At 58.7% G+C, this 42,908-nt stretch carries 36 protein-coding genes, 1 rRNA gene and 1 pseudogene (1 of these 38 running past the window's edge); 23 read left to right on the forward strand and 15 right to left on the reverse strand.

Annotated features, from left to right (window positions below):
- Positions 1-785, reverse strand: a pseudogene (istA, locus tag BM186_RS16550) (IS21 family transposase) (it extends 729 nt beyond the left edge of the window).
- Positions 786-1,349: 564 nt separating this feature from the next.
- Between istA and BM186_RS16555 the strand changes: the two are divergent.
- The 3 genes from BM186_RS16555 (at position 1,350) to BM186_RS16565 (ending at position 4,346) form a co-directional block, all read left to right on the forward strand.
- Positions 1,350-2,723: a hemolysin family protein gene (locus BM186_RS16555; protein WP_074916691.1), complete on the forward strand. Its 1,374-nt coding sequence runs from the start codon at positions 1,350-1,352 to the stop codon at positions 2,721-2,723.
- Complete coding sequence (locus tag BM186_RS16560) at positions 2,720-3,736, forward strand: CNNM domain-containing protein (RefSeq protein ID WP_074916693.1); 1,017 nt, start codon at positions 2,720-2,722, stop codon at positions 3,734-3,736. The genes BM186_RS16555 and BM186_RS16560 overlap by 4 nt, the downstream gene beginning before the upstream one ends.
- A 196-nt stretch (positions 3,737-3,932) precedes the next feature.
- Positions 3,933-4,346, forward strand: a complete 414-nt coding sequence (locus BM186_RS16565; protein ID WP_074916695.1) for a phosphatidylglycerophosphatase A family protein — start codon at positions 3,933-3,935, stop codon at positions 4,344-4,346.
- Positions 4,347-4,525: 179 nt separating this feature from the next.
- Here BM186_RS16565 and BM186_RS16570 read toward each other — a convergent pair whose 3' ends face one another.
- Positions 4,526-5,140 carry a hypothetical protein gene (locus BM186_RS16570; protein ID WP_074916697.1) on the reverse strand — a complete coding sequence of 205 codons (615 nt, stop codon included), beginning with the start codon at positions 5,138-5,140 and terminating at the stop codon, positions 4,526-4,528.
- A 47-nt stretch (positions 5,141-5,187) separates the two neighbouring features.
- On the reverse strand, positions 5,188-5,532 hold the full coding sequence (locus BM186_RS16575) for a hypothetical protein (protein WP_074916699.1): 345 nt from the start codon (positions 5,530-5,532) through the stop codon (positions 5,188-5,190).
- A 148-nt stretch (positions 5,533-5,680) separates the two neighbouring features.
- On the opposite strand from BM186_RS16575, the gene BM186_RS16580 reads away from it, so the two are divergent.
- The gene (locus BM186_RS16580) at positions 5,681-6,028 is read left to right on the forward strand and encodes a helix-turn-helix domain-containing protein (protein ID WP_033988851.1); all 348 of its coding nucleotides are present in this window, start codon (positions 5,681-5,683) and stop codon (positions 6,026-6,028) included.
- On the opposite strand, the gene BM186_RS26360 is transcribed toward BM186_RS16580, so the two are convergent.
- The 6 genes from BM186_RS26360 to BM186_RS16605 form a co-directional block, all read right to left on the reverse strand.
- The gene (locus tag BM186_RS26360; RefSeq protein ID WP_139228015.1) at positions 6,003-6,353 is read right to left on the reverse strand and encodes a hypothetical protein; all 351 of its coding nucleotides are present in this window, start codon (positions 6,351-6,353) and stop codon (positions 6,003-6,005) included. The genes BM186_RS16580 and BM186_RS26360 overlap by 26 nt on opposite strands.
- A 42-nt stretch (positions 6,354-6,395) precedes the next feature.
- Entirely contained in the window at positions 6,396-6,893 is a 498-nt protein-coding gene (radC, locus tag BM186_RS16585; RefSeq protein ID WP_074916701.1) for a RadC family protein, read from the reverse strand.
- Between the two features lie 41 nt (positions 6,894-6,934).
- Entirely contained in the window at positions 6,935-7,831 is an 897-nt protein-coding gene (locus tag BM186_RS16590; protein ID WP_074916703.1) for a recombination directionality factor, read from the reverse strand.
- An 88-nt stretch (positions 7,832-7,919) separates the two neighbouring features.
- Positions 7,920-8,924: a YqaJ viral recombinase family nuclease gene (locus BM186_RS16595; protein ID WP_074916705.1), complete on the reverse strand. Its 1,005-nt coding sequence runs from the start codon at positions 8,922-8,924 to the stop codon at positions 7,920-7,922.
- 78 nt (positions 8,925-9,002) lie between these two features.
- Positions 9,003-9,971 (reverse strand): DUF932 domain-containing protein, encoded by a 969-nt coding sequence (locus tag BM186_RS16600; RefSeq protein ID WP_074916707.1) that lies wholly within the window; start codon positions 9,969-9,971, stop codon positions 9,003-9,005.
- A gap of 92 nt (positions 9,972-10,063) precedes the next feature.
- A complete protein-coding gene (locus BM186_RS16605) occupies positions 10,064-10,390 on the reverse strand; it encodes a hypothetical protein (RefSeq protein WP_074916709.1) in 327 nt (108 codons plus the stop codon).
- Between the two features lie 332 nt (positions 10,391-10,722).
- Between BM186_RS16605 and BM186_RS16610 the strand changes: the two genes are divergently transcribed.
- Both BM186_RS16610 and BM186_RS16615 read left to right on the forward strand, forming a co-directional pair.
- Positions 10,723-10,983 (forward strand): helix-turn-helix transcriptional regulator, encoded by a 261-nt coding sequence (locus BM186_RS16610; RefSeq protein ID WP_074916711.1) that lies wholly within the window; start codon positions 10,723-10,725, stop codon positions 10,981-10,983.
- 43 nt (positions 10,984-11,026) lie between these two features.
- The gene (locus tag BM186_RS16615) at positions 11,027-12,445 is read left to right on the forward strand and encodes a YfjI family protein (protein WP_083431613.1); all 1,419 of its coding nucleotides are present in this window, start codon (positions 11,027-11,029) and stop codon (positions 12,443-12,445) included.
- 58 nt (positions 12,446-12,503) lie between these two features.
- Here BM186_RS16615 and BM186_RS16620 read toward each other — a convergent pair whose 3' ends face one another.
- The 3 genes from BM186_RS16620 to BM186_RS16630 all read right to left on the reverse strand — a co-directional run bounded on the left by BM186_RS16620 (position 12,504) and on the right by BM186_RS16630 (position 15,643).
- The gene (locus BM186_RS16620; protein ID WP_139228016.1) at positions 12,504-13,133 is read right to left on the reverse strand and encodes a hypothetical protein; all 630 of its coding nucleotides are present in this window, start codon (positions 13,131-13,133) and stop codon (positions 12,504-12,506) included.
- Complete coding sequence (locus BM186_RS16625; RefSeq protein WP_074916718.1) at positions 13,111-14,484, reverse strand: site-specific integrase; 1,374 nt, start codon at positions 14,482-14,484, stop codon at positions 13,111-13,113. Before BM186_RS16625 ends, BM186_RS16620 begins: the two co-directional genes overlap by 23 nt.
- Before the next feature lie 457 nt (positions 14,485-14,941).
- Complete coding sequence (locus tag BM186_RS16630; protein WP_074916720.1) at positions 14,942-15,643, reverse strand: glutathione S-transferase; 702 nt, start codon at positions 15,641-15,643, stop codon at positions 14,942-14,944.
- A 134-nt stretch (positions 15,644-15,777) separates the two neighbouring features.
- Here BM186_RS16630 and BM186_RS16635 point away from each other — a divergent pair, with 134 nt between their 5' ends.
- The gene (locus BM186_RS16635; RefSeq protein ID WP_074916722.1) at positions 15,778-16,359 is read left to right on the forward strand and encodes a TetR/AcrR family transcriptional regulator; all 582 of its coding nucleotides are present in this window, start codon (positions 15,778-15,780) and stop codon (positions 16,357-16,359) included.
- Between the two features lie 53 nt (positions 16,360-16,412).
- Here BM186_RS16635 and BM186_RS16640 read toward each other — a convergent pair whose 3' ends face one another.
- Positions 16,413-17,363, reverse strand: a complete 951-nt coding sequence (locus BM186_RS16640; protein ID WP_074916724.1) for a GlxA family transcriptional regulator — start codon at positions 17,361-17,363, stop codon at positions 16,413-16,415.
- A gap of 172 nt (positions 17,364-17,535) precedes the next feature.
- Between BM186_RS16640 and BM186_RS16645 the strand changes: the two genes are divergently transcribed.
- The 5 genes from BM186_RS16645 to BM186_RS16665 all read left to right on the forward strand — a co-directional run bounded on the left by BM186_RS16645 (position 17,536) and on the right by BM186_RS16665 (position 23,127).
- On the forward strand, positions 17,536-18,129 hold the full coding sequence (locus tag BM186_RS16645) for a TetR/AcrR family transcriptional regulator (RefSeq protein WP_074916728.1): 594 nt from the start codon (positions 17,536-17,538) through the stop codon (positions 18,127-18,129).
- Between the two features lie 59 nt (positions 18,130-18,188).
- Positions 18,189-18,866, forward strand: coding sequence for a type 1 glutamine amidotransferase domain-containing protein (locus BM186_RS16650; RefSeq protein WP_074916768.1), 678 nt, complete (start codon positions 18,189-18,191; stop codon positions 18,864-18,866).
- Positions 18,867-19,074: 208 nt separating this feature from the next.
- Positions 19,075-20,529, forward strand: a complete 1,455-nt coding sequence (locus BM186_RS16655) for an aldehyde dehydrogenase family protein (RefSeq protein ID WP_174892497.1) — start codon at positions 19,075-19,077, stop codon at positions 20,527-20,529.
- A 127-nt stretch (positions 20,530-20,656) separates the two neighbouring features.
- Positions 20,657-21,781, forward strand: coding sequence for an alkene reductase (locus BM186_RS16660; protein WP_072425536.1), 1,125 nt, complete (start codon positions 20,657-20,659; stop codon positions 21,779-21,781).
- 83 nt (positions 21,782-21,864) lie between these two features.
- Positions 21,865-23,127 carry an MFS transporter gene (locus tag BM186_RS16665; protein WP_083431614.1) on the forward strand — a complete coding sequence of 421 codons (1,263 nt, stop codon included), beginning with the start codon at positions 21,865-21,867 and terminating at the stop codon, positions 23,125-23,127.
- 89 nt (positions 23,128-23,216) lie between these two features.
- On the opposite strand, the gene BM186_RS16670 is transcribed toward BM186_RS16665, so the two are convergent.
- Positions 23,217-24,125 (reverse strand): LysR family transcriptional regulator, encoded by a 909-nt coding sequence (locus BM186_RS16670; protein WP_074916732.1) that lies wholly within the window; start codon positions 24,123-24,125, stop codon positions 23,217-23,219.
- Between the two features lie 226 nt (positions 24,126-24,351).
- On the opposite strand from BM186_RS16670, the gene BM186_RS16675 reads away from it, so the two are divergent.
- The 4 genes from BM186_RS16675 (at position 24,352) to BM186_RS16690 (ending at position 28,829) form a co-directional block, all read left to right on the forward strand.
- A complete protein-coding gene (locus tag BM186_RS16675; RefSeq protein WP_074916733.1) occupies positions 24,352-25,155 on the forward strand; it encodes an NADPH-dependent F420 reductase in 804 nt (267 codons plus the stop codon).
- Positions 25,156-25,442: 287 nt separating this feature from the next.
- Positions 25,443-26,141, forward strand: a complete 699-nt coding sequence (locus BM186_RS16680; RefSeq protein WP_074916735.1) for an NADPH-dependent F420 reductase — start codon at positions 25,443-25,445, stop codon at positions 26,139-26,141.
- Between the two features lie 58 nt (positions 26,142-26,199).
- On the forward strand, positions 26,200-26,967 hold the full coding sequence (locus tag BM186_RS16685; RefSeq protein ID WP_074916737.1) for an SDR family NAD(P)-dependent oxidoreductase: 768 nt from the start codon (positions 26,200-26,202) through the stop codon (positions 26,965-26,967).
- Between the two features lie 182 nt (positions 26,968-27,149).
- Positions 27,150-28,829, forward strand: a complete 1,680-nt coding sequence (locus BM186_RS16690; RefSeq protein ID WP_074916739.1) for a methyl-accepting chemotaxis protein — start codon at positions 27,150-27,152, stop codon at positions 28,827-28,829.
- Between the two features lie 205 nt (positions 28,830-29,034).
- On the opposite strand, the gene BM186_RS16695 is transcribed toward BM186_RS16690, so the two are convergent.
- Complete coding sequence (locus tag BM186_RS16695) at positions 29,035-29,955, reverse strand: LysR family transcriptional regulator (RefSeq protein WP_074916741.1); 921 nt, start codon at positions 29,953-29,955, stop codon at positions 29,035-29,037.
- A 168-nt stretch (positions 29,956-30,123) separates the two neighbouring features.
- Here BM186_RS16695 and BM186_RS16700 point away from each other — a divergent pair, with 168 nt between their 5' ends.
- From BM186_RS16700 to BM186_RS16730, 7 genes are all read left to right on the forward strand, one after another.
- Positions 30,124-31,257, forward strand: a complete 1,134-nt coding sequence (locus BM186_RS16700) for a Gfo/Idh/MocA family protein (RefSeq protein ID WP_074916743.1) — start codon at positions 30,124-30,126, stop codon at positions 31,255-31,257.
- 72 nt (positions 31,258-31,329) lie between these two features.
- Positions 31,330-32,214 (forward strand): SDR family NAD(P)-dependent oxidoreductase, encoded by an 885-nt coding sequence (locus tag BM186_RS16705; RefSeq protein WP_206602779.1) that lies wholly within the window; start codon positions 31,330-31,332, stop codon positions 32,212-32,214.
- A 361-nt stretch (positions 32,215-32,575) separates the two neighbouring features.
- Positions 32,576-32,899, forward strand: a complete 324-nt coding sequence (locus BM186_RS16710) for a ComEA family DNA-binding protein (protein ID WP_064495463.1) — start codon at positions 32,576-32,578, stop codon at positions 32,897-32,899.
- A gap of 161 nt (positions 32,900-33,060) precedes the next feature.
- Entirely contained in the window at positions 33,061-36,474 is a 3,414-nt protein-coding gene (recC, locus tag BM186_RS16715) for an exodeoxyribonuclease V subunit gamma (protein ID WP_074916745.1), read from the forward strand.
- Positions 36,471-40,100 (forward strand): exodeoxyribonuclease V subunit beta, encoded by a 3,630-nt coding sequence (gene recB / locus BM186_RS16720; RefSeq protein WP_074916747.1) that lies wholly within the window; start codon positions 36,471-36,473, stop codon positions 40,098-40,100. The genes recC and recB overlap by 4 nt, the downstream gene beginning before the upstream one ends.
- A complete protein-coding gene (gene recD, locus BM186_RS16725; RefSeq protein ID WP_074916749.1) occupies positions 40,097-42,124 on the forward strand; it encodes an exodeoxyribonuclease V subunit alpha in 2,028 nt (675 codons plus the stop codon). The genes recB and recD overlap by 4 nt, the downstream gene beginning before the upstream one ends.
- A 582-nt stretch (positions 42,125-42,706) precedes the next feature.
- Positions 42,707-42,908, forward strand: a 16S ribosomal RNA gene (locus BM186_RS16730); the annotation flags it as partial.

Consider the following 42,908-nt stretch of genomic DNA (forward strand, 5'->3'; position numbering starts at 1 on the left):
GCAAGGATCCAGCGCTCCACCACCTGCACGCCAACCTCGGCCTTGGCCTTGTCGCGCGGCTTACGGGCCCGCGCCGGCACCACCGCCACGCCATAGTGCTCGGCCAGGTCACGGTAGCTGGGGTTGATGTCCGGCTTGTAGCGATGGCTCTTGCTCACCGCGCTGCGCAGGTTGTCCGGCACCACGATTTCCGGCACGCCGCCGAGGAAGGCGAAGCAGCGCGCGTGGGAGCCCAGCCAGTCCGGTAACTGCTGCGACCAGGTGGCTTCGGCGAAGGTGTAGCTGGAGGCGCCGAGCACCGCGACGAACACCTGTGCCTGGCGGATCTCGCCACTGTGGCGGTCGATCACCGGCACCGTCTGACCAGCGTAGTCGACGAACAGCTTCTCGCCGACGCGATGCTCCTGACGCATCACCACATCCAGTTTGCCCTGCCAGGCCCGGTAGTGCTCACAGAACCAGCTGTACTGAAAGCCCTGCGGCTGGCTCAGGCGGTACTCCTGCCAGAGCAGCGCCAGAGTCACGCCGGGGCGGCGCAGTTCGGCATGCACCCAAGACCAATCGGGCAGTGGACGCTGCTCGCTGGGCACTGCCGGGGCCGGCGGGAACAGCTGCTGTTCCAGCTGGGCATCGGACAACGAGCAGGGCCAGGCTAGACCGCTGGCGGCAAAGCGGTTGAGGTAATCGCCGACGGTGACACGACCGACCTGCACACTGACCGCAATCTGGCGAGCCGATAGCCCGACCTCGAACTTGAGACGTAGTACTTCGCGAATCTTACGCATGGATAAACGCTCCACGACGACCTCTCTGCTTCGAAAAAGAGGTCGATGGTAGTGAAGAAATCCTGCGTTGCTGCCTGCCTGGAAAGTGTCCGGATGGCCGTGGAATCGGTGTCCGGATGCTCGTGGAATGAGTGTCCGAATCAGCGTGGAATCACTGTCCGGATGTGCGTGGAATGAGTGTCCGAGTCAGCATGGAATCCGCAGCTCGACTTTGCCCCGGCCTGCCGGGGCTTTTTATTCGGTAGGCATGCAAGGGTTGCACATGCATGTGCTTGATCGCTCAAGCACTCGGGCGGGGCGTCGTATTTGTGTTCAAATGTTAGAAACTCGTTTCACATCGCCAGGAGCCAGGAGCCAGGAGCCAGGAGCCAGGAGCCAGGAGCCAGGAGCCAGGAGCCAGGATCTATGGGCCTGTGTGAGACTTTCAGCATTGATCGTCAAAGTGGCCTTGGGCTTGGGAAGGAATATAATGGAGGCCCTTTGTCACTTCGGATCCATTGTGGACACATCAAGCCCCAGCGGTTGTAGACGCTCTTCTGAAACAAAAAATGATGAGGTGATGCGGTGATCGAACCGACCCTCACTCTCCTGTTCGGTACCCTCGTTATCCTGGCGATCATTGCGGCAAACGGCTACTTCGTCGCCCAGGAATTCGCCTATATGGCCGTCGATCGTACGCGACTCGCAGTACTGGCCGCCGACGGCAATGCCTCCGCCAAGCGCGCTCTTGAAGTGACGAAGCGAACCAGCTTCATGCTGTCGGGTGCCCAGTTGGGCATCACCGTGACAGGTCTGCTGGTCGGTTTCGTGGCTGAGCCATTGGTTGGTCAGTCGCTCGGTGTTCTGCTGGGCGGGGTAGGCATTCCGGCAGAGGTTGGCGTAACAGTCGGCACGCTGCTTGCCCTGGTGGTTGCCACGATTATCCAGATGATTTTTGGCGAGCTCTATCCGAAGAACCTGGCAATCGCTAATGCCGATCCTCTGGCCAGAGGTCTTGCGCGCTCAACCCTGATTTACCTGACGGTATTCGGTTGGTTGATTGGCTTTTTCGACAAGTCCGCCAACCTGTTCCTGCGCCTGCTGCGTATCGAGCCCGTGCATGATCTGGATGTAAGCGTCTCGGCTGATGACTTGCCGCGCATTATTTCTGACTCGCGTGACAGTGGAGATCTTCCCGTAGAGCTCTCGCTGATGCTGGATCGTATTCTTGACTTCCCCCAGCAGGACGTCGAACACGCCATGATTCCGAGGTCACAGGTTGACTGGCTCACACCTGAGACGACGTTGCTTAAACTGCGTGAACTCATGGCCAGTGGTCATACCCGCTACCCGGTCATCCATGAAGATACCCCTGTCGGTGTCGTTCACCTCACGGATGTTCTGTTGCGACTATTAGCTGGGGATACTGAAGACACGGTTGAATCGGTGATGAGACCGGCCACCGTCATTCCTACCCTCATGGCGCTGCCGGATGCTCTTGCTGAATTGATTCAGACCAACAACCAACTAGCCTGCGTCATCGATGAATACGGCAGCTTCGTCGGCGTACTGACTCTTGAGGATCTCGCCGAGGAAATCGTCGGCGAAATTACCGATGAGCATGACGAAGATAATGCCGACCCGGTCATGCCCGGCGGTGAAGGCATCTGGATCATGGATGGCGATGTGCACCTGGACGAAGTCGAACGTGCGCTCGGCTATGACCTGCCTCATGAAGAGGTTGAAACCATCGCTGGTTTGTTGATCGCGGAGCTGGGTGCTTTGCCCGCCGAAGGCGACATCGTGACGATAACCTTGCCTGAGGATCCCTCGGAGCTGGTTGCCGATCTGCCCGTGGAGCGTCAGCTAGTGATCGAAGTGCTGCGGGTTGAACGCTATGTGCCGACCCAGGTGCGTGTCACGCTTGTCGAGACGATTAAGCAGGAGGAAGCGCAATGAATGATCCTCTGATCGTCACGTTGGTGACCATCGCCCTCATCGTGCTCAGCGCAATCTTCGTCATCATCGAGTTCGCATTGCTCGGTGCGCGCCGTCACCGTCTCGAAGAGCTGGCGCCTACCAGCAGCTCTGCACGCGCCGCGTTGCGCGGCATGAACGACCTGACCCTGATGCTGGCTGGTGCTCAGCTGGGCATCACGTTCTGTACCTTCGCACTGGGCGCCGTGACCAAGCCTGCTGTCGACAACTGGCTCGGCCCGCTGCTGATCGTCTGGGGCGTTCCCGAGTGGGCGGCGGGTGGTGCGTCCTTCGCGCTTGCGCTCTTCGTGGTGACTTTCCTGCACCTGGTCGTTGGCGAGATGGCACCGAAATCCTGGGCGATTGCGCACCCGGAACGTTCGGCACTGGCCGTGGGGCTCATATCACGCGCATACATCTGGCCGTTGCGCCCACTCATGAGTTGGATCAATCGGATTGCGAACCGCTTGGTGAAGGCGTCCGGTGTCGAACCTGTCGAAAGCGCAGCTGTTGGTGGACGAGACATTGCAACTATCCGACAGCTTGTCGAGCATTCGGCTGAGGTCGGAACGCTCCAGCCAGGCCTTCAGCAGCAGATATCCAGTCTTATTGACCTCGGCACCTTGCCGATCGAAGAGCTGTTAACGAGTGACGCTATCCCGGTCCACGTCACGTTCGATGCGTCCGTAGCGGATGTACGTGCCATCGCCGCCCAGTCAGGCCATCTGCGCATCCTGATTCTCGGTGCTAGCGACAAGCTGCCTCTGGTCGTTCATCTGCGCGACACGCTGCTTGAGCCTGATACGCGTCCAGCGCGGGAAATCGCCCGCCAGGTTTTCGTTCTGGACGCTAAAAAGCCGGTCTATGAGTCCCTGGCGCTCATGCGTAAGTCGAGCGTTCAGCTTGCCGTGGTCATGCAAGACGGACAGTTGAAAGGGGTGGTAACGCTCGCCGACATACTGGAGCGCATATTGCCCCTTGCGACCGCCTCCTAGCCGGCTCCCTGGTCTGCCCATCAGCAGAACTCCGGTGTGCAAGTGATCAGGCGTGTGCTGGCAGAGCATGCCGTTGTTAAAGCCTGATGCATCAGCAACGTCTGGCTTGTTGTTCTTGCAGCACAGGGGGGTTAGCTTCCGCTGGCTACCCCTCCTGCAGCCTGTTCCCGATGCATGAGATGGACCTGCGATTGCGATGATAGAAACCTTGGTGATGCAGGCAGCAACGGGCTTTGGTCTCGGCCAGCTACCGTTCATGCCCGGAACCTTCGGTTCGTTGCTTGGTTTGCCTCTGGCCTGGTGGTTATTGGGGCGCTCTCCGAAGCGGCAGGCCCTCATCGCGGTGATGCTACTAGCACTCGCTTTGCCGCTCTGCCATTGGGCTTCGTTGTGGCTGGGAGGCGGGGATGTTCCACAGATCGTTGCAGACGAGTACCTGGTGTTTCCGGTCTCGATGATCGGGCTCGCTTCAATGCGCCGCCCCTGGATGTTCCTGATAGCGTTCGTACTCTTTCGCGTGTTCGATGCCCTAATGGCGGCTGTTTACACCTGGATTGTTATCGCTCTGGGTGTTCGTGTGAGTCGACATTTTCGACGGATTCAGCGTTGAGCGTGTCCTATGGTTACACGAAGACACACAGCTTTCAGGGCTCTGATAATAAGTGATCTGCAGCTGAAGTTTGGGTGCGTGCAAGTCCTACCGAAATGGCTCCTTGATGTTGCTTTGAAGAGAAAAAAAAGAAATCTCGCACCGAGCGGTGCGAGATTTCTTTAACGAGGTGGCTACTGTCATTCCTCCGGCGGTAGGCCGCATTCGGCCCGCATCTCATTCATCATGTCGAAGCTGATCGGGAAATTTGGATTTTCCTCTTGGATTTCCGCGACCATGGCATCGAAGCAGGCTTCAGTACCATGATTGGCATCCTTTGACTTGCTTGCTTTGTAGGGCGCATAGCCCCGTTGTGGGCCGACATCGACGCGATACGCAGTCGTGTGACCATTGCTGTCATAGTCCAGATACCAGCCCGATTCGACGATGAAATAACCGTTGGCCCCTTTTCCCATCATCGTGCCTTTGGGGAAACCAGGCTGATTCGAGATCGTGGCGCAGCCGTATTGGTCGCAGAGTACGTTCAACGAGCCGGGTACTTCCTCCAGCGTCTTGGTGCCGGTCTGGGTGTCGATGAAGGGCAGGCGTTTGATCCGTGGCGTACGGTCGCCTGCAGGGCGGCAGTCGTAGCTACCGATGCTTCTGTGTTTCGTGGTTGAGCAGCTAAAGACGTTCTCGCCGACAACGTAGTCCACCTCACGTTGTTGGGCGGTGGCAACGTTGCTCGCTGTGACGGCAGTGATCAGCGTGGCCGCAAGGCCGAAAACCAGTTTGGGGTTTGTGGTCAGGTTCATGATCGAACTCCCTTCGTATGGTGAGCGGCTGGCCACTCGGTATGGGGTTACTTCTTCTTTTTCTTGTAGCGAACGACGATCCGGTTATGCACCGGGTACTTCTCGATCTCGTAGTCGGGGTTGAAGGTCACTAGGTTGTGCAAGGCAATACTGGTCGCCGAGAGCAATCCGAATGCCCCCGTGACTCCTCCTGCAAAACTGCCGGCTGCCAGGCCAACGCGGCCTACGGTGTAAACGCGACAGGTCAGTCCGGTGACCTCGATCTTGCTTTCGACCAGGCGAACGGCCTCGATCAACTTGCCGCTCAGGCCTACGACCTCAAACGACTCTTGGCGGCTGATGAGTTGAGGCAACTTGGCAGTGGCCAAGTCGTCGAATGTCAGTTGTGTCATGGTGAAGGTCTCGCTTATTGCGCAATGAAGGGTTTTGCAGTGTCGACTTAAATGGATGCGTATCGACTCTATGGGTTGGATAACAACCTTTGAAGCCCTTCATGTCAAGAGGATGGCATTCGACCATTCAGGTTGACCTGGAGGGTGTATGCCGAAGTCTGAAGAAACGAACCTGGCCAAAGTAGTGGGCTTGGCGATTGCCAGGCAGCGCATGCTGTGCGAGCTGACTCAAGAGCAGGTCGCCGAGCGGCTGGGGATTGGTGGTGAAGCCGTGTCGCGTATCGAGCGTGGCATCGTGATGCCGAACATCGAGCGCCTGATGCAGTTCGCTGAGATATTCGGTTGTGAGGCTGCGGATCTGCTGACCCAAGCCAGCCACCGGCCTGAAGACCAGGCCGTGCGTATCAGCCAGATGCTCAATCAACTCACACCGACAGATCGTCAGTTGGTGCTGGAGATGATCGAGCGTCTCACCCAACGCCTGAGTCAGGATTGAGTTCAGGTTCAGCTGCCCGGTTAAACAGCGCCCCGCAACGCAGGCACAGGCGGTCGTGTTGCATGAACTGAAAGCGCCGGGCGTCTTGCAGAAAGGGTTGGTTCTCAGCCCATCGCCGCTGAGCCAGTTCAATCCCTTCCGTCACAAATCCCAGCACCTGTTCCAAGTTGATCGGCTCCACTCCAGGTAATGCAGCCTCTGGGCCGGAAGGTCGCCGTGCCGCATTCATAAAACCGCCTATGACGCTGGCTAGCATGACCAGCGTGCTGACTGATTCCTTGGACAGCACAGCGGATGATTCACAGATCAAGCAGCGTGTGGACATGATCGCTCCTCGGGGCGTGATGGTGCCCGCAGCAAAGGGTGGTTAGAGCAAGCCCTGTTCAGCCAGCGACACGATGCCTTCTGACCCCACGATGAAGTGATCCAGCGTGGTGGTGCCAACCATGGCCAGTGCGTTTTTGAGTGTCTGCGTCAGGCGTATATCTGCCTGGCTGGGCGAGGGATCGCCGGAGGGATGGTTGTGCACCAGGATCACTGCAGCGGCGTTTTGCGCGAGCACGGTTTTGATCACTTCACGCGGATAGACGCTGGCTGCGTCGAGGGTGCCGCGAAACAGTTCCTCGAAACGGATCACGCGGTGTTTGCTGTCGAGTAGCAACACTGCGAAGACTTCGTGTGGCAGATCCTGCAGCAACACCTGCAGATGCTCTCTGACTTTGTGTGGATCAGTCAGCGCGCGGCCTTTACTCAGTCGCTGAGTGGCTAGCTGTTGGGCCATGCGCAGGATGTCGTTTTCGCTAACGGGCGAATCCACCAGGTAACTGCCGGCGACTTCACCGGCCCTGAGCTTGTGAAATTTCATGGTGTGTCTCCGGTGGGCGAGCCGAGCTGGCTCGCCTGTGGTTAGGCTGAGGGTTCAAGTTGCTGGGATTGGGCTTCGAGTTTCTCGGCGAGTGACTGGGTGTGAACGGTGCTGTCGGTCTTCGACGCGGCGGGCTGACCGTCCGGAAAGAACTCTTCAGCAATGGCGCTGCTGTCCTCACCGTCGTCCTCGAAGATGCCGTTGCCCAGACCGACACGCGCGGTAGCATCCAGCGCGGCTTGATCAAAACCAGCCGCCAAACGTGCCTCATCCAACTCACGCGCAGTGAGTAACGCTTGCTCCACGGTCATGCCGCTGCGCAGTGTCAGGTCGACGTAGAAAATCGGTGTACCGTGGCTCTGTCGGGTGGATTTGCCACGTAGACGCAGCTCCAGCGGTAGGCAGGCCAGACGATCACCCGAGATGGCCCGGAAGTACTGCAACCGGGCTATGAGCGTGCGGATACTGTTGAAGCCCGTGGTGCGAAACACGAAGCTACCCAGGGCATCCTCATCGCCAATCACCACATTCATTCGTCCGTAGGGCTTGCAGGCATTGCCCTTGGCCAGAGGGCAGGCATCGGGCGACGGGCAGGGCAGCGATTGAACGCCGTCCTTGCCGATGCGCTTGCAGGTTTCACCGTTGCCGACACAGACCGGTCGACCGTTCTGCCGATCAAACAGGGTGTAATCAGCGCGGAAATTCAGCTCAGGTTCGTTGAACAACAAGCGCACTGGGATGCTGCGCAGTTTGTCGTCTTTGCCCTGGCGCAGTTCGTCATTGAGCGGGTGCAGTAGCCAGCCGTCCTTGCCTTGTACCTGAGAGGTGATGGTGAATTGATCGTCTTTCTCCGGCAGGCGCTTGCCGTTCTTCTCGACGACCTTACCGATGGAAATCCGTCCGAGTACCGGCGGAGTAATAGCCAGACCTTTGAGCATGATGGCGCTCCTTGAAATAAAAAAGGCCAGCCAGCAGCGCGAACTGCATGGACTGGCCAAGGGGGAGGGATTGAGTTGAAGAGGGCGATCAGCCGATCAGAAAGCGCCGACTACCTTCCTTGAGCTTTGGATAGCGGGCCTGCAGGTAGGGCTTTTCCTGGAGCAGGCGCTCGACATCGAGCACGGTGCTGTCCTTGGCTTTGCGCCAGCTCACGTAGCCGCTGGAGAACTCGGCACGGGTGGACTCACCCATGGCTTGCTGCAGCATTTGCTTCAGTTCGGCTTCGCGCTTTTCCTTTTCAGAGATTGATTGACGCACAGCCTTCAGCTCCAGGAAGGCAGCCGCCAGACCGGCATTGCCGCTGAAGTCGACGACCTGGCCGTTGTCCTGCGGATACAGGCAACGCAGCGCCAGCTCAGCCGATGCACTGCCATCTGCGGGCGGTGGGGTATCCGTTTCTACGTACTGCCAGAAACGGCGCTCCAACTCGATCAGGCGAGCGATCATCTGCTCGTCCCGCTCAATGCGATGGATCTCCAGTGTCTGGCCACCGAGCAACACCGCCACATCGGCCGCCTGCTTACCGGTGACGGCGAGCTGATGCATTACCTGCAACTGCACATATTCGGGTACGCCTTCTTTCCAGAGGCGTGCCCCGTTTATGCCGGCTGTCTTGCATTCGAGGATCTGCACCTCGTCTGTACCAATCACCTCGCGATCAATGTTGGCCAGCATCCAGGGCAACTCCGGATTGGGATGCTGCAGCACAGCGTTGATGCGACGTACCTTGTGCTTCGTGCGTTTGCTGTAATGCCAGGCCACGATGGGCTCCAGCACGTTGCCCCAGTAAGCCGGGCTTTCTTCATCGTGCGGGTCGGTCTTCGGCAGTTTGCTGTCGCGGCCGGTTTTCTCCAGCCACAGCTCCAACTGGGATTTGTAGGGATTGAGACCGACCGCCGCCGCTGCATCCGAACTGCCGATGCCTTGTTTGCGGATCTGCAGCCAGTCCTCGCGCGGCAGCTCCTTGGTGCTGACCAGGCGCAGGGCAGGGCGTTTCTTGCTGGTGCTGCCATTCAATGACGTTGCTTTCATGGTGTTCACCTCGCGGACACAAAAACGCCCGGTCAGCGCTGAACTGACCGGGCGTTATGGAGTGGATGAAATAGAAGATCAGGCGACCATTTGCAGGGCCGCATCCAGAGCGCGTTGCTTGACCTGTGCACCTTGGCCAAACCAGGCCGAGTCGAGGCGGTACTCAGTGCTGCGAGCACGACGCTCATGGTCGACGTACTCGGTCACCGCGTTGAGCAGACCCCAGGCAGTACCGCGAGCCGACTCCAAGTCCGAGCCACGGCCGCGGCCTTCGTACAGCTCCTGTACGCGGCGCAGGGCGCGCTCGTTGGGCAACTGTTCGGGCAATTGTCCGGTCGGGCTGACCTCGCACAGCACGTTCATGAAGTAGCCCAAGGCCTCATGCCACTGCACCTTGCGCTCAGCCAGTGCGCGCATGCGGTACATGAAGTCGTCCCATTGCGAGACGGCGATGCCGAGTTGCTTCTTCACCACCTTCGAGTCGAAGCGGGTGTTATGCGGTACCTTGATCGCACGGCTGGTGCCGTCCAGGGCCACTGTCAGGGTGTTGTTGCACACCACGCGCACGGTGGTCGGTGTTGCCGTAGTCGCTAGGGTGCCGTCACAGGACGTCGCCAGAAGCAGGTAGCCGTTGACCTGATCGTGGCCCTTGATCGACGTGCCTTGTCCGGTACGCGCCAGCGCCCAGAACTTGCGACCACCTTTGAGCACGCCCGCAGTTTCCAGCTCATAGCCGGACACTTCGGTCAGATCGCGATAGAACTCCAGCACCTCGCGCGGTTGTACGGTGTGGTAGCGGTTGGAAACCACTGACAGTGGAGCTTTGGTATCGGAGCGATAGAGCACCTTCTGCTCCGGGAAGGAATGGATCGCGCCCAAGTGGCCGACAGCATCCGATTTGAAATGCACCGGCGACTCCTGGATTTGCCAGTCCATGCCGGCCTCACGCTGCCAGACCTCGATAGGTTGCTTGCGAGGCAGGTTGTTGCCCAGGCCATGCCAGGGAGTAGCGCCGACATAGGCCATTTGTTCGACTTGATGAGCCATGATGAATTTCCTTTGAGCAATAGCCGGCATAAAGCGCTGCGCATGACGCAGCACCGGCATTTAGAGAAAAATGAGAGAGAAGGGCGGCCGGATCAGACCGGCTGATTGAAGCGGTGACCGCAGCTCAGGCAGAGGTTGTGGGCCAGCACATGACGGTCGAGTTTTTCGCCAAGCTGAGCACCCATCGCACAACCACCTGCAGCACCAACCAGGCCGTTGAGAATGGCCGATGACAGGGCATTGAGGTTTACGTTGGGAGGTTTGGCTAGTGCGCTACTGGTAACAGCTGGGCCAGTGAGCAGGATGGTGCCGGCACCACGCAGCGCACCGCCCAGCATGCCGATGAAGGCAGCAATCCGCATGGCGGTGAGGTGCGTGGAAACCTGAGGAGAGCCGCAGCTCGGGCAGTGCAATGACATGGTTGAAGACTCCAGGGTGGGGATGTCATTGCGGTGATGTGTGACTGAAATTTCATTCGATTGAGACCAAAGCCCGCTATTTCCGCTACGAGTAGCGGAAATAGCGGCTAGCCGTGTCTTCATGCCGGCAATCCTGAGGGGCAAGTCATTGCCGGCACCTATACGTGCGCCTGCTCGTAGTAAAAAAAAAAATTAAGCAGACGCGATGAATGCTGGAGCAGGCATTCGTAGAGTGACGACGCAAGCGAAGGCACGCGTTTTGAGAGCAGGCCGTCTGCACAGTCGCGTTGCCAGAAATCGCTCGAATGCTCTTTAAATGTTTGGAGGAAAGTATGAACCCAGAATTAGGTGTCGATTCTGAAGTGCGAATTATTAGGGTTAAAGATGTTGTGAAAATGACAGGGCTATCACGCTCAACAATTTATGATCGAATAAATAGCCTATCGCCACGATACGATAAGGATTTTCCACGACCAAGAAGGTTGGGTGGTAATTCAGTGGGGTGGTTGTCATGTGAGATGCAGCAATGGGTTAGCTCAAGAGAGGTGGTTCAAGGATTAAAAAGTTGTGATCGGGGAGGTGGGGGAGAGTAGCTCTCCCACTTTAAAGTCATCAAGATTTAATGCGAGGGCAGTAATGGCTAATCAAAGTGCGCTTCCTGAGCCTGGTTGTGAATATCCTTTATTTATTCCTGCGCCAATTTTTGCGGCAGCAGTAGATGAAGTAGAAGTAAACATCAAGGCGCCCAGGTCGCTTGTGATTTCTGGGGCACTGACAGCAATATCATTAGTTTCTCAGGGGCTAATTGATGTGCTGAAGCCAAATAATCAGGTGGTGCCAGTATCTTTAATGCTGGCGACCATTGCTGATTCTGGTGATCGTAAATCTACGGCTCAGGATGCGCTGTTAAAAAGTGTGAGGTCTTTTGAAGTAGGAAGAGATGATGAATATAAGCGTGATATGGTTCGGTGGAAGGCTGGGTTGGCAATATGGGAGCAGGGGAAGAAGGAGTTACTAAAATCTATCAGTAAAGCTTATCGTGATGATTTTGATACCAGCAGTATCGAAAGTAAAATAATGGAGCATGAGAATAATAAGCCTGAAAAGCCCAGGCGGTTTCGAATGCTGTATGACGACACTACGCCGCAAGCCTTGTTTCTGGGCATGTATGAGGGGCTGCCAACCGCAGGGCTTATCTCCGATGAGGCATCAGGTATTTTGAATGGTCGTACCTTTAGGGATTTTCCGAAATTAAATACAATCTGGAGCGGCGGAGTAATTGCTGTGGATCGTACCTCTTCAGAAAGTTATCGACTTGATGAGGCGCGATTAACTGTATCGCTAATGGTGCAGGAGAAGAACTTCATTGACTATTTGTCGCGTAAAGGTGAGTTGTCGCGCGGAGCTGGACTTTGGGCTAGATTTTTAATTTGTAAGCCTGATTCGATAAGGGGGACTAGGGTTATGGAAAGCTTCAGTAGTTCTTGGCAGAGAACTACTGATTTTAACGTAAGGGTATCCGAACTGCTGGAGCGTAATGCTCGGTTTCAGGCGCAGGCTACAAGCTGTCGAGAGAGAATTAAATTTACCCCTGCAGCATCTGCACTGTGGATGAAAGTTTTCAACGAGATTGAGGTTGGGATGCGTGAAGGGGGGCGATTTGAAAGAATGCCCGATTTTGCCTCTAAGCTAGCTGATAATATTGCCAGGGTTGCTGCATTGCTTCACTTTTTTGAGGGTGAGGAGGGAGATATCCCAATTGAGATCCTTGAGTTTTCTGTTTCTCTGTGCTGTTGGTTTGCTGATGAGTTCAAAAAGATTTTCGTTCCTCCTGTTCAAATTGAAGTTGATGCTGATGAGTTGTATCAGTGGCTCGTGACAAGAAAGCGTGTAAGGGGGCGTGAAATCGATAAAAATGACTTACTTCAATATGGTCCGAATAGAATGAGAAAAAAGGAAGTGCTTTCGCCGATTTTAGATTATCTTGTATCGGCTAAAAAAATAATTATTCATGAGCGCCGTCTGGGGCGAATGGTAGTAAGAATTAATGATTGATGGTCGTGGTGGTGTCGGCTTTTGGAAGGTTAGCACCACCAAAATCCAATATTTGAAATTATTGTTTTTGCTTTTCGATTATTCTGTCTAGAATAATTTGAGTTATGTCATCTTTTTCTCTCTTGCCGAGATATTGTTTGTTGTCTTCGATGTTGAGGAGTGCGTTTGTTACATTTTCGGCGTATTCGAAATTAGTTCTGTTCCCTTTTGGGGTATTGGCAATGTGCTCGTCGATTAGTGCTATCAGTTTCTTGTAGTATATTGATTTTGCTTCGCCGCCTAGCTTCGCTTTATTACTTCTGTTGGCGATGATTCTATCATATACCCCTTCTAGGTAACCTTGGGCTTCAATTGCGCGGCGCTGAGAAAACCAAGCATTTATGTAGTCTTCTTTTGGTAAATTATATTCTATTTTTAAGATGTGAAGTGCTATCAAGTAGATGTTGCAGTTGACTCTTTCGTTAAGGTTGGATGTTACTGTTCTTATGAAGTCTTTATTAATTATGGCCTCCTCGATTTCGCTCTCTGTCAAGGTCTTTCTTTGCTTTTCAATTATTTCCTCAAGATTGATGTCAGACTCGGAGCTTCTTAATAATACTGCTGTATTGCTCTTGATGATTCTAATGGTTGTTTTGAATAGGGATTCAAGTGAATTTTTATCTGCTTCAGTCTTTATTGAGTTTTTCATTGTGTTGCTCGTACTTGGTGAGTAAATCTAATTTTTTGCCGAGTGTTTCCCATGCCTCAGACATCTCTTTTGAATAGCTATGTCGTTGGTAAGTTCGTTTAATTCTATTTTCTTCAGTGTGATTTAAGCAGCGCTCAGCTACCTCTGGTAGAACGCCAAGCGCAGTCATGATAGTAGCGCCGGTTCTCCTCAAGTCATGTGGAGTCCACTTCCCGCCTTTTAATAAGAGAGCTTGGGCTTTGGCGCTGCGATTGCTCATGGTCCCTTGATCTGGTTTGCGCTGTCTGTCTCCAAGCTGCTTTGTAACAGTTTTGGAGCAGACTGGCCCAGTGTCTTTGGTGTTGGGGTAGCACCACTCGCTTTTGCTGCTGATGACCTTGATGCGTTCGAATTGCTCGATTGCAAATTCGGATAGAGTCACGGTGTGCGCCTTTCCATTCTTGCTGTCTTCACTGGGAATGAGCCAGGTGCCTGCCTTCAGGTCGACGTTCTCCCAACGCGCGTTCATCAGTTCTCCTATACGACAACAGGTCGATAGGGCTATCCAGATTGCTGCTTCGGTTGAAGGAAGCAGTCCGGCCTCTGGTGCTAGCTTGGCCAGTGTTCGGATTTCATCCTCACTAAGAACTCTGTCGCGTTCTGTGTCCTTGCCGCCAATTTTTGCTTTGCGGATGCTCGCTGTTGGGTCGTGCTCAATCAAGTCGCGGTCCACGGCGAACCTGAACATTTGGCGCATAAGACTGAAGATCATTTTGGCCATCCGGTTAACGCCGCGGGCAAGCAGCGCATCGGTCACTTCTGTGATGTGGCCTTTTTTTACTTCGTCGAGAGGTAGTTGGCCCAGAAAAGGTAGGACGTCCTTATTGAACATCCGGCGAACCTCATCGCCGCCATCCTTGAGGTTAATCAGGTCTACCTTTGCCCAGTGGTCAAATAGGTCATTGACGGTTTTCCTGGCAGCAAGTCGAGCATTTGCTGCTTCGATGGCCGCTTTCTCAGCGGCGATTCTTGCAAGCTCGGCATCGCGAGCTGCAATTCGGGCAGCCTCCTCAGCTTCGAGATGCTCCTTTACATCCTTGATACCTGACTTGTGCAGCCCTGCAAGCTCTTTGGCTCGTTGGCCGGCTTCGGCTAGCGTCATCGTGCCTTCGTTGCCATCACGGCTGTATGTACCAATAGGGAAGGTCACGCGTTCGCTGCGGCTATTGGTATAGCGAAAGTAGAAAAGCCGCTCTCCGCTAGGAGTGATCCGAGCTACTAGGCTGCCATGTCCCCAGATGGCGACTTCGCTCAGCCATTTGTCACTTGTCCCTGGTTTGCCAGTCATCTGGCGGTCTGTAATGTTGGCCATATGGTCAGCTTTCCCGTTGCCAATTGGTTGCCAATTGAGATTGTCTGGTTGCCAATTCGTTGCCAATTGAGATCGGCTTTCTTCGAATCGAATAGGGCTATTTTGGACGAGAAATTAGCTGTAAGCCAGTAATATCAAGGGTTGTGCGGGGTTTCTTTGAATTTGGTTGTATCTGCTCGGACGGGTAATTACCTGTATGGGGTGCAAGGGGTCGAGTGTTCGAATCACTCCGTCCCGACCAAAAAACCCTAAAAATCCAGTCATCTAGCGGTGACTGGATTTTTTTTATGCCTGATGGTTTTCCTCTGCCTTCTAATTTTGCCCCACCATATTTTTTGTTCAGCTTAGTAGCGTTCTATGTCAATGAGTTGGCTAGGGCAATCGAGCCAAGCAGCAAGGGGCTGTGTTAGTCACAGACCCCAAGACTGCACGGCGACCAGGGCTGATGCGTTGGCTTTCATGCTCTCGGTGTGTTGTTCGCCACCATCGTTCGCCATTCCCTGACACTTGGTCTTTCTTGCATGCGGGCGTGCCAGGCTCGTAGGGCTGCACATTCATCGGGTACGGCAAGCTTGACCAATGACGCGAAGATCATCCCCCCGAGCACTGCAATATCTGCCATGGAGAAGGCGTCACCGGCAACGAACGGCTGTTGCTCAAGCACTCCATTGAAGTAGTGCATGCCCCTGATGGCTTTATCGCGCATGCGATTTCCCCACTCAGGGTTTTGGTACAGCTCCACGTCTGCCCCCAACCCTGGCGTTGCGTGATGAAAGTAAACGCTGACCGCATCGAGAAATTCGATTTCAGCGCGTTTTGTCATCATGTGAATGAGGCCTTTCTCTTTCGCCGTCTGCCCAGTAAGCGTGGGGCTGTCGTCGAGTACGTCCAGGTATTGGGTGATCGCTGTGCATTCGGCAATGAGCGTGCCGTCATCGAGTTCCAGCACAGGCAGTGTTCCTGAGTAATTGATCGCGAGGAACTCTGGTTTCTTATGTTCCCCCGTCCACAGGTTGACGGAGATGAACTCGACACGGTCAAGCAGTCCTTTTTCCGCCAAGGCAATTCGCACGCGAGCGGGATACGGGCCATCGAACCAGTCGTAGATTTTCATTACAGGGAGAACGGATATGTCGGAGTTACGGAATGGAGTGGTCATGGCTTGCCTACCTATCAGTTGGTAGGTAAAGGTTGTGCGAGAAAATATGTTCTGTCAACCCCTACCTTCCAGTTGGCAGGTAGGGAGCGCAACAGTAAACTGCCAAGATCTATCGAAGGTGCGAGGAGTTGATCGTGACTGGTAATGCTCGAGAAGCCATCCTGGCTGCTGCGACAACGGCGGCGCAGTTGCATGGATACAGCGGTATCAATTTCCGCAGCATCGGTGAGGCCGTAGGCGTGAAGAACGCCAGTATCTACTACCACTTTGCGAGCAAGGCCGACCTTGGCGCTGCGGTTGCAGAACGCTATTGGCGAGACACCGCCGAAGCCTTGCGATCCATACGCGAGTCGAATCCCGACCCGCTCGGCTGTTTGCTTGCATACCCTTCGCTCTTTCGGAGATCGTTGGAGAACGGCAATAGACTTTGCCTCGCCAGCTTCATGGCTGCGGAATACGAAGATCTACCGGAAGAAGTCGAGCGAGAGGTCAAGGCGTTTGCAGACATCAACGTGGAGTGGCTGACGCAGGTATTAGTTGAGGCAGGGCTGGAAAATGTCGAGCGCCGCGCAGGCTCCATTTACGCTGCGGTTGCCGGTGCTCAACTGATTGCACGAACCCGCGTCGACCTGAAACTGTTCGACGAGCTGATCGACAGCTATCGGGAGTCAGGTCTCATTCCTGCTCACGCTTCCACGAGCAATGAGCGCTACTGAGAAAATTGCGGCAGCAGATATCCCAGCTGGTGAATGAGTTCTAATAGGTGTGTTCAGCCAGCCCCGCTGGCTGTCTTGTACAGCTCATCTCGCATCAATTGCGGTGGCTTGCCATAGGCGCGCAGAAACGCCTGGCGCATACGTTCGCGGTCGCCGAAACCGGTTTCGCGGGCGATCACTTCTACGGGGTGACGGCTCGTCTCCATCATGACGCGCGCGGCCTCTAATCGCAGGCTTTCGACTGCTTTCGCCGGCGTTTTTCCGGTTTCCTCGCGGAATACCCGGCTGAACTGGCGAGGGCTGAGTCGCGCGACATCTGCCAGTGCCTCGACCGACAGATCACTGCGCAGGTTTTCGCGCGCATAGGCCATTGCCAGTTGCACGCGGTCGGATTTCGGGTCTATCTCCAGCAGCGCCGAGAGCTGTGATTGCTCGGCGCCTCTGCGCTGGGCGATGACCAGTTTGCGGGCTACGCGGCGGGCCAGGTCAGGGCCCAGGTCGTTCTCGACCATGGCCAGGGCAAGATCCACTCCGGCACTCATGCCTGCACCCGTCCATATCTGCCCGTCGACCACGAACAGCCGGTCATCATCGATTCTGACGTTGGGGTGACGCTTCTTGAACTCGGGCACGTGTAACCAATGAGTCGTGACCCGTTTGCCCTCCAATAGACCGGCTTCGGCGAGCACGAAGATGCCTGTGCACAGTGATGCAATACGCCGCGATTGCGAGCTGGCGCTGGACAGACAGGTCAGCAGCTGCGGGCTGGGTTCACCCAACTCCAGGTAGCCGCTGACGATGACGGTGTCATAGCCAGCTGAGCCGAGCGCCTCGGTATTGACCGAGAAGCCCTGAGACGACAGCACGGGTCCACCTGTCTCGGATACCAGAGCGAATCCGTAGACCGGCTCGCCATGCAGGAGGTTGGCGCACTCGAATACAGAACCGACCGACAGGCTCAGCGCTTGGAATTGCGGGTAAACCACCAACGCCACGGTATGCATCGATCACTTCCTTTCTGCGGGCATGCGTCGATTGTCGGAGGGCTAAGTGGTTTGCGCAATCGGCTTGCCGTGCATGTCCTAAATCCTTGCGGATATGACATTGCTGCTGTCGGTGGCGATTCCTAACATGACCCCAACGAACTAGACGACTGGTCTACTGAGACAAGCAGCCATGACAACCACTGACAGTAATCAGACCCGGCAACGCATTTTCGACGCCGCCCAATCGATCATCGCCCGTAAAGGTTTTTCTGCTGTTGGGCTGAATGAGGTGCTGAATGCCGCGGGCGTGCCGAAGGGGTCCTTCTACCACTACTTCGCTTCGAAGGACGCGTTCGGCACGGCACTGCTGGAGCACTACTTCGAGACCTATTTGGCTGACATGGATCGTATTTTTCAGGATCCGGCAACCAGCGCACATGACGCGCTGATGCGTTACTGGCAACTGTGGATCTCCAACCAGACCAGTCAGGTCGAGTGCGGTAAATGCCTGGCCGTCAAGTTGGGTGCTGAAGTCGCCGATCTTTCCGAACCGATGCGATTGGCACTTCAGCGCGGTACTGCGCAGATCGTCGAGAGGCTGGAGGCTGCGATCAGCAGAGGCGTGGAGGAGGGCACGGTAACCATCGTTGCTACGCCCGCTCAGCTGGCACTGAGGCTCTATGCCCTGTGGTTGGGGGCCAGTGTGTTGACCAAGATCACCCGTACCCACCACGCGTTCGAAGAGGCGCTGCAGCAGACGCAACACCTTCTCGGTAACCAGTGAACCCATGACCGGCAAGGGTCGGTCGAAACCAATGCAATACCCACTATGAGGCAATGATCATGAAAGTTCTGATGGTTCTGACATCCCATGACAAGCTGGGTAACACCGGCAATAAAACCGGCTTCTGGCTGGAAGAGTTCGCCGCGCCTTACTACGTCTTCAAGGACGCCGGTGCCGATATCGTGCTGGCCTCGCCAGCCGGTGGCCAGCCGCCTCTGGATCCCAAGAGTGATCTGCCGGATTTCCAGACCGAGGCGACCCACCGTTTCGCTGCCGATCCGGCCGCGCAGCAAGCCCTGGCCAGCACGGTGAAACTCAGTGAGGTGAAGGCTGAGGATTTCGACACGGTGTTCTACCCAGGCGGCCATGGCCCTCTGTGGGATCTGGCGGAGTCGGATACATCCATCGCCCTGATCGAAAGCTTCGAGCGCGCCGGCAAGCCAATCGGTTTCGTCTGCCATGCTCCGGGCGTGCTGCGCCACGTCAAGGCTGTGGATGGCGAGCCGCTGGTCAAGGGGCGCCGGGTGACGGGTTTCACCAACAGCGAAGAGGCCGCTGTAGAACTGACTGACGTGGTGCCTTTCCTCATCGAGGACGAGTTCCAGGCACTGGGCGCACGCTATGAGAAAGCCGGCGACTGGCAGCCGTTCACTGTCGTCGACGGGCGCTTGGTCACTGGTCAGAACCCCGCCAGCTCAGAGTCCGCGGCCAACGCCTTGCTCAAGCTGCTGGCTTGATTCGCGCAATCTGCAGGGTTCAGACGAACCCGTGCAAGTAATGAGCGGGCGCACTGTGCGCCCGCTCTGAGCGCCTTCGCGCCCGCTACCGCATAACCACACCGCAGCAGCAGTCGCCTTTTGGGTGACGGGATTTCTGCTGCCTGAAGAAAGTTGTCTTGATCATTTCAGTCAATAAATTTTCATTTTGATTCAAGGAGATAGGCTTATGTCTACTGTCATGAAAGATTCCCACTCCAGCAGCGTCTTCGACGGCCCGTACTACCTGTCCATCGCCGGTGAGTTGGTCGCTACCGATGCGCATTTCGATGTGTTCAATCCGGCGACTGGCGAGGTATTCGCCAAGGCTCCGTCGGGTTCGCCTGAGCAACTGGAGGCGGCGATCGCTGCTGCCAAGGGCGCCTTCAAGACCTGGTCGGTCTTGAGCTATGACCAGCGCCAGCGCTATCTGGATGCCTATGCCGATGCGCTTTTGGAGCACCGCGATGAACTGGCTCGCTTGCTGACGTTGGAACAGGGCAAGCCGCTGACCACCATGGCCGAGCCGGAGGTCGACCAGGCGATCTCGTGGATTCGCCAGATTGCTGCGCGGCGTATCCCGGTGGAAATCGTCGAGGAAAACGACAGCCACATCGTGGAGTTGCATCACACGCCGCTGGGTGTGGTCGGTGCGATCACTCCATGGAATTTCCCGGTGCTGCTGGCGCTGTGGAAAGTGGCGCCCGCGCTGATCACCGGCAACACCATGGTCATCAAACCGTCGCCATTCACCCCCCTCACCACCTTGCGCTTTGGGCAGATTGCCCAGTCCGTGCTGCCTGCTGGTGTGCTTTCAGTGGTTTCAGGTGGCAATGAACTGGGCCCGCAAATGACCGCTCACCCGGATATCGCCAAGATCAGCTTCACCGGCTCCACCGAGACCGGCAAGCATGTCATCCGTTCGGCTGCCGGCACCGTCAAGCGGCTGACCATGGAGATGGGCGGCAACGACGCGGCAATCGTCATGCCTGATGCCGACTGGCAAGCGATCATCCCGCAGCTGTACTGGGGCGCTATCGGTAACTCGGGCCAGTGGTGCGTGGGCATCAAGCGCCTCTACGTGCACAGCAGTTATCGCGCTGAGTTCGTGGCAGCGTTCGTCGAGTATGCGCAGCAACAGGTCATGGGTGATGGTCTCGACCCGGCTGTGACCGTTGGCCCCGTGCAGAACAAGATGCAGTACGACAAGGTTCGTAGCTTCCTGGATGACATCAAGGCCAATGGCTACAAGGTGGCACTGGGCGGTGAGGTAGACGAGAGCCGTCCTGGCTATTTCATCCCGGTAACCGTGGTCGACAACCCGCCAGAGAGCTCGATGATCGTGCAGCAGGAGCAGTTCGGGCCGATCGTGCCGATCATCGCTTACGACGACGTCGACGATGTCGTGGCCCGCGCGAACGACAGTCCGTTCGGCCTGGGTGGTTCGGTCTGGGGGCGTGATACCCAGGCAGCGGTGGCCGTGGCCAATCGCCTGGAAACCGGGATGGTCTGGGTCAACGAGATCCACACCCAGGGCATCGATATTCCTTTCGGTGGCCACAAGCAATCGGGTATCGGCACTGAACACGGCCATGAGGGCCGCCTGCTGTTCACCAACCCGAAAACCGTGTTGATCAAGAAGTAACGCCTGAGCGGCCTCTCCAGCAGAGGGGCCGCACTCCCACTCATCAAGCCTATTGGGCGCCAGGTGCGTCCATTCGCGCCGTGCGCCTGTCGATAGGTGCAGTCGCCTTAACAGCAGGATAGAAATCATGAAACACGCTGCTCTGTTTACCCCCATCGACATGGGACGTATCACTCTCAAGAACCGCATCGTGCTGCCGCCGTTGACTCGTCAGCGCAGCGCCCAGCCAGGCGATATCGCGACTGATCTGATGGCCACTTATTACCGCCAGCGTGCCGGTGCCGGTTTCATGGTCAGTGAGGGCACCCAGATCGAACCGCGTGGCCAGGGCTATGCCTGGACGCCCGGTATCTACAGCCAGGCGCAGATCGATGGCTGGCGCAAGGTGACCGAAGCGGTGCATGCCGAAGGTGGCGTGATCTTCGCCCAGCTCTGGCACGTCGGTCGCGTTTCCCATAACGCGCTTCAGCCTGACGGGCAGGCGCCCGTGGCGCCATCCGCCATTCAGGCGCAGAAGGTCAAGGCGTTCATTCAGACCGGCCCTGGTGTCGGCGAGCTGGTTCAGCCGTCGCTTCCACGCGCACTGGAGCTGGCTGAAATCCGCGATCTGGTCGGGCAGTACGCCCAGGCGGCGCGCAATGCCATCGACGCCGGTTTCGATGGCGTGGAAATTCACGCAGCCAACGGTTATCTGGTCAACCAGTTCATCTCCGCACATTCCAACCAGCGCGATGATGCTTACGGTGGCTCCCTGGAAAACCGCCTGCGCTTCCTGCGCGAGATCGTAGACGCCGTGGCCGCTGCCGTAGGCGCGGATCGCCTTGGTGTGCGCTTCACCCCATTGTTCACCGGCACCGATCAGGATCGGGTGTACATCGGTCTGGTCGAAGAGGACCCGCACACCACCTATATCGAAGCCATCAAGGTGCTGGAGGCAGCAGGTGTGGCCTATGTGTCGATCGCCGAGGCGGACTGGGACAACGCGCCGGATCTGCCCGAGAGCTTCCGCCGCGACGTACGCGCGAACTTCAGCGGGAAGATTCTCTACGCCGGTCGTTATACCGCCGAGCGTGGTGAGCGGCTGATCGAAGCGGGGCTGGCCGACCTGATCGCATTCGGCCGTCCCTTCATCGCCAACCCCGATCTGCCCGAACGCATCGCCAATGGCTGGCCGCTCAACCCGCTGGATCCTGCCACTGTCTATGGTGGCGCGGAGAAGGGCCTGACGGACTACCCGACCTATTCGGACTGACGTTCACATCTGCCGGCGTGGCCTCGACGCGAATGGACGGGGACACGCCTGCGTAACTGCTCACTGCGTAGGAAGTCTTCGTCATGTCTGTCAAATCCGTACCGATCAAACGCGATGTTACGCCGGGTCTGGCGTATCCGGCCTTGGCTGGCAGCGACGTTCGTGCTCCGTCAGTCGCAGCAGTGGTCGTGTGTATCCTGCTCGTCGCGCTCACGCTGCGCCCGGGCATCGTTTCCATGGGGCCATTGCTGACCGCCATCATCGATGAGCTGGGATTGACTCATACCCAGGCCTCGCTGCTGACCGCGATTCCTACATTGCTGATGGGATTGCTGGCATTGCCCGCACCCTGGCTGGCGCATCGATTTGGGCGTGACCGGATCATCCTGCTGGCGCTGATCGTGCTGGGCGCCGCGATCATCCTGCGTGCACTGGCTGGCTCCATTGGGCAGTTGTTTGCCAGTACTGCGGCAGTCGGGGCGGGTATCGCGGTCGCCGGAACGCTGTTTTCCAGTTACGTGAAGGCGCGCTCGCCGAATCGTATCGCGTTGTTCATGGGCATTTATGCAACGGCCATCGGTTTGGGCAGCACAGTCGCTGCGGTGGCGACCGGGCCGATCGATCAGTTGATTGGTGATTGGCGTTGGGCGGGCGGTTTCTGGGTACTGCCGGCACTGCTGGCGATCATGGCCTGGGTGGGTATCGAGCATCGGAGCCTGAGAGCGCCGGTATCTACCTCTTCGACCCAGGTGCCCAGGATGCCGCTGCGCAATCCCACCGCCTGGCTGATCGCACTGTTCTTCGCCTGCAACAACCTGGTGTTCTACGCCCTGATTGCCTGGTTGGCACCGATGTATATCGAGCGTGGCGAGAGCGCCAGCTCGGCAGGCTTGATCCTGGCCAGTTATACCCTGGGGTTCATGCTGGCTAACCCGGTGTTTGGCTTGCTCAGCCGCAGCGATGATCGACGTCTGTTGCTTGCCGCGAGTTCCAGCATCGCCTTGCTGGGCAGCCTGGCGATGGCCGTTGCGCCTGATGCCATGCCGCTGGTCACTGCTGCGATTGCGGCTTTTGGTACCGGAGGTGCCTTTACCTTGGGTATGACCTTGCCGCTGGACAATGCTTCGACACCTGAGGAGGCTGGCGCCTGGACTGCCTTTGTGATGTTGCAGAGTTATCTGGTCGGCGCCGCCGGTCCGTTGCTCGTGGGATATCTGCGTGACAGCGCGGGGCACTTCCAGTCGGCCCTATGGCTGTTGGTGGCTGTAGGGGCGCTGATGTTGCTGGTGACTCCGTTCTTGCAGCCCTATCACAAGCGAAAGCTGAAAAGGTGTGGCTGTGGCTGAGGTTTCTGCTTGCAGTGATTGCTCGTCATTACGTACAGCACAAGCCGAGGCGCTGTAGTGAAAGGCGATATTTTATTCGGTGCTATTAGCTATCTAGCGTGCATGCCGTTGTCACTGAACATGCTCACGCAGAGATCCACAAAGCTACGCACCTTAGGATCCATGTAGCGGCTGGATGCGAATACGGCATGTACCGGCGCTGGTATCTCTGCCCACTCGGGTAACACGGGCGACAAGACGCCATCCGTCACATATGGTTCTGCCATGAAACGAGGCAATTGGGCGATTCCGAGCCCTTCGAGTACCAGATTCTTCGCGGCGATCATGCTGTTGACCGCGCAGCGAGGAGGCACTGCGATCTTCTCCGTCTGGGAGCTGTTGATGAGAGACCAGTTGGCGCGGCCGCGAGTGGTTTTCATGATCAGATCATGACGTTTCAAATCACTAACAGCGGACGGAGCGGGTTTCTCTTCCAAGTAATCAACACTGGCATAGAGCCCATAGACGACTTCGCCCAGTTTTCGTGCTGAGAGCCCCGAGTCCTCCAATGTCCCTACGCGAATCGCGACGTCGAATCCTTCATGAATGATGTCCACCAGTCGATTGGTGTATTCCACCTCGACGGTGACCTTGGGGGCTACGCGCAGAAATGCTGCGATCCATTTGTCCACTACCATCGGCCCGAATTCTGAGCCCGCTGTGATCTTGAGCAGCCCTTTGGGCTCTCTGGATTGCTGCGCAACCGCCGCTTCTGCTGCTTCTGCAGCCGTCAGGATACTGACGGCACGCTCAAAATAGTCGCGACCCACCTCGGTCACGCTCAGGCGCCGTGTCGATCGAGTCAGCAGCCTGGCACCGAGCTTTTCCTCCATGCGCCGGACGATACGGCTGATACGGGCCTTGTCAGTGCCAAGTCGCTCCGCTGCCGCCGTGAATGAGCCGTCAGTGACAACGGCTGCGAAAACCTTCATTTCTGGCAAATCAATTGATGTGGTCATGGACAACAGTTTGTGTCTGTTTGCTGGGTTTATCGATCTATTGAGCAACTTTACAGTGCCCCCCACGCAACGGCTACCCAATTTCCATTGGGGCTGTCGCAGGGAGGAGTGATGCGGCTATTGCGCCTTTGCCGGCAATAGCTCATCGGCTCTGCCTCATGCACCAAGGGCGCTGTATGCAAGGTCTCGAAACAGACAGTCGCTCACCATCGACGAAGGACATGAAATGACAGAAACAATCGGAATCATCGGCTCTGGCCTGGTAGGTAAGGCCGTCGCACGTCTTGCTGTGGCTGCAGGATACCGGGTGGTGATCAGCAACTCGCGCGGGCCTGAATCACTCTCGGAACTGGTCAAGCAACTCGGCCCACTAGCACGCGCAGGAACGGTCGACGAAGCGATTGCGGCGGCAGACATTGTCTCCATCGCCATCCCTTTGGCCGCCTTCGAAAATCTGCCGTCCGACAAGTTTGTCGGTAAGGTTGTACTCGATCAGACCAACTATTATCCGGGTATGGGTGGCTTCCGTCGGGAGGATCTCGACGATGCTCAGCTTACCTCTAGCGAATTGATGCAGTGCCACCTTCGTGGGGCGAAGCTGATCAAGGGGCTGCATAACCTCAGCTGGATTCACATGCAGAGCAATGCCCGCCCTAAAGGCAGCGCTGATCGGACTGCTTTGCCAATCGCTGGCGACGACGCGCTGGCGAAGAAAGCTGTAGCGCGTTTCATCGAAGTGATCGGCTACGACGTAGCCGACGCGGGTTCGCTCGCAGAGAGCTGGCGCATCGAGCCAGGTACACCGATTTACTTCTGGCGCTACGCTCCCGTCGTTCCGGATGGCGTGAGCAGCGATGAAGCCAAGCGTATCTATCAGCAACCGGGCGAGCCTGTATCTGTCGAAGAGGCCCTGGTGCTTGTTGGCAATGCAGTGCGTCCGTCCCCGATTGGTGGAACGCTAGACGGTATGCCTCAGGTTCATATCGATCTGTTCCTTGAGCAGGCCAGCGCTGATACAGTCAAGCAGTAGCCTTTCCAGCCTGGGCACCTCTTAAGGTGCCCAGGCTCATATCATCTCGCACTGTGTTATTTGCCCGTCTTTATACGCGCAAGCACCTGATCTGGGTGGCGCATCTCCCACACTATTATTTGGCAATCCCTCTCCAAGTCTTGGCTTGCGGCACCTTTTAGCGCGCATTTATTGCATTGTTATTGTTGTTTTTTGAGGCAACAGTATTTGGATATTTTTGATATTTATCAAAATTATTCGAGTGCCTAAAGTGCCGTCTCTCACAGTGAATGACAATAGAGAGTGCAATGAAGATAGGCGTCCTCAATACCGGCAACATTGGCAGTCGACTCGCGCGTGCATGGGCCGCAGCTGATCACACTTTGCTACTCGCCAAGGACGGGGAAGATCGCAAGATTGCTCCGCTGCTGATGGAGCTTGGCGAACGAGCTCGACTTGGAACCATCGAACAGGCGGCCGACTTTGGCGAGGCTGTGCTGTTCTCGGTCTACTGGCCGCGGACAGACGCCGTGCTCGAAGCCGTGGGCGACGCGCTCAACGGCAAGATCGTGATCGAAACCATGAACCCGCTCGGGGTAACCGATGAGTTCGAACACTTTCACGATCACGCTTTCATGCGCGATAGCTCGACCGCCGAATACCTGCAGGAACGACTTCCCGAAGCCCGGGTGGTGAAGGCCTTCAGCCTGCTGGCTGCCCCGGTACTGGAAGCAACTGCCTGGGCGGATTCGCCGTTCAAGGCGAGTGTCTTTTACGTGACTGATGATCAGGAAGCAGGGCAGGTCGTGCGGGGGCTGATTGAAGACGCCGGTTTCAATCCCGTTAATGCCGGTCCTCTGAGAGCTGCGCGCCAGCTTGAGCAGCTCGGTGTGTTGTTGCATCAGATTGCAGCGCACGAATACCAGGGCGATGCCGATCTGATTCGCCTGGCGTTTGCGGTTATCGAAGCGAGCCCGGGCCCCATTATGCGTGAGCGAGTTGTTTGACATAGACCAAACAAGCGCTGGCGATCAAACCAAGATCCTTTTACTGAGGAAGTACCCAATGTCACAGCCACTTGCTGGAAAGACTGCTCTTGTCACCGGAGGCTCGCGCGGTATCGGTCGCGCCATTGCTCAACGGCTTGCACAAGAAGGGGCGACTGTCGCCTTTACCTATAATTCGAGCAAGGTGGGCGCCGACGAGGTCGTTGCCGCTATCGAGCAAGCAGGCGGGAGCGCCTTTGCTCTTCATGCCGACCTCGTCGATGCATCGGCGATCCCTGCCTTGTTCGAAGCACTCGATGCGCAACTCGCTGAGCGAACTGGCAGCAATACCCTGGATATCCTGGTCAATAACGCTGGTAATCCAGGCTGGGGCGGCCTCGCAGATGCGACGCCAGGCAGCTGGGACACGATGTTCGCGGTGCACGCACGGGCTCCGTTCTTCATGGTGCAGGCGGCGTTGAGCCGTCTTTCAGGTGCAGGGCGAATCATCAACATCTCTTCTGGGCTGGCCACGCGTCCCTTGCCGGTCGTTCCCATCTACTCGATGGCCAAGGCAGCTATCAACAACCTGACCCATGCCCTCGCTATGGAACTCGGGCCGCGCGGGATCACTGTGAACGCCGTGGCACCAGGTTGGACACGCACAGACATGAATGCAGCTGTGCGCGAGAACGCCGAAATGGTCAAGGCAATCGAGGCCGATACCGCCCTGGGGCGTTTCGGCGAAACTTCGGATATTGCTGCGATCGTTGCGTTTCTCGCCAGCGACGATGCCCGTTGGCTCACCGCGCAGGTGATCGAAGCCAGCGGCGGATACAAGCTCTGATCCAACTTACCCTGAGCTTTTTGGCATCGGTGACGTGTTTTGCACGTTTCTGATCTCCTTGCTGTTCGCATTTTGAAATAGCTCGCATGGGGGAATTCGACGATTTTCCAATTGGCGCTCATAAGGTTTTACGTTATCTAGCCGCTATGTAGGTGGGCGCTAATAACAAGGAATTCCCCCCCATGCGTTTCTCCATTCGTACCAAAATTCTCTTGCTGAGCGTGATTCCCGTGTTGCTGTTGGTTGCGTTGCTCAGCGGCCTGACCGTCGCCATCCTGAACAAGCTGGCAGATGAGCAGACGGAGGCGGCTCGTGAGCGTATGCACGAAGACCGTCGCGCGGTGCTGGCGAACTACGTGCAGATCGCCAACGCGGCGATTGCAGGCATTTATCAGGCTTCGGCACCGGGTGACATGCGCGCGCGCGACGAAGCTGTAGCGCTGCTGAAACGGATGAACTTCGCCAAGGAAGATTACTTCTGGGGTTACGACTCGCATAGCGTGCGGGTTTTCTGGTCGGACAAGGATGTGCGCATCGGTGAGAGTTTTCGCGATTTTCGTGACGCCAACGGACTGTATGTGATCAACGAGCTGGTGCGGGTTGCCAGGGACGGGACGCATTTTCTTGAGTATGCCTTCCCGGTACCCGGCCGCGACGAGCCGGTGCCGAAGATCGGCTATGCGCATTATCTGGAGAAGTGGGATCTGGTCATAGGTACGGCCGTGAACCTGGACGATATCGAGTTGCAGGTTCAAGCGTTCGAAGGGCAAATGCACCAGCGCATCAGTTCGCTGGTCATCGATATGCTTGGGCTGGCCTTGATGCTGCTGATCGTCATCGTGGCGCTGGCGGTCTGGTTGGCTGGCGGTTTCGTGCGCCCGCTGCAACAGATCAAAGCCAACCTCGACGATATCGCCGCAGGTGAGGGCGACTTGACCCGGCGATTACCCGTTACCACCCAGGACGAGCTGGGGCAACTGGCCGGTTCCTTCAATCGCTTTGTCGAGAAGATCCACGACCTGGTAAGGCAGATCGCCGAAATGACCGGGCAACTGACTAGTCTGGTAGACCAGGTGGCGGAGCAAGCGCAGCGTTCCGAACAGGCCATGGGGCAGCAGCGCCACGAAACCGATCAGGTGGCCACGGCGATCAACGAAATGTCTGCCGCCGCTCACGAAGTCGCCAAGAGCGCGCAGAACGCCGCCGAAGCCGCGCAGCAGACCGACCGCGAAGGGCAGGCGGCGAAGAGTGTGGTCGATGGCAGCATCCAGCGTATTCACTCGCTGGTCGAGGACATCCGCAGCAGCGGCGTATCGCTCGACAACCTGCAGCAGGACGTGCTGTCCATCGTCAGCGTGCTCGATGTGATTCGCTCCATCGCCGAACAGACCAACCTGCTGGCGCTCAATGCCGCCATCGAAGCCGCGCGTGCCGGTGAGGCCGGGCGCGGTTTCGCCGTGGTCGCCGATGAGGTGCGTGCACTGGCCAGCCGCACCCAGCAGAGCACCCAGGAAATCCAGGGCATGATCGACCGTCTGCAGCAGGGCACCCAGCAGTCGGTGACCTCGATGCGCCGCTCCAGCGATGCCGGTGAGCTGACCAGCGAACAGGCCAACAAGGCCGGAGAGTCGCTCGATGCCATTGCTCAGCTGATCGCCACCATCAATGCGATGAACGCGCAGATCGCCAGCGCCGCCGAGGAGCAGACGGCAGTGGCCGAGGAGATCAATCGCAGCGTGCATCAGATCGCCGTTGCCGTGGACAGTGTGGCCGGCGAGGCCGAGCAGGGCGCTCAGGCTGCGCGTAGTCTGTCGAGCGTAGGTGATCGCCTTCGTTCCCTGGTGCAACAGTTCCGTATCTAGCCAGGTCGATGCTTGGGCCTATGGGCGGGGCTTAACCCAGTTCCATCGGCCGCCCGTTGGCGGAGAGGAGGTTGGCACCGGGATTGGCTGCGGTGATCTTTATGCTGCTGTATGGATGTTCCGCGGCTCAGCCGGCTGTGAGTCGAACCGCTCCGATCAATAGTCCAGATAGATGGCCGGCATCGCTCTTGGCGAAATCAGCGTTCTAACGGCGTGGAACCTGCTCTCGTTTCTCTACCAGGAAGTCGATCAATGCACGCATCTTGGCGGGCATTTGTTCTCGTGAGGATACGTACAGGCAGAAGGCAGCATGGTGGTGGGTCCAGTCGTGCAGAACGCGCACCAGGCGACCCTCTGCCAGTGGTCGCTGAATGGCAATGTCGACGATCTGCATCAGCCCAAGCCCCTGAAGGGCTGCCCGAGTCATGCAGCCATCGTCGTTGACGGTTAGGCTTCCGGTTACCGCTTGGGTGAAGTGGCGTCCGTTCTTGCCGGGTTCGGTGAAGTCCCAGTCATGCAATGCACCGCTGCCCGCGAACCGATAGTTGATGCAGTTGTGCGCGGCCAGATCCGATGGTGTCTTCGGGGTGCCATGCCGTTCGAGATAGGCCGGGGACGCCACGACCGCCATGGACAGAGGCGGGCTGATCGGTACGGCGACCACATGCTCAGCCAGCGCCTGCCCCAGTCGTATGCCTGCGTCACAACCGTCAGCGATGATATTCGACAGACCATCTGCCATGACCAGCTCGAGTGTCACCTTCGGAAAGCGCGCGTAAAACTCTGTCAGATGCGGTTCGATCAGGGCCTTGGCGGCCAGGCGTGATGTGTTGATCCGGATCAGGCCGGAGGGTACCCCTAGCGCGTCACCAAGATTACGAATGGCAGATTCGATCTCGCCAAGACTGGGCCGCAGGGTGTCGAATAATTGCTGTCCCGCTTCGGTCAGGGACATGTGTCGTGTGGTGCGGTTTATCAACCTCACCCCTAGCTCCTGCTCCAAAGCCTTGAGGTTTTGCGATAGCGCCGCGCGTGAAACCCCCATGGCCTCTGCTGCACGCGAAAAGCTGCGGTGCTGGGCTATGTGGGTAAACCACGCAAGCGAGGGGAGCAGTGATGGAGTCATGTGCACATTGTAAATAAATACTTAACACTGATGTGGGTTTCTGAACCTTTTTCACGATCAATCGTCGGCGTAACGTCATTTCCATCGAGCAAGCAGCTGCGTACATCAACGTGCGCCGACGTGTACCGCTCACGTCTCCATCTCTCTTCTCACTGGAAGGAACATGCCATGACAAACACGCCTCTGCGCATTGGCATCATCGGCGCTGATATTCGGGCCAGTTGGGCCGGCGCCTCCCACATTCCCGCCATCGAGGCGCAACCAGGACTGAAACTTGCGGCTGTCGCTACCCGCAAGGAAGAAAGTGCCAAGGCGGCCGCCAATGCCTTCGGTGCCGAACGCTGGTACGCGAACCCGTACGATCTCATCTGCGACGACAGCATCGATATTGTCACCGTTGCGGTGAAAGTGCCGGCGCATAGGGACCTGGTTCTGGCAGCTCTGAAGGCTGGCAAAGCCGTGTATTGCGAAGCCCCGCTGGGCGCGACGCTGGTGGAGACTGAAGAAATGGCCGCTGCCACGGGATCGCTGCATACCGCGATCGGACTGCAGGGTCGGTTGAACCCTTCTGTAAGGCGCGCCATCGAGATTATCGCGTCGGGCAAGCTCGGAACATTGCTGTCGGCGGACGTGAAAGCCACCACATTCGGCTACGGCCCGACCACGCTTAGCAACTACGACTATTTCAACAAGGCCGCATCCGGGGCGAGCTTTCTGACAACCACGGTCGCGCATGTGCTCGACGTGGTCGAGGCCGTGCTGGGCCCCATCACTGAGGTCGATGCGCGGACAAAACTCATCTGGCCGACCGTCAGTGTGGTCGATACCGGCGAAACATCTCACCGTGAAATTGCCGATCACCTGGACCTGATCGCCGAAACGAGCCAGGGCGCTTCTGTGTCCGTGCAGGTCCTCGCAGGCATTGAAAGCGACCCGCAATTCGTGATGGAGGTCCGCGGATCGAAAGGCACGCTCATGCTGCGCGGCCATCACCTGGCAGGCGTCCAGGTTGGGGACCTGACTCTCTCGGCAAGTGTGCCGTTTGCATTGCCCGACATCCCCGTCGCAACGGGGAACGGCCTGACGGCCGACGAGTTTTGGGCTGGCGCAGCAATCAATGTGGGCGAGGTTTACGCAAGCCTTGCACGCGACCTCAGGATAGGCACGTACCACACCCCGGGGTTTGCCCACGCATTGCACAGCAGCCAACTGATCGCAGCGGTCGAGCGTGCCGCCGTGACGGGGCAAAGACAGCTGGTCCCGAACGCCCTGTGCTTAAAGCGTGCGGCAGCAGTTCGATAACGACCCTATCTTGCGCTCCTATTCGGCAACAGACGATCAACCGACGAAACGACCACAAGCGAGGAAACTTTCATGAGCGAGATCCCCCTGACCAGTATCAGTAGACGCAGCATGTTGATGACGGCAGCAGCAGGCGTTGCCGCCGCCACGCTCCCCAGCTTAGCTGCGGCTGCGAAACAAACCGATATTGCCGGAGAGCAGAATGACGCTGCACGAACAGCGGAACTGCAAGGCAAGCGCGCCTTGGTCACGGGCGCCTCGCGCGGGATCGGTGCAGGTATTGCTCTCGCTCTGGCTGACAGAGGCGCCGATGTCGCGATCACCTTTTTGAACTCGCCAGAGCGTGCCGCCGAAGTGGTTCGCATGATCGAGGCCAAAGGTCGGCGTGCCGTCGCCATTCGAGCCGACAGTGCGGACCCTGCTGCGGTACGGCGGTCGATCGAAGAGACGATCGGCGGTCTTGGTGGGCTGGATGTTCTTGTCAACAACGTGGGCATCTCCAGAGACGGCACATTTGCGGAGATGAGCCTCGAAGACATCGATGCGCTGCTACACGTAAACACACGAGCCGCCGTGCTCGCTTCCCAGGCAGCCCTGCCTCATCTGAAGCGGGGCGCGCGCATCATCACTATTGGCTCCTGCGTTGCCGAACGCGTGCCTTTTCCCGGGTTGACCGTGTACTCGATGACGAAGTCCGCAATGCTGGCATTGACGCGAGGGCTTGCCCGCGATCTTGGCCCACAGGGGATCACTGTCAACCTGGTACAACCTGGGCCGATCGACACCGACCAGAATCCAGCGAATGGCCCCTGGGCGGACATCAATCGACAGTTCACCGCACTGGGACGCTATGGCACGCCAGCTGATATCGCCGCCGCCGTCACCTTCCTGGCGAGTCCGGCCGCCAGCTTCATGACTGGGTCTGTAATCACAGTGGATGCGGGCTTCAATGCGTAAAGAGATGAGGGGCGGCAGGAGTCGAATCACCGCCGCCCCCGTTTCGGCTGGTATTGATAATGAAATCGGCGAGTAGGCCACGTGAGCGAGGACTTGAGGGTTTTGAGCTGGGTGGAAACTCATTTTTGGCGTGCGGTACCAAGTGCTGGAGCGATGAGCTCCAGAGCATCGAGGGTGTGCCCATTGGACTCGAACACGCTCAAGCGGACTGTGCCGCCATCAGCTCGCTCCAGTCATCCATCCGCATGTTCAGATTAGAAAAGCTGGAGCTGCCCACCACGATTTGACAGTGAGGAAATAGCGTCTAGGTTGAAGATCGAGCCTAACGTGCTCGTCTTACTCACTTACAAGGAACGTTAAAATGATGAAAATCTACCTTTCCTCCGTGCTATTCGCCGTTCTCACCTCCCTCTCCCTCGCTGCTTCGGCAGTAGAAACCTCGAAGACCGAACCAGCCAAGCCGGCCTCTGTGCAGGTTGCCCAGGCGGTCACCGTCAATCTGAATACCGCTGATGCCGAGACTCTCCAGCGCGAGTTGGCGGGTATCGGAGCAACCAAGGCGCAGGCAATCGTGGCTTATCGTGAGGTTCACGGTAACTTCGCTTCGGTTGACGAGTTGCTTGAGGTCAAAGGTATCGGTGAGGCGACTCTGGATAAGAATCGCGACAAACTCATGGTTGATTGACGCCTGTAGCTGTCGTTACCACCAAGGCCGGTCGTTGACCGGCCTTTTCGTTTTGGGTCGGTCTCAAATGCTTCAGGTCGCTTGTGACATAGCCGTTGATGACGCACCTTGTCGTCAAATGCTGGCAAACTTGCGCTTCGATTTTCGACAGGAGTCAGTCGATGCCCGCCAGCCCGGAGCTGTCCCCCGGCCTTATCGTCATTCACGGCAATCACCTCGAAGAGCTGCGTGCGCTGGCGGTGCAGTGGATGCGGCGCTATCCATTGCGGCCGCTGGAGAATGAGGTACTGCTGGTGCAGAGCAACGGCATCGCCCAGTGGCTCAAGCTGGCGTTGGCCGAGCGTGACGGCTGTGGCATCGCGGCGGCGCTGGACGTTGACCTGCCGGCGCGCTTTCTCTGGCAGGCGTACCGCAACGTCTTAGGCAAGGACGCGATTCCACAGCAGTCGCCCCTGGATAAGGCGCCGCTGACCTGGCGCCTGATGCGCCTGTTGCCGGGCCTGCTGGCCGAGGAGGCGTTTGCGCCCTTGCGCCGCTTTCTCGCCGATGATCAGGATCTGCGCAAGCGCCACCAACTGGCCGAGCGCCTGGCCGATCTGTTCGACCAGTACCAGGTCTACCGCGCCGACTGGCTGGCTGACTGGGCGGCGGGGCAGGATCGCCTGCGTACCTCGCGCGGCGGCGAAAGGGTGCTGGAGGGCGACTCCCGTTGGCAACCCGCGCTGTGGCGCGCCTTGCTCGCGGACGTTGGCGAGCAGCATCTGGCCGAGAGCCGCGCCGGCGTGCATCCGCGTTTCGTCGCTCGAATGGGCGAACTGGATGCAGCGCCGCCCGGACTGCCGCGGCGCATCACCGTTTTCGGAATCTCTTCGTTGCCGGCCCAGGTGCTGGAAGCGCTGGCGGCCATGGCGCGTTTCAGCCAGGTCATGCTCTACGTGCACAACCCCTGTCAGCACCACTGGGGCGATATCGTCGAAGACAAGGATCTGCTGCGCCACGAATACCGCCGTCAGCAGCGCAAGGGCAAACCAAGCGCCCAGATCGGTCTGTTCGAGCAGGAGGACATGCACCAGCACGGGCAGCCGCTGCTCGCTGCCTGGGGCAAGCAGGGGCGCGACTATATCAACCTGCTGGATCAGTACGACGAGCCGCAGCGTTACCGCGAGCAGTTCGACCGTATCGACCTGTTCAGCCCGGCCAGTGAGGACAGCCTGCTCGGCCAGTTGCAGAACGACATCCTCGACCTGCGCCCGCTGGCGGAAACACGCAGCACCTGGCCACCCGTCGACCCCGCCAAAGATCATTCGCTGCGCTTTCATATCGCCCACAGTGCTCAGCGCGAAGTGGAAATTCTCCACGATCAGCTGCTGGCCAGTTTCAGCGAGGACGCCACGCTAAGGCCGCGCGACGTGATCGTCATGGTGCCGGACGTCAATGCCTACGCACCGCATATCCAGGCCGTATTCGGCCAGTTCGCCAGCGACGACCCGCGCTTCATTCCATTCACCCTGGCCGACCAGGGGCTGCGCGGCAAGGAGCCGATGATCATCGCGCTGGAACACTTGTTGCGCCTGCCGGACAGCCGCTTCAGCGTCAGTGAAGTTCTCGATCTGTTGGATGTCGCCGCGTTGCGTCAGCGCTTCGCCATCGCCGAGGATCAGCTGCCTACGTTGCGCCGCTGGTTGGAGGGCGCCGGTGTGCGCTGGGGGCTGGATTCGAGCCAGCGGCAGTCGCTGGGCCTGGGCGAGAACCTGGAGCAGAACACCTGGCGCTTCGGCCTGCGGCGCATGCTGCTGGGCTACGCAGTGGGTTCGGGCGACGCCTTCGCCGGCATCGAGCCGTACGACGAGATTGGCGGGCTCGATGCTGCGCTGATCGGCCCGGTGACGCATCTGTTGGAAAGCCTCGACCGGCATCTGCAGCAGCTGCGCGAGCCGGTCACGCCGGTTCAGTGGGGCGAACGCCTGCGCAGTTTGCTCGACGACTTCTTTCAGCCGCAGAACGACCGTGAAGAGGTACTGACGACCCAACTGTTCGATGCACTGGATGCCTGGCTGGAGCTGTGCGAGGCCGCGACGCTGGAAGAAGCGCTGACCCTTCCGGTGTTGCGCGAAGCCTGGCTGGGCGGGCTCGATCAGGGAAGGCTGAGCCAGCGTTTTCTCGCCGGTGCGGTGAATTTCTGCACCCTGATGCCGATGCGCGCGATCCCGTTCCGCCAGGTCTGCCTGCTGGGCATGAACGATGGCGACTATCCGCGCAGTCAGGCGCCGCTGGATTTCGACCTGATGGCTGGCGACTACCGCCCCGGTGACCGTTCGCGTCGTGAGGATGACCGCTATCTGCTGCTGGAAGCCTTGTTGGCAGCGCGCGATCGCCTCTATATCAGCTGGGTAGGGCGCAGCATTCGCGACAACAGCGAGCGACCGCCGTCCGTGCTGGTCGGCCAACTGCGCGACCATCTGTCCAGTGCCTGGACGCTGGCCGGTGGCGGCGACCTGCTGCACGGCCTGACCACCGAACATCCCTTGCAGCCGTTCAGTCGCCGCTACTTCGATGGTCAGGCGCAGTTGTTCAGTTATGCCCACGAATGGGCCGCGCTGTATGGCCAGGCCGCGGTGGGCGAGAGCACGGTGCCACTGCCGGCCTGGGAGGACGGACAGCAGCTCACGCCTGAGCTGTTGCAGTCCTTCCTGCGTGATCCGGTGAAATGCTTCTTCACCCGTCGCCTCAAGGTGTTTCTCGACGAAGAGGAGCAGGCGCAGCTCGACAGCGAGCCATTTGCCCTCGACGGCCTGCAGCGCTACCAGCTGCAGGAAACCTTGCTCAAGGCGGCGGTCGCAGACGAGGGGGATAGTGAAGATGCGCTGAGGGCGGCAGCTGATCGTCTGCAACGTAGCGGTGTGCTGCCGCTGGCCGGTTTCGGCGAGCAGTATCGCAACGCCTTGCTGGAGCCTTTGCCGGCGCAATTGCGGCGTTATCAGGGGCTCTGCCTGTGCTGGCCGAACCTGGTGGAGTCGCCGCTGCGCCTGTTGTTCAGCGCAGCCGGTGTTGAACTCGATGGCTGGCTCGCCGGACTGCGGCAGAAGGCCGATGGCAGTCTGGCGCGCCTGGAGCTGCTGCCGGGCGCACTGCACAAGGACAAGAGCTGGAAGTGGCATCGCTTGCTGCGGCCCTATGCGCTGCACGTCATAGCCGCGGCCTGCGGTGTGCCGCTGACCACCTTGTTGGTCGGCGAGGATCGCAGCCTGGCGTTCGAACCTGTACCGGCCGAGCATGCCGCGCGCGTTCTGACTACTTGGCTGGAAGCCTGGAACGCCGGCATGCAGACGCCTCTGCCGGTCGCCCTGAGAACCTCGCTGGCCTGGCTGCAGGACAGCAACGAGGACAAGGCTCGTAGCGTATACGAGGGCAGCTACAACCTCTCCGGTGAAGTCCAGGGCAGTGCCAGCCTGGCGAGGCAGTTCCCGGACTACACCGTACTCACCGCCGATGGTCAGTTTCCGGCATGGAGCGAACGGCTCTACCAGCCGCTGCTTGATAGCAACCCCCAGGCGCTTGAGGAGGACGCAGCATGAACCAACAGCGCCCTCTGGCCTTGACGTTTCCCCTGCACGGCAGCCGCTTGATCGAGGCCAGCGCCGGCACGGGCAAGACCTTCACCATTTCTGCACTCTACCTGCGGCTGATTCTCGGCCATGGTGGCGGCGCCGCGTTTCGCGAGCCCCTGCTGCCGCCGCAGATTCTGGTGGTGACCTTCACCGACGCGGCCACCCGCGAATTGCGCGACCGGATTCGCGCGCGCCTGGTCGAAGCCGCGACCGTATTTCGTGGCGATGCCCAAGGCGATGACCTGCTGCGCGAGCTGCGCAGTGATTTCACGCAAACGCAGTGGGACGAATGTGCCCGCCGCCTTGAGCTGGCGGCGCAGTGGATGGACGAGGCTGCGGTGTCCACCATCCACGGCTGGTGCCAACGCATGCTGCGCGAGCATGCCTTCGACAGCGGCAGCCTGTTCAGCCAGACCCTGGAAACTGACCACAGCGAGCTACTGGCCGAGGTGGTGCGCGACTACTGGCGTCAACACTGCTATCCGTTGCAGGGCGCGGCGTTGCAATGGGTGGCAAGTGTCTGGGGAGCCCCCGTCGGCCTGGGCGCCAGGCTGCGTCCTCTGCTGGGAGAGGGCAGTGAAGGCACGACGCAAGCGCTGGGCGAACTGCTCAATGGTGCGCTGCTGCAGCGCGAGCAGGCATTGGCCGAACTCAAGTCGCCCTGGCTGGCCTGGGCCGATGAGCTGCAGCTATTGCTGGATGCGGCGGTGGCGGCCAAGCAGGTGGACGGCAAGAAAATCCAGGCGCGCTTTTACAACCCCTGGCTGGCCAAGTTACGCGAGTGGGCTGGCGGCGAAGAGTCGCGTCTCGACCTGGGTACCGGCTTCACCCGCCTGACCCCCGAAGGCCTGGCCGAAGCCTGGAAGGGCGAAGCGCCTGATCATCCCGCGCTGCACGCCATGGCTTTGCTCAAGGCGCAACTCGATGCGCTGCCTGATCCCGCTGATGCGGCTTTGCGCCACGCGGCGGCCTGGGTTCGCCAGCGCTTCGATTGGGAGAAACGCCAGCGCGCGGAGATGGGCTTCGATGACATGCTTGTGCGCCTGGACACTGCCCTGCAAGGCAGCAACGGCCCGCGCCTGGCCGAAGTGATCCGCCGCCAGTTTCCGGTGGCGATGATCGACGAGTTCCAGGACACCGACCCGCTGCAGTACCGCATCTTCGATACGCTCTACGAAGTCGAGGTTAATCGCGACGACTGTGGCCTGTTCATGATCGGCGATCCCAAGCAGGCCATCTATTCCTTCCGCGGCGCTGACATTCATACCTACCTGCGCGCGCGCCGGGCGACGTTGGGTCGGCACTACAATCTGGAGAAGAACTTCCGCTCCAGTCAGGCCATGGTCGATGCCGTCAACGGCGTGTTCCTGCGGTCCGAGCAGCGTGACGGCGGCGAGGGGGCGTTTCTGCTGCGCGATGATCTGCCTTTTATCGAGGTGGGCGCGCAGGGTCGAGGCGAAGTCTGGAGCGTCGAGGGGCAGGCGCAACCCGCCCTGATGCTGTGGCATCTGGAGAGTGACGAGCCAGTTGCCAAGGGTGCCTATCTGGATGCCATGGCGGTCGGTGCGGCCAGCGAGATCGTGCGTCTGCTGGATCTTGGCCAGCGCGGACAGGCAGGTTTCATCAAGGACGAGGTACTGAATACTCTGCGCCCCAACGATATCGCCGTGTTGGTGCGTGATTTCAACGAGGCGCAGGCCATTCGCGGCGAGCTGGCTGCGCGCGGCGTGCGCAGCGTCTATCTCTCCGACAAGGATTCGGTGTTCGCCGCCCAGGAGGCACGCGATCTGTTGCTGTGGCTGCGTGCCTGCGCCGAGCCGGATCAGGATCGCCCGCTGCGTGCGGCGCTGGCCAGTGCGACGCTGGGGCTGGCGCTGAGCGAACTGGAGCAACTCAACCTCGACGAGCGCACCTGGGAACGCCGGGTCATGCAGTTTCGCGACTACCGCCAGCGCTGGCAGCGCCAGGGTGTGCTGCCGATGCTGCGCCAGTTGCTGCAGGACTTCGACCTGCCGCAGCGGTTGATGGGACGTGACGATGGCGAGCGGGTATTGACCAACCTGTTGCATCTGGCCGAGCTGCTGCAACAGGCCGCCGCTGAACTCGACGGCGAACTGGCGCTGATTCGTCACCTCGGCGAGCTACTGGCCGGTGAGGGACAGGCTGCCGATGAGCAGGTGCTGCGCCTGGAGAGCGACGAGGCGCTGGTGCGCGTGGTGACCATCCATAAATCCAAGGGGCTGGAGTACCCCCTGGTGTTCCTGCCGTTTATCTGCGCCTTCCGTCCGGTAGATGACAAGAAACCGCTGCAGATTCATGACGGCGAGCGCCGCCGCCTGGTGCTCAAGGCCGATGGCGACAGCCTGGAGCGCGCCGAGCGCGAGCGTCTGGGTGAAGATCTGCGTCTGCTCTACGTGGCGTTGACCCGTGCCCGGCATGCCTGCTGGCTGGGCGTGGCGGATCTGAAGATCGGCAACGGCAAGAAGTCGCGCCTGCATGAGTCGGCCCTGGGCTATCTGCTAGGTGGCGGCGAGCCTCTGATGGCTAGTGCCGGGCTTGCTGATTGGCTCGCGCCATTTGTCGACGGGCTCGAAAGTGCAGTGGCGCCGGTTCCGCCGGCCAGCGAGCAGCGCTACCGCATGCTTGAGGAGCGGCAGTTCGAGCCGAGCTGGCGCACGCCGGCGCGGCGCGCTGCCGAGCACTGGTGGATCGCCTCTTACAGTGCACTGCGTCTGGACGAGGACGCACCCAGTCAGGTCAGTCGTCATGAAGACACCGCGCCCGACAGCCCGGCGATGCAGAACGCCATCGACGATGAGGATCCGCTGCAGGCCCTGCCGCCGCTGCCGGCATCCGCTCAGGGGCTGCATCGCTTCCCGCGTGGGCCGAATCCCGGCACCTTCCTTCATGGTCTGCTGGAAATGGCGGCGCAGGAAGGCTTCGCCACCCTGGCGCAGGATCCGCCGAGGCTGCACGAGGCGCTTGCCAGGCGCTGCCAGCGTCGCGGTCTGCAAAGCTGGATCGATCCGCTACAGCACTGGCTACTTGCGCTGCTGACCCAGCCGCTCCCGTTGGATGGCACGGATACTGTCGTGCTGGCGCAACTGACACAGTATCAGCCCGAGCTGGAGTTCTGGTTCGAAGCGCGTGGGGTAGATGTCAGGTTGCTGGATCAGTGGGTGCAGCAGTGCGAGTTGCCGGGCCTCGCCAGGCAGCCACTGCGTGCCGATACCCTCAACGGCATGTTCAAGGGCTTCATCGATCTGGTATTCGAACATCAGGGGCGTTACTACGTGGCGGATTACAAGTCCAACTGGCTCGGTAGCGACGACGGTGCCTACACCCGTGAAGCGATGGAGTTCGCCATCGCCAGCCACCGCTATGACCTGCAATACGTGCTCTATGTGCTGGCGCTGCATCGTCAGCTGCGTCTGCGCTTACCGGATTACGACTACGACCGGCATTTGGGCGGCGCGCTGTACCTGTTCCTGCGTGCGCCGCAGCAAGGCGCCTACCTGGCGCGACCGCCGCGCGAGTTGATCGAACGCCTGGATGTGCTGTTCATGGGCGAAGCAGAGGAGGGCGCAGCATGAGTGCGACGCTTGCGCCGGCGCTGCGTGATCGCGCCGAACTCTTTGCCCTGCTTTCTACCTGGAGCGAGCGTGGCTGGCTGCGCGAGCTGGATCGCGCGCTGGCGCAATTGTTCGCCGAACTGGACCCGGACGCTTCGCCCTTGCTGCTGCTCGGCGCCGCGCTGGCTAGTCATCAGCTGGGTCAGGGACATGTGTGCCTGGACCTGGCGGCCACGCTGGTCAATCCGGATTTCACCCTGTCTCTGCCACCGGAAGGCGAGGATGCGCAAGAAGCGATGATCCTGCCGTCGCAGGTGCTGGCCGGGCTCAGCCTGGAGTCCTGGCTGGCAGCCTGTGCGGGCAGTTCACTGCTGGAGTCCGAGGGGGCGCCGTTGGTGCTCAGCGGCGCCTGTCTATATATGAGGCGCTACTGGAACTACGAGCGCCAGGTGGCTGGCGATATCGCGCGGCGTCTGCAGGCGAGCGCCGCGGCGCCGAGTGATCTGGCTGTGCGCCTGGCTTCACTCTTTCCTGATGCGCTGGTGGTGGACGGCCAGCGCCTCACCGACTGGCAGAAACTGGCTTGTGCCATGGCGGCGCAAGGGCGCTTCACCCTGATTACCGGTGGGCCGGGAACCGGTAAGACAACCACAGTGGTGCGCTTGCTGGCGCTTTTGCAGGAGGCGGCCATGGCCACTGGCGAGCCGCTGCGCCTGAGTCTGGCGGCGCCTACCGGCAAAGCGGCCGCGCGGCTGACCGAATCCATTGGCGCGCAGGTGCAGTCCCTGGCGCTGGACGAGCGAGTGCGTGAGCAGATTCCAACCCTGGTGACGACGCTGCATCGTCTGTTGGGCAGTCGTCCCGGCAGCCGTCATTTCCGTCACGATGCCGCCAATCCCTTGCCACTGGACGTGCTGGTGGTCGATGAGGCGTCGATGATCGACCTGGAGATGATGGCCAGCCTGCTGAATGCCTTGCCGGCGCATGCGCGCCTGATTCTGCTGGGCGACAAGGACCAGCTCGCGTCGGTGGAGGCCGGTGCGGTGCTGGGCGATCTCTGCCAAGAGGCGGAGAGCGGTGGTTACAGCGAGGCGACACGTGCCAGGCTGGAAAACCAGACGGGCGAACGGCTGGAAGATCCGGCGTTGGTGGCCGGTGACAAGGCTCTGGCGCAGCATATCGTCATGCTGCGTCACTCGCGTCGTTTCGGCAGTGGCTCGGGTATCGGGCGTCTGGCGCGTGCGGTGAACCTGGGCGATGCGCAGTCGGCCCGCGCGACTCTGACAACCGGTGCACATGATTTGCACGTGTTGCGTTTGTCAGGTGAGCAGGATCGTGCGCTGGAGCGACTATTAATAGAGGGGCAGGGCGGTGGCGAGCCCCGTCCGCAGGGGTATGCTCATTATCTGCAGGTGATGCAGGCTGAGCGTCCAGCTCCAGATGCTGAGTCCCAGGCCTGGGATCGTTGGGCCGGTCGCGTCCTGGCGGCGTTCGATCAGTTCCAGTTGCTCTGTGCGGTTCGTAAAGGTACATGGGGCGTGGAAACGCTTAACGAACGTATTGCTGAAGCGTTGGTAAAACGGGGCCTGCTTGAGCAGTCGCATGGCTGGTATGAAGGTCGGCCCGTGCTGGTGACGCGCAATGACTACAGCCTGGGGCTGATGAACGGCGATATCGGCATCGCGCTGCGTCTGCCCGAGCCGCCTGAGTTTCCAGGTGCGTCTTTACGTGAGGTGCTGCGCGTTGTGTTCCCGCGTAATGACGGCAGTGGCGCCTTGCGGCACATCCTGCCCAGTCGCCTGAGTGCGGTGGACACCGTGTTCGCCATGACCGTGCACAAGTCGCAGGGGTCGGAGTTCGCCCATTGCGCGCTGATCCTGCCCGACAGCCTCAATCCGGTCTTGACCAAGGAGCTGATCTATACCGGCATCACACGGGCTCGTCACTGGTTCAGCTTGGTCGAAAGCCGTGCGGGCATCTTCGAGCAGGCTGTGCAGCGGCGCGTGGCGAGACGTAGCGGCCTGCGCGAAGCGCTGGAAAAGTAAGAAAATTGAAATATAAGCTTGACGCGCATTCTGCTGGCGGTAGAATGCGCGCCACTTCAGCGATGAAGCGCTTCAAAAACTTCTTGTTAATCAATAAGTTAAGTTGAATGAAGGGTTTGCAAAGCTGGATCTGGCGTGTAGAATGCGCGCCGGTCGACAGGGCGGTGGTTTGGTCCTGTTGGTGGTTCGGTCGAATGGATCGAAAGCGGTTTGAAAGAGGTGGTTGACAGCGGTTTTGAGCGCTGTAGAATGCGCCTCCCGCTGGAGAGAAGAAGTTCTGATCGAAGGCGCAAGTGGTTGAGTAGAAAGAAGTTTCTCCGGAAACAAAATCGAAAAACAGCTTGACAGGTAGAGAGGCTGCTGTAGAATGCGCGCCTCGGTTGAGACGAAAGGCTTAACCAACTGTTCTTTAACAACTGAATCAAGCAATTCGTGTGGGTGCTTGTGAGGTAAGACTGATAGTCAACTGATTATCAGCATCACAAAGCAACACTCGTTAATTCGAGAGTTACCTTTCATTAATTTGAAAGTTTTGCGATTGCTGAGCCAAGTTTAGGGTTTTCTCAAAACCCAAGCAGTATTGAACTGAAGAGTTTGATCATGGCTCAGATTGAACGCTGGCGGCAGGCCTAACACATGCAAGTCGAGCGGATGAGAGGAGCTTGCTCCTTGATTTAGCGGCGGACGGGTGAGTAATGCCTAGGAATCTGCCTGGTAGTGGGGGATAACGTTCCGAAAGGAACGCTAATACCGCATACGTCCTACGGGAGAAAGCAGGGGACCT

The organism is Ectopseudomonas toyotomiensis (assembly GCF_900115695.1).
In the GTDB taxonomy this organism is placed as follows: Bacteria; Pseudomonadota; Gammaproteobacteria; order Pseudomonadales; family Pseudomonadaceae; genus Aquipseudomonas; species Aquipseudomonas toyotomiensis.

What these genes read in the sequence shown, in the direction of transcription:
- BM186_RS16700 (WP_074916743.1), top strand. Translation starts at nt 30,124, where the DNA reads ATGACAAACACGCCTCTGCGCATTGGCATCATCGGCGCTGATATTCGG.
- BM186_RS16600 (WP_074916707.1), bottom strand. Translation starts at nt 9,971, where the DNA reads ATGGCTCATCAAGTCGAACAAATGGCCTATGTCGGCGCTACTCCCTGG.
- BM186_RS16590 (WP_074916703.1), bottom strand. Translation starts at nt 7,831, where the DNA reads ATGCTCAAAGGTCTGGCTATTACTCCGCCGGTACTCGGACGGATTTCC.
- BM186_RS16650 (WP_074916768.1), top strand. Translation starts at nt 18,189, where the DNA reads ATGAAAGTTCTGATGGTTCTGACATCCCATGACAAGCTGGGTAACACC.
- BM186_RS16675 (WP_074916733.1), top strand. Translation starts at nt 24,352, where the DNA reads ATGACAGAAACAATCGGAATCATCGGCTCTGGCCTGGTAGGTAAGGCC.
- BM186_RS16640 (WP_074916724.1), bottom strand. Translation starts at nt 17,363, where the DNA reads ATGCATACCGTGGCGTTGGTGGTTTACCCGCAATTCCAAGCGCTGAGC.
- BM186_RS16690 (WP_074916739.1), top strand. Translation starts at nt 27,150, where the DNA reads ATGCGTTTCTCCATTCGTACCAAAATTCTCTTGCTGAGCGTGATTCCC.
- BM186_RS16680 (WP_074916735.1), top strand. Translation starts at nt 25,443, where the DNA reads ATGAAGATAGGCGTCCTCAATACCGGCAACATTGGCAGTCGACTCGCG.
- recD (WP_074916749.1), top strand. Translation starts at nt 40,097, where the DNA reads ATGAGTGCGACGCTTGCGCCGGCGCTGCGTGATCGCGCCGAACTCTTT.
- BM186_RS16560 (WP_074916693.1), top strand. Translation starts at nt 2,720, where the DNA reads ATGAATGATCCTCTGATCGTCACGTTGGTGACCATCGCCCTCATCGTG.
- BM186_RS16630 (WP_074916720.1), bottom strand. Translation starts at nt 15,643, where the DNA reads ATGACCACTCCATTCCGTAACTCCGACATATCCGTTCTCCCTGTAATG.
- BM186_RS16705 (WP_206602779.1), top strand. Translation starts at nt 31,330, where the DNA reads ATGAGCGAGATCCCCCTGACCAGTATCAGTAGACGCAGCATGTTGATG.
- BM186_RS16565 (WP_074916695.1), top strand. Translation starts at nt 3,933, where the DNA reads ATGATAGAAACCTTGGTGATGCAGGCAGCAACGGGCTTTGGTCTCGGC.
- BM186_RS16665 (WP_083431614.1), top strand. Translation starts at nt 21,865, where the DNA reads ATGTCTGTCAAATCCGTACCGATCAAACGCGATGTTACGCCGGGTCTG.
- recC (WP_074916745.1), top strand. Translation starts at nt 33,061, where the DNA reads ATGCCCGCCAGCCCGGAGCTGTCCCCCGGCCTTATCGTCATTCACGGC.
- BM186_RS16570 (WP_074916697.1), bottom strand. Translation starts at nt 5,140, where the DNA reads ATGAACCTGACCACAAACCCCAAACTGGTTTTCGGCCTTGCGGCCACG.
- BM186_RS16575 (WP_074916699.1), bottom strand. Translation starts at nt 5,532, where the DNA reads ATGACACAACTGACATTCGACGACTTGGCCACTGCCAAGTTGCCTCAA.
- BM186_RS16655 (WP_174892497.1), top strand. Translation starts at nt 19,075, where the DNA reads ATGTCTACTGTCATGAAAGATTCCCACTCCAGCAGCGTCTTCGACGGC.
- BM186_RS16610 (WP_074916711.1), top strand. Translation starts at nt 10,723, where the DNA reads ATGAACCCAGAATTAGGTGTCGATTCTGAAGTGCGAATTATTAGGGTT.
- recB (WP_074916747.1), top strand. Translation starts at nt 36,471, where the DNA reads ATGAACCAACAGCGCCCTCTGGCCTTGACGTTTCCCCTGCACGGCAGC.
- BM186_RS16580 (WP_033988851.1), top strand. Translation starts at nt 5,681, where the DNA reads ATGCCGAAGTCTGAAGAAACGAACCTGGCCAAAGTAGTGGGCTTGGCG.
- BM186_RS16625 (WP_074916718.1), bottom strand. Translation starts at nt 14,484, where the DNA reads ATGGCCAACATTACAGACCGCCAGATGACTGGCAAACCAGGGACAAGT.
- BM186_RS16595 (WP_074916705.1), bottom strand. Translation starts at nt 8,924, where the DNA reads ATGAAAGCAACGTCATTGAATGGCAGCACCAGCAAGAAACGCCCTGCC.
- BM186_RS16605 (WP_074916709.1), bottom strand. Translation starts at nt 10,390, where the DNA reads ATGTCATTGCACTGCCCGAGCTGCGGCTCTCCTCAGGTTTCCACGCAC.
- BM186_RS16695 (WP_074916741.1), bottom strand. Translation starts at nt 29,955, where the DNA reads ATGACTCCATCACTGCTCCCCTCGCTTGCGTGGTTTACCCACATAGCC.
- BM186_RS16710 (WP_064495463.1), top strand. Translation starts at nt 32,576, where the DNA reads ATGATGAAAATCTACCTTTCCTCCGTGCTATTCGCCGTTCTCACCTCC.
- BM186_RS16615 (WP_083431613.1), top strand. Translation starts at nt 11,027, where the DNA reads ATGGCTAATCAAAGTGCGCTTCCTGAGCCTGGTTGTGAATATCCTTTA.
- BM186_RS16620 (WP_139228016.1), bottom strand. Translation starts at nt 13,133, where the DNA reads ATGAAAAACTCAATAAAGACTGAAGCAGATAAAAATTCACTTGAATCC.
- BM186_RS16670 (WP_074916732.1), bottom strand. Translation starts at nt 24,125, where the DNA reads ATGACCACATCAATTGATTTGCCAGAAATGAAGGTTTTCGCAGCCGTT.
- BM186_RS16685 (WP_074916737.1), top strand. Translation starts at nt 26,200, where the DNA reads ATGTCACAGCCACTTGCTGGAAAGACTGCTCTTGTCACCGGAGGCTCG.
- radC (WP_074916701.1), bottom strand. Translation starts at nt 6,893, where the DNA reads ATGAAATTTCACAAGCTCAGGGCCGGTGAAGTCGCCGGCAGTTACCTG.
- BM186_RS26360 (WP_139228015.1), bottom strand. Translation starts at nt 6,353, where the DNA reads ATGTCCACACGCTGCTTGATCTGTGAATCATCCGCTGTGCTGTCCAAG.
- BM186_RS16660 (WP_072425536.1), top strand. Translation starts at nt 20,657, where the DNA reads ATGAAACACGCTGCTCTGTTTACCCCCATCGACATGGGACGTATCACT.
- BM186_RS16645 (WP_074916728.1), top strand. Translation starts at nt 17,536, where the DNA reads ATGACAACCACTGACAGTAATCAGACCCGGCAACGCATTTTCGACGCC.